Here is a 53,784-nt window from a genome sequence, read left to right on the forward strand (position 1 = left end):
GCCGAAAACTCATCCATCGGGCGCCTCCAACCATGGAGACTGCCCAAGAATCCCATTCGATCAATCGTTCAAGCCCATATGCGATTCCCCTGCCTGTAAGGGGAGGTGGCTGGCCGCAGGCCAGACGGAGGGGTGTTACCCTCTCGATAGGGCGACACCCCTCCACCGGCTGCGCCGGTCCCCCTCCCCTTTCAGGGGAGGATTTTTATGGATCCAAGCCCCACCTTGAAATCCGGCCGGAAATAGGCACATGGGAAGCATGGCACCTCCTTTCGATCCGGCCGACCTGCCGACCGGCGTTCAGATGCCGCTATCGCCCCTGGTGGCGCGGGTGTTGGCGCCCAATCCGTCGCCCTTCACCTTTACCGGCACCCAGACTTATGTCGTCGGGGCGACCGACGTCGCGGTGATTGATCCCGGCCCGGATGAACCCGTTCATCTGGCGGCATTGACGGCGGCGATCGCGGGGCGGCCGGTCGTGGCGATTCTCTGCACCCACACGCACCGCGATCATAGCCCGGCGGCACGACCGCTGAGCGAGGCCACGGGCGCGCCGGTGATCGGTTGCGCGCCGCTGACGCTGGAGGATGACGGGCCGCGCGCCGATGCGGCGTTCGATGCGGCCTATCGCCCCGACCGGGTTCTGGCGGATGGCGAACAGGTCGCGGGCACTGGCTGGACCTTGGAAGCGGTGGCGACGCCGGGGCATACGTCCAATCACCTGTGCTTCGCGCTGGCCGAAGAAGCCGCGCTCTTCACCGGCGATCATGTCATGGGCTGGTCGACCAGCGTGATCTCGCCGCCCGATGGCGACATGGCGGCCTATATGCGCTCGATGCAGCGGCTGCTGGAGCGCGAGGATGCGATCTATTATCCCGCCCATGGCGACCCGATCGACAATCCGCAGCGGCTGGTGCGTGGCATGATGGGCCATCGCAAGCAGCGTGAGGGGCAGATTTTGCGCTTTCTGGCGCGCAATGGCGACAGCCGCATCCCCGACATGGTCCTGGAAATGTACAAGGGCGTCGATCCGCGCCTGCATCCCGCCGCCGGGCGATCGGTGCTGGCGCATCTGATCGACCTGGATCAGCGCGGGCTGGTGACGGCGACGGAGGATCGATGGCAGATGCGCTGAAACGCTATGCCGGGCCGATTGCGGCGGTGGTGATCCTGTTGCTGGTCGGCGGGGCGATGCTGATCGGCTGGCAGCGCTATGACCGGGACTATGTCGTCGCGGTCGAGGAGGATGGCGTCGCCGTGACCAAGGTGATCGCGGCGAAGATCGCCGGGATGAGCAGCCTCAAAGTCTCCGAACTGTCCGGCACGGTCCAGAGCACGGCGCAGGATGTGCGCGGCTTCGGGCTGTTGAAGTCCGATCAGGTGGTCAAAATGCCTTTCTCGGTCGATTATTTCGTCGATGTCGGCGGCCTTGGCGAAGGCGATCTGGAGTGGAACGAAGCGACCCGCACGCTGATCGTCAACGCGCCCGACGTGAAGCCTGGCAAGCCCAATGTCGATGAGAGCCGCCGCACGCTGGTCCGCACCCAGGGCATGTTCGTGACGCGGCAGGCGGGCGAGGAATTGAGCCGCCGCGTGTCCGCTCATGCACAGAGCCGTGCCCAGCGGGAGGCGCAGGCCCCTGAGCGCATGGCGCAGGCGCGCGATTATGGCCGGGCGGCGCTGACCAAATTGATGGCTGCTCCATTGGCGGCGGCGGGCTATGGCGACGCGCGCGTGATCGTGACCTTTCCGCCCGAACGCGCCGGGCGCAATCGCGAACAATGGGATGTGACCACGCCGATCAACGCGGTACTGGCCAACCGACAGGGTCAGCGCTAGGGCGCTGTTAAGGGACCGAGGAGTTTAGGGACATGAACGCTTTTACCGGCATTCCGCAGGGCATCGACCTGCGCGGCGAGATCGAGCGGTTGCGCAAGGAGCGCAATGCCGTGATCCTGGGCCATTATTATCAAAGCCCGGAAATTCAGGACTTGTCCGATTTCGTCGGCGATTCGCTGGAGCTGTCGCGCAAGGCGGCGGAGACGGATGCGGACGTGATCGCTTTCTGCGGCGTGCGCTTCATGGCCGAAACCGCGAAGATCCTGTCGCCCGACAAGATCGTGGTGCTGCCGGACATGGACGCCGGTTGCTCCTTGGAAGACTCGTGCCCGCCCGCCCAGTTCAAGGCGTTTCGCGAAGCCCATCCCGATCATATTGCGCTGAGCTACATCAACTGTTCGGCCGAGGTGAAGGCGCTGTCCGACATCATCGTGACATCCTCGTCCGCCGAGAAGATCCTGTCGCAAATCCCGCTGGACCAGAAGATCATCTTCGGCCCGGACAAGCATCTGGGCGGTTATCTCGCGCGCAAGCTGGGTCGCGAGATGCTGCTCTGGCCGGGCGTGTGCATTGTGCATGAGGCGTTCAGCGAAACCGAATTGCTCAAGCTCAAGGCGCAGCATCCGGACGCGCCGGTCGCCGCGCACCCCGAATGCCCGCCCTATATCGTCGACCATGCCGATTATGTCGGATCGACCAGCGGTATCCTCGACTTCGCCAAGACGATGCCGGGTAACACGCTGATCGTCGCGACCGAACCGCACATCATCCATCAGATGGAAAAGGCGGTGCCGGACAAGCAGTTCATCGGCGCGCCCGGCGCGGACGGCAACTGCAACTGCAATATCTGTCCCTATATGGCGCTCAACACGATGGAGAAGCTGTACCTCGCATTGCGCGACCTGCAGCCGCGCATCGAAATGGACGAAACGCTGCGGCTGGGCGCGAAGAAGAGCCTGGACCGGATGCTCGAAATGGCGAGCGCCACAGTCGGGCAGGGGGATTTGGGGGCGCGGTAAGGCGTATCAGCTCCGATATGCGAGCCGATGTTCGCTAAGCAGCGGTTTGTGCCAGAGCGTTTCACAGGGGAAATCGGCGAATGCGGGGTCGCGCGTTAGCAGCGTCAGGCCCTCCAATTCGGCCTGAGCCGCCAACATGCGGTCGAAGGGATCGCGGTGCGGCGCTTCATAGGCACCGGCACGCAGACCATGGCGCATCGTCAGGTTCAGTTGCTGGAACTCAGCATCGGCTACCGCTGCTTCGTAGCGATCGAGATAGGGCATGAGCTGTGGCAATTTGCCCAAGCGCGCCTTGGTCGCAATTTCCCATGCACTGACGCTACTGACAAAAATCCGGTCAGCACCGCTTTCGATCAATGAATCGATCATGTCGGGTATCAGCCGCCGATCCGTCCACCACCAGATCAGCACATGCGTATCAAGCAACAGGCTCAATCGTCATGCCCTTCCCATAGACGCAACTCATCTTCGGGCAACGGGTCGAAAATCTCATCACCCACGGTAAAGAGCCCAGCAAATTGACCACCGCGACGCTTCGGTCGATCCCGCACAGCGTCGATCGGAACCATTTTCGCGTAGGGCTTTCCGGCTTTGGCGAGGATGATTTCCTCACCAGCGTGTGCGCGCTCCAGCAGCTTGGAAAAATGCGTTTTCGCTTCATGGACATTTATGGTGGCAGACATGACGGACTAATAGACTTAGTCCATGGACTAAGTCAAGTTTCGAAACAGGTTGCGACGCGCCACATCGCCCGTCTAGAGAAGGCCATGACATTCTCCCTGCCCGATTTCGACCTGCCCGCCTTCGTGATCGCCACCCTGGCCGAAGACCTTGGCCCGGATGGTCGTGATGTCACTAGCGAGGCGGTGATTCCTGCCGATGCTATCTTCGAAGGAGTCATGGATGCGCGCGATCCGGTGACGCTGGCGGGGCTGCCGATTGCGGTGGCCTTTTTCCGCGCGCTCGATCCTGATGTCGAGATCGAACAACTGCAACAGGATGGCGAGCAGGTCGCGGCGGGGACCGACATCTTGCGCATTCGGGGGCGCGCGCGGGCGATGCTGACGGCGGAGCGGTCGGCGCTCAACACGGTGCAGCATCTGAGCGGCATCGCGACCATGACGCGCGCCTATGTCGATGCGATCGAAGGGACCGGCGCGACCCTGCTCGACACCCGCAAGACCATTCCCGGCCTGCGCAGCCTGGAGAAATATGCGACGCGCATGGGCGGGGCGACCAACCATCGCATGGGGCTGTGGGATGCGGCGATGATCAAGGATAATCATGTCGCGGTCGCGGGGTCGGTCGAGGAAGCGGTGCGCCGCGCGGTCGAAGCCGGGGTCGAGCGGATCATCGTCGAGGTCGACCGGATCGACCAGATCGAACCGGCGCTGGCGGCGGGCGCTACCCATTTGCTGCTCGACAATATGGACGTGGCGATGCTGCGGCAGGCCGTGGGACTGGTCGATGGCCGCGTCCCGACCGAAGCATCGGGCGGCGTGACGCTGGACACGATCCGCGCCAAGGCCAGCACGGGCGTCACCTATATCAGCGTCGGGCGACTGACCCAGTCGGCACCGGCCGCCGACATCGGGCTGGACTTCGCTTATGCTTAAGGCCTTGGCGGGACTGGCTTTGATCGCGCTGCCGGGCACCGCGCTGGCGCAGTCGGCCCAATGCCGCCTGCCGTCCCAAATTGCCCGACCCGATATCGAGGGGCCAACCGCCAAGGAGCCCAAGCGCGTCCTGCCGATCGGCAGCTATACACTGGCGCTGAGCTGGTCGCCGCAATTCTGCTCGACCGCGCGCGGCAACAAACATGCGCTGCAATGCGGTGGCAAGGCGGGCAGATTCGGCTTTACGCTCCATGGCCTGTGGCCCGACGGGTTCGGCAAGGAATGGCCGCAATATTGTCGCGCCGCGGACCTTGTGCCGCGCGAAGTGATCCGCGCCAATCTCTGTACGACGCCGTCGGTGCAACTGATCCAGCATGAATGGGCCAAGCATGGCACCTGCATGACGACCAAGCCGGAGCTGTATTTCAACCTGGCGCGCGCCTTTTATCAGTCGATCCGCTATCCCGACATGACCGCGCTGGCGGCGACGCAGAATTTGACCATGGGGAAATTTGCCGAAGCCTTCGCGCGCGCCAACAAGGGGTTGCGCGCGGACATGCTGCGGGTGACGACGGTTCGCGGCAACTGGCTGAGCGAAGTGTGGCTGTGCATGGATCGGGCCATGGCCTTCACCCGCTGCCCAGCGCATCAGGGCGGAGCGGCTGCGAACAGCCTCCTGCGGATCGAGCCGGGGCCGCGCATCGCTTATGGTCGTCCGGCCCTGTCTCCGCCCAGGCCGGCGAGGCCTGCGGCGACACCGGCGCGCAAGCCGGGCCTGATCCTTGACCTCGACCCGAAGGTGCAGCCGCTTGCCAACAGCAGCGAACCGTAAGGATCAGGCGTCGATCGTCGCGGTGGCGGGGAAATGCTTGTCCATATGCTTGCGGATGATGCGCAGATTCTTGGTGTTGGACTTGTAGAGAAAGTCGAAAAGGTCGCCCGCAAAGGGAATGGCCCCCACCAGCGTATCAATGCCGATATTGCCCGCCATGCGGGTAAGCTGCCATTTCGACATGCCCAGATTGCGCGCTTCCCACACAATCCACGCGCCCATTGCGGCTGTGATGAGGTCACCGACGATGGGGATGAGGCCGACCAGGCCGTCCAGACCGACGCGACGGTTGGTGCCGGGGATTACGAACAGTCCTTCCAGAACCGATTCCATCGCTTCGACCCGGCGGCGTATCGACGCGGGATCGCGGCCGAAACCGGGCATGTCGCGCACCATGCGCTCGAACTGGTCCTGCGATAATGCCATCTGCCTGTCTCCTTCCCCTTTAATTGGGGCGACGGAACAGATGGTTCAATGGGTGGCGCGCACGGCGCGAGGATTGAAAGCCGTTCAGACGCTTGGACACCAGCGACCAGCGGATCGGCGCGCCGAGCGCAATATAGCCGTTATGCGCCTGCATCAGCGCTTCGGCCTGCGAAATATGGGCGATGCGATTGTCGTTCTCGCTGGCAAGGCTTGCGGTCTGCAAGGCTGCATCGGCGGCATCGCTGCAATGGACCGCGCGGGCGCAACCGATACGGCCGAGATACCAGAGCACGCTGTCATAGGGCGCAACCTCGTCAATCAGGCGCAGGTCCGCGTCCTTCTGCGCGAGCGGAACACGCTGCACGGTCAGGCCGATCGCGGCCAGATCACGCCGCAACAGGCCGAATAACAATGTTGCGCCCGGTCCATCGGGCAGAGCGATGCGCAGCGTCGGGGGATCGCCATTGTCGGCCCGCCACCGCGTCATGGTGGCGCTGGCCAGCGCGCGGCGCTCGTCCATCGACTGCCCGGCCCAGGCAGGGGCGGTGGGCGACCGGCCAAGGTCGAGTGCGGAGGGCAATATCTGCTCGCTGGTGGCCCAGCCGCCGAGCGGGAAGAGGGCGGACAGGCTGGCGCGGTCGATCGCCATGTTGATCGCTGCGCGGACATAATCATCATCCAGCAGCTTGCCGCGCCCGGTAACGGCCAGGCCGAGCAAGCCCTGCACGGGATCGGTCCGTACCGCGTCACGCTCCACCCCGGCGGGCAAAAGGAGCGGCAGGTCGGCAAAGCGGCCGCCAAGGACCAAGGCGGCCTGCCCTTCGCGAAAGCGGATGACGGCAAGCGCGGCGCTTTCGGCGCGCAGCACGCGCGTCTGCGATGGCGGCACCGGCTCATCATCGACGGCATCCCGATCACTGGCGGCGCGATCCACGGGGGTCAGGAACAAAGCCTTGCCCTGTTGCGCAACGCGATAGGGCCCCGTGCCGCCTTCGCGCGAAAGGATTGCCATTTGCGGCTGCGCGAGCATCTGCAACAGGAAGGGGCGGGCGACCGTGAGCTTGATTTCGATCACTTCGCCCGTCATCGGCACGACGCTTTGCACCGCGTCAAACGGCCCGTCGGGATCAAGCCGACGCTGGGCCACGATCCGCGACAAGAGCATGCGCGCGACATCGTTGGCCGTGACGCGCGTGCCGTCGGGCCAGAAGGCGCGGCGAAGGCGGAAGATGTAGCTGCGCCCTTCATCCTCGACGATCCAGCGTTGGGCCAAGGCGGGCAGGATTTCGCCGCTGGCATCGAAGCTGACCAGCCCCTGGGCAGTGGCTTCCAGTATCAGCTTGGCCGCCGGATCAGGCAGTTGCTGAAGCGGCTTGGTCACATCCTCCCGGTCGCCCACGACGCTGACGACCACCGGGCCGCTACTCTGACGAGCGCAGCTGCCGATCGTCGCGAACATGGCGACGGCGGTGAACAGGGGGCGATAGCGACGCAGGAGGGAGAGGCGGGCGGACATGGCGATAAACAGACCTAGCCCGCTATCGCCGCGTCGCCAACCGCCATGGCAGGGGGAGAAGATGAAAGACTCTCGGCACCTGCTTTGTCAGTCCTCTGCTATTCCCGCTATCCCATGCCAATGACAAAGGGCGCCCGGTTGCCCGGACGCCCTTCGATCGTCAGAAGGACGGTTGGCTTTACGCCTTATAGACCTTGTCCACGGCGGCGCAGAATTTGGCCATGTCTTCGGCCGACCCTACGGTCACGCGCGAGACGTTGGGCCAGATGGGCCAACTGCGGCCGATCTGAACCTTTTCAGGCGCGGCGACCAAAGCTGCCTGCATGTCCTTCGCAGGCTTCTTCCAGTTGACCATGAACATATTCGCTTCGCTGCCGGGCTGGACTTCGATGCCCTTCTTGGTCAGCCAGGCGATGGTTTCCTCGCGATTGGCGATCATCTCGTTGCGACGCGCCTTGATGAGGTCCGCTTCGGTATAGACTGCCTTGCCACAGGCCATGGCGGTGATCGACAGGCCACCGGCGGTCGGGCCGAACAGCATCAGGCGCTTTTGCACGTCGGGATCGGCGAAGGTCAGGCCAAGGCGAATGCCCGCCATGCCGAACAGCTTGGAGAAGGTCCGCATGACGATGATGTCCTTGCGGCCCGCCACCAGGCTGGCGGCGCTCGGCGATTCGGAGAAGTGCAGATAGGCTTCGTCCACCAGCAGCATCGCATCGGCCGGCTTGTTGTCGAGCAGCCATTTGATGTCGGCCAGCGGCGTGACGGTGCCGGTCGGGTTGTTGGGCGTGCAGACATAATAGAGGCCTGCATTGGGGTTGGCGGCCAGCATCGCCTTGACGTCATGGCCTTTGCCGACGGCCTGGGGAGCCTTGGCGATGGGGGCCTTCATATAATCGGCGGTGCGCCAGGCCGATTCGAAGGTCGGGTCGGCGGTGACCAGACCCTTGGTCGGCGAACAGAAGGCCGCGACCGAGCTGACCAGCGGGCCGCCCGAACCCGGCCACACCATGACATGCGATTCCGGTATGCCTTCGACCGAGGCGACGGTCTGGACCAGTTCGCCGCGATAATCGTCGGGATCATACCAGTTGCCGAAGGAACCGGCCTTGGCGATGGCTTCGACGCCCGACGGGAACGGCCCGGTCCAGCATTCGTTCGCGCCGATGCGGACCGCACCCTTGATGCCGCGCCCGGCCTGCTGCTGCGCCAGGGCCGCGCCGCTCAGCATCGAGCTGGCCGCGACCCCTGCGCCCAGCAGCGCTGCGACCTGCCCCAGTTGGCGGCGCGAATAGCCGCGCCCGATCAGATCGTCCTTGGCTTCTTTGTCCAGCATCATCGTCATGTCGATTGTCCCCTCTGTTCCAGAAAACGGAAACTTCATTGCATCAGACGAAGCAGCGCGTCATTTCCGCAATGCCGACCGGCGATTTTTGCAATTTTATGCCGGTGGCCGTTCAATAGTTAACGGAAACCGTCATCAATCCTGCATGAATCGCCTTGGAAAGCGGACCGCGCATCTGGTAGCGCTGATGCCATGCCCAGCACCCCCGCCGCCGCCGCCCGCCAGATACTGATCCGCCTGCAGGAGGTGATGGCGTCGCGCACCAGCGCGCAGGCGAAATTGAACAAGGTGGTGGAGGTGATCGGCGAGTCGCTGTCGAGCGAGGTCTGCTCCATCTATCTGGTGCGGGAAGGCGTGCTGGAACTGTTCGCAACGCGCGGGCTGAAGCAGGAAGCGGTGCATGTCACCCGCATGGCGATGGGGGAGGGGCTGGTCGGCCTGATCGCCACCAATGTCGAGACGCTGAACCTGGACGAAGCCGCTTCGCATCCCGACTTCGCCTACCGCCCCGAAACCGGGGAAGAATTGTTCCACAGCTTTGCCGGCGTGCCGATCGTGCGGCGCGAGCGCGCCATCGGCGTCTTGTGCGTGCAGCATGCCGATCCGCGCAAATATGAAGAGGTGGAGATAGAGGCGCTCCAGACCGTCGCGATGGTGATGTCGGAGCTGATCGCCAATGCCGAACTGGCCGATGACGGGCAAAGCGAGATGCGCGTGACCGATACCGGCACGACGCTGCTGCACGGGTTGCAACTGGTGATGGGCATGGCGCGGGGGCATGTGGTGTTCCACCAGCCGCGCGTGCATATCGAACATACTGTCGCGGAAGATACCGAAGCGGAGCGGGCGCGCGTCATTTCTGCCTTTGCCAAGATGCGCGAGCAGATCGACCGGATGACGGGCGCGGCCGAGTTCGGCATGGAGGGCGAGCATCAGGAGGTTTTGGAAACCTACAAGATGTTCGCCTATGACGAGGGCTGGACGCGGCGGATCAACGAGGCGATCGACAGCGGCCTGACCGCCGAGGCAGCGATCGAGCGGGTGCAGCAGCGCACAAGGATGCGGATGCGGCAGATCGACGATCCATTGCTGTCCGACCGGATGCACGATTTGGAGGATCTGGCCAACCGGTTGTTGCGGATCGTGTCGGGGCAGTTGGGGACGGCGGCGCAGATGGGGTTGCGGCAGGACGCGATATTGATCGCGCGCAACCTGGGGCCGGCCGAATTGCTGGAATATGACCGGCGGCGGTTGAAGGGCGTGATCCTGGAGGAAGGATCGCTGACCGCCCATGTCACCATCGTTGCGCGCGCCATGGGCGTACCGGTACTGGGCCGGGTGCGCGACATCCGCCATCTGGTGAATGAGGGCGACCTCATCCTGATGGACGTCAACGCCAACAGCCTGCTGATCCGCCCGACCGCCGACATGGACGAGGCGTTCGAGAACAAGCTGCATGTGACGCAGAAGCGCCGCGCCGAGTTCGTTGCGATGCGCGACTTGCCATCGGTCACCGCCGATGGGCAGCGGGTGGAGCTGATGGTCAATGCCGGGCTGCGCGAGGATGCGCAGGCGCTCGACATGGTGGGGGCGGACGGCATCGGGCTGTTCCGCACCGAGTTTCAGTTCCTGGTGTCGGCCACCTTGCCCCAGCGTGAAAAGCAGCAGCGGCTCTACAAGGATGTGCTGGACGCCGCCGGCGACCGGCCGGTCATCTTCCGCACCGTGGATATCGGCGGTGACAAGGCGTTGCCCTATATGCAGCGCGAGGATGACGAGCATGAGGATAATCCGGCGATGGGCTGGCGCGCGCTGCGGCTGGCGCTGGATCGCGACGGATTGATGAAGGCGCAGGCGCGCGCGCTGCTGGAGGCCGCGGCGGGCAAGATATTGTACGTCATGTTCCCGATGGTGTCGGAACCGTGGGAATATGAGGAAGCGCGTGCGCTGGTCGAGCATCAGCGCGAATGGCTGCTGGCGCGCAAGAAGAAGCTGCCGATCGCGGTGCGTTATGGGGCGATGCTGGAAGTGCCGGCATTGGCGGAAGTTCTCGACATATTGTTACCACGGGTGGATTTCCTGTCGATCGGCACCAACGACCTGACGCAATTCCTGTTCGCGGCCGACCGCGCCCATCCTAAGCTCGCCGAACGCTATGACTGGCTGAGCATCGCGATCCTGCGCTTCCTCGACCGGGTGGTGCGGACATGCCAGGCGCATAGCGTGCCCGTGGGCGTATGTGGCGAAATGGGCGGGCGGACGCTGGAGGCGATGGCGCTGATCGGCCTTGGCATCCGGCGGCTGTCGATTACCCCGGCGTCGGTCGGGCCGGTCAAGGCGATGATCCGTGCAATTGACGCGAGTGAAGTGCAGGCGTTGATGCGCGACCTGCTCGACGGGGGAGAGCGTGATATCAGAGCGCGCCTGACGCAATGGGCGGAGGATCGGCATATCGAGCTGGGATGAAGGCGAAAGTGACGAAAAGAGGCGCGCCCCGCCGTTGACAAGGCCCGTCCCACAGTGAGACAAGGCCGCACTCTAAGGTCGCGGAGCAGCATGGCAGACGAAATCGAATTGGAGCCGGGCGCAGGTAGCGTACCGGAAACGCAGCCCGATACACCCGGCGCGAAACTGCGCGTCGCGCGCGAAGCTATGGGCCTGTCCTTGTCCGACATTGCGACGCGCACGCGGATCGCCCAGCGTCAGCTCGAAGCGGTCGAGCGCGACGATTATGCCGCGCTGCCGGGTATCCCCTATGCCGTCGGTTTTGCGCGGGCCTATGCGCGGGCCGTGGGACTGGACGAAGTGGCGATCGCGGCGCAGGTGCGCCAGGGCGTGCATGGTGCCGATCTCAATGCCAATCGCTACGAGATGTTCGAACCCGCCGATCCGGCGCGCGTGCCGTCGCGCACGCTGGCCTGGACGGCGGCGGCTATCGTGATCCTGCTGGTGGCCGCCTTTACCATCTGGCGGATGCAGATGTTTACGCCGCCGACGAGCGAGGAGGTCGCTGCGCGCGAACAGGTCGCCCCGACCGCAACAGCGCCGCCCGTGGTGGCTGCCCCCGCGTCGCAGCCGGTCGTGTTCACTGCGGTCGATGATGTGTGGCTGCGTATCTACGACGAAGCGGGCGAGCGACTGAAGGACGGGTTGATGAAGAAGGGGGAGACCTTCTCCCTGCCGACCGATGCGCGTAATCCGATGATCCTGACAGGGCGTCCGCAGGCTTTGTCCGTCACCGTAGGGGGCAAGGCCGTGCCACCGCTGGGCGAGGCTGATCGTACCATTGCCGATGTGCCCGTGAGCGCCGAAGCGCTGCTGGCGCGCGGCACGGCGGCCGCCGCCACGCCTGCGGCGACCGCGCCCGCTGCCCGGCCAGCCCCGCAACGGCGCGTGTCGCGCCCGGCGGCGCGACCCGCCGCAAGTGATGCGGACATGGGCGCAACATCGGCCCCTGCCGCGCCGCCCGCTCCGGCGGCACCATCGGGCAGTGGCGCCGCGACGCCCGAATAACCATGCACGTCGCGCTTTACCGCGCGGAATAACGGCTTATGGTTAAAGCGTAAGAGTTAGTCGGGGAACATCATGCGTCACGTCCTATTCGCGACATCTGCCATGGCGTGGAGCGCGCCGTTGCTGCTGGCGCTCGCGCCGCCGGTGTCGGCGCAAACAGTGGAAGGCCGGGTCGATCGGCTGGAAAAGGAAATGCGCGCGGTGCAGCGCAAGGTGTTCCCTGCCGGAACGCCGATCGAGGCGCAGATCACCAAGCCGACCGCGCCAACGATAGCGCCGGGATCGCCGTCTTCCTCGCCGATTTCCGACCTGACCGCGCGGGTGGGCGCGCTGGAATCGCAGCTTTCGTCGATCACGGGGCAGGTCGAGGAAAACAGCTTCAAGCTCAAGCAGTTGGAAGACGCCTTCAATCGCTACAAGGCGGATACCGACGCGCGCCTTGTCCCGGCCGAAGTGCCGGTGGCAACCCGGCCAACCGTCGCTGCGCCGGTTGCAGCAGACCCGACTCCTGTCACCGCCAAGCCTGCTGCGGCTGCGCCCAAGCCCGTCGCGGCCGCACCCGTCAGCGAGGCGCGCAAGACGGCGGTTGCCGCGATCGAGCGGCCCGACACGGGGGATGCGGCGATGGACGCCTACACCTATGGCTATCGCCTGTGGGACGCGAAATTTTATCCTGAAGCACAGGCGCAGTTGAAGGCGACGGTCGATAAATATGGCACCGCTTCGGTCGCCAGCCGCGCCGCCAACCTACTGGGGCGCGCCTATCTGGACGATGGCAAGCCCGCGCTCGCCTCAGTCGCCTTTTATGAAAATTACCAGAAGCGTCCGCGTGGCGATCGCGCGGCCGACAGTCTCGCTTATCTGGGCGAAGCGCTGATCCAGCTTAAAAAGCCCGCCGATGCCTGCAAAGTCTATGCGGAACTGGAGCAGGTCTATGGCGAAAGCCTCTCGTCCAGCCTGCGCGGCATGATGGCGCAGGGACGCACCAAGGCGAAGTGCAACTGAATGAGGACGGCCTGATCGCCGCGACGCAGGCGATCATTGGAACGACGCAGGGGCAGCGTTTCGGTGTCGCCGTGTCGGGCGGGCCGGACAGCATGGCTTTATTGGCGCTGGCGGCGCGCGCCTTTGTCGGCCAGGTGGCGGCAGTGACGATGGATCATGGGCTGCGCACGGCATCGGCGGATGAAGCGGCGATGGTCGCGGGCTGGTGCGCGACGCAGGCCATTCCCCACAGCATCGTGAAGCCTGATGCGCTGGTCAGTGGCAATGTGCAAGGTTGGGCGCGGACCCAGCGCTATGCCGCGATCGACCGGTGGCGGGTCGCGCAGGGCATCGACTGGATCATGACTGCCCACCATGCCGACGATCAGTTGGAAACCATGCTGATGCGGCTTAACCGGGGGTCGGGGGTTGCCGGGCTGGCCGGCGTGCGGGCGCGGTCGGGGCGGGTCATCCGGCCGCTGCTCGCGGTGCGCAAAGCGGATATGCTGGCCTTTGCGCGGCACGAGGCGCTGCCCTATGCCGACGATCCGTCCAACAGCGATCCGCGGTTCGACCGGGCGAGTTTGCGGACGGCGCTGGCCGATGTGGACTGGCTCGACGCGATCGCGGCGGGGCGCAGCGCCGCAGCGCTGGCGGAAGCGGAAGCCGCTATTGGCTGGAGCGTGGGCGAACTGGTGGCGCGCCATGTCCGCGCCGGGGAAGACGGCGTGACGCTCGATCGCACCGACCTGCCGCGTGAATATCTGCGGCGGCTGGTGCTGGCGATGCTAACACAGGTCGGCGCGGATATGATGCCGCGTGGGGACACGATCGACCGGGCGATCGCCACGGCGCAGGCAGGCGGGCAGGCGAGTCTGGGGGATTGGCTGCTGTCTGGTGGCGTCATCTGGCGGCTCTATCGCGCGCCCTGTCGACGTTCGAACCGCCCATGAGGAAAAGTTCCGCAATTGGCCTTAAGTGCGCCACGCTTTACCTTTTTATTGCATTGCAATGACCTTTTCTTGACCGTGCTTAGCGGTAATCCTGTATCTGTTTTTAGCGGGGAATCGGCATGGTGGAATTTGCTGCACTGACTTATGGCCTGTTGGCCAGTATCATTCTTTCGGCGGCGCAGCGGAACCGCAGGGTAGCCCGTCCGCACCCGCCGTTGCTGCTCTATGCCGGTTATCTGCTCTGCGGCCTGTCCGCCGGGCTTGCGCTCGCGCTGACCTATATGGTTGTGACCTTTTTGATCGGCATTTGACAAGGTCCGGCGCGCTTGCGCTTTTGCGGACGCGCCCTATCTTGGCGGGTGAAAGAGAGTGCAGATGAACGACGAGAAAGACCCGCAGACCAATCCCTGGATGAAGAGCGCCATGATATGGGCCGGGGTGATCGTCGCCCTGCTGCTGTTCGTGTCGATGTTCGAGCGGCCGACTGGTGCCGCTGGGAGCGAGATCGCCTATTCGGAATTCCGCGCCAAGGTGCAGGAGGGCCAGGTCAAGGACGTCGCCATCGCGCCGGACAAGATCACCGGAACGCTGGCCAATGGCGACCGCTTTGCGACGCTGCCGGTGGCCGATCCGGCGCTGACCGGCCTGCTCGACCAGAACAACGTCAAATATTCAGGCCAGGCCGAAGCGCAGCCAAGCTTCTGGATGATCCTCGTCTATCAGTCGTTGCCCTTCCTGCTGATCCTGGGCATCGCGTTTTTCGTGTTGCGCCAGATGCAGAAGGGTGGCGGCGCGGGCGGCGCGATGGGCTTTGGCAAGTCCAAGGCCAAGCTGCTGACCGAGAAGCATGGCAAGGTCACCTTCCAGGACGTTGCGGGCATTGATGAAGCGCGCGAGGAATTGGAGGAAATCGTCGAGTTCCTCAAAGACCCGACCAAGTTTGCACGTTTGGGCGGCAAGATTCCCAAGGGCGCCTTGCTGGTCGGTTCGCCCGGCACCGGCAAGACGCTGCTGGCCCGCGCGATCGCGGGGGAAGCGGGCGTGCCCTTCTTCACCATCTCCGGCTCCGACTTTGTCGAGATGTTCGTCGGCGTGGGCGCAAGCCGCGTGCGCGACATGTTCGAACAGGCCAAGAAAAATGCGCCCTGCATCGTCTTCATTGATGAAATCGACGCGGTCGGTCGCCATCGTGGCGCGGGCCTGGGCAATGGCAATGACGAGCGCGAGCAGACGCTGAACCAGTTGCTGGTCGAAATGGACGGGTTCGAGGCCAATGAGGGCATCATCATCGTCGCAGCGACCAACCGCCCCGACGTGCTGGACCCCGCGCTGCTGCGGCCGGGCCGCTTCGACCGTCAGGTCGTGGTGCCCCGTCCCGATATCGAGGGTCGCGAGAAGATCCTGGCCGTGCATATGAAGAAGGTGCCGTTGGCGCCCGACGTCGAACCGCGCACCATTGCGCGGGGTACGCCCGGCTTCTCCGGCGCTGATCTCGCCAACCTCGTCAACGAAGCGGCGCTGATGGCGGCGCGGCGGGGCAAGCGGCTGGTCGCCATGTCGGAGTTCGAATCGGCCAAGGACAAGGTGATGATGGGCGCGGAACGCCGCTCCATGGTCATGACCGACGATGAGAAGAAGATGACCGCCTATCATGAGGCGGGCCATGCGATCATCGCCGTGCATGAACCGGCGTCGGACCCGATCCACAAGGCGACAATCATTCCGCGCGGCCGCGCGCTGGGCATGGTGATGCGCCTGCCCGAACGCGACAGCTACAGCTATCATCGCGACAAGATGCACGCGAACATGGCCGTCGCCATGGGTGGCCGCGTCGCCGAGGAAATCATCTTCGGTTATGACAAGGTGTCGAGCGGGGCGTCGGGCGACATCCAGTACGCCACCAAGCTGGCGCGCGACATGGTCACGCAGTGGGGCATGTCCGACAAGTTGGGTCCGCTGCAATATGAAGAGCAGCAGGGCGAGACGTTCCTTGGCTATTCGCAGAGCCAGCGCGTCCATATGTCGGACGAGACCGCCAAGCTAATCGACGCGGAAATCCGTGGGCTGGTGGAGCAGGGCTATGCCCGTGCGCAGGAATTGCTGACGGGTCATGAGGACCAACTGCACCTGCTGGCCAACGCGCTGCTGGAATATGAGACGCTGAGCGGCGACGAGATCAAGGCGCTGCTGGAAAAGGGCGAGATCACCCGCGACGACGGGACGACGATCAAACCCTCGGTCATTCCGGCGGCGGGATCGTCCATCCCCAAGACGCGCAAGCGCAAGGGACCGTTCGGCGATCCGTCTCCTGCCGGGGCGTAAGAATGGTGAAAGGTTGAAAAAGGAGGCGCTACCGCAAGGTGGTGCCTTTTTTGGTGTTGATTGGGGGAGGGAGATTATGGAGGCGTTCGATAGCGTCTATGCGCGGTTGCGCGAGATCATGCTGGACAATGCGCCGGGGCAGGTGGTGGCGAAGGACGACACGGGCGACCTGATCGTGCGGACCTCCATCCTCGATCCCAAGGCCGGGCAGCCCGGCTGGTTCGGGACGGTGACGGTCAAGAAGAGCTATGTCGCCTATCATCTGATGCCGCTTTATGGCGATCCGGCGCTGTCGGAGAGTGTGTCGCCTGCGTTGGCCAAGCGGCGGCAGGGCAAGACCTGCTTCAACTTCAAGACGGTGGATGAAGGCCTGTTCACCGAACTGGCCCAATTGACGCGCAGGGCGGCGGGTCTGTAGCGGCGCGCGCCGCACAACGTGCCGCACCCTACGAAAAAGGGCGGTGCCCGAAAGGGAACCGCCCGATATTCGTCCAGCCGAAGCTGGAACGCTGTGACCCGCAGAAAGCGGGGCGCACCGATTACTTGAGTTCGACGGTCGCGCCGGCTTCTTCAAGCTGCTTCTTGACCTTCTCGGCTTCGTCCTTGCTCACGCCTTCCTTGACGGCCTTCGGCGCGGATTCGACCAGCGTCTTGGCTTCGGTCAGGCCCAGGCCGGTGATGGCGCGGACTTCCTTGATGACGTTGATCTTCTTGCCACCGTCGCCGGTCAGGATGACGTCGAATTCGGTCTGCTCTTCAACAGCGGCGGCGGCGGGGCCAGCGGCCGGGCCAGCGACGGCGACGGCAGCAGCGGCGCTAACGCCCCACTTTTCTTCCAGAGCCTTCGACAGTTCGGCGGCTTCGAGGACGGTGAGGGCCGAGAGCTGGTCGACCAGTGCGTTGATGTCTGCCATATATATTATTCCTTACTTTGGGGCAGCGTGCCCCGTCAGATGATGAGTCAAACGAAAAGGGGGAGGGGGCAGCCTTACGCCGCTTCCTTCTCCGCATAGGCGTTGAAGACCCGCGCAAGCTGCGCTGCCGGTGCCTGGGTGACGGTTGCGAGCTTGGTAGCAGGAGCGACCAGAAGGCCGACCAGCTTTGCGCGCAGTTCATCCAGCGACGGCATCGATGCGAGCGCCTTGACGCCCTCTGCATCGAGCAGCACTCCGCCCATCGCGCCGCCAACGATTTCGATCTTGTCGTTGGTCTTTGCGAATTCGACTGCAACCTTGGCGGCTGCAACCGGATCGGCCGAGGTGGCGAGGCCGACGGGGCCGGTCAGCAAATCGCTGAGGCCGGTATAGTCGGTGCCATCAAGGGCGATACGAGCGAGGCGGTTCTTCGTAACCTTGTAGGTCGCGCCCGCTTCCCGCATCTTCTGGCGCAAAACCGTCGACTGGGCGACGGTCATGCCGAGGTTGCGGGTCACGACGACCACGCCAACTTCTGCCAGCTCTGCGTTCAGCGCGGAAACGACCTCAGCTTTCTGATTACGATCCATGCCATTCTCCACTTTCTGTTCGCCGGAAATCCGACGAACGCCTAAAACCCGTGGGGTAAGCCACGGGGCACTATAGTCCGAAGGGGGAGAGATCGACTGGCCCGCATCCATTTGACCGGAACAGGCAGACCCGAACCGCGCATGTCGCCCGGCCGGTAAAGAACTTTTCCCCGTCTAGGCTGGACATTAAGAAGGGCATATTCCCTTCACCAACTGTCTCGGACGGAAGACCGACGGCATTGCTACCCCGGTCTGCTGCCGCGCCCTTACAGAGTCGGGGCGGCGATGTCACGCGGATTCTGGCGCGGGTTGGTGGAGCGTGGGCGGCGCTGTAGGTCACAGTAGCGCGCCAGCGTCGAAGTATACACCGTCGTCGGGGTTCGCCGACGCAAAATGGGGAAAAATAGGGTGACGAGGTAATGGCAAAGCTGGCGTGAAGCCATGAATGGGTAAGCCCGACGCGCCTGTCGGGTCACAACCAGATCATCATGACGCGCCTGTGTGGCGCTCCGGTATGGGCGGGGCGGGTAGGGGAGGGAAGACGCGGCAGGCTTGTCCATCTATGAGGATAAACCAGAGAAATTCCTACTTTGGAAGGTAGCGAATGCTATCCTCTGCTGGAAGAGCATAGCTGCCATGAGGTGGGATAAGGCAATGGTCGCTAATCGGTACAAGCTCCGGTTCGCGCTTGTCGATTATCAACACTATCGTTGCGGCCATGACGATGATGCTTTGCCCTCCTTATCCCTGCGAACGGCTTCGTGATGAAGTCATCACGGCCCCCAAGCTGTACAATCGAACGGAGCCGAGGGGGATTGAAGGCTATGGCAATTTTTGCCATATGAGAATGATCGGAGGTATCTGCCAATGGCTACGATGAATGTTTCTCTGCCCGAACCCATGCGGGACTATGTGCAGAACCGTATCGACAGCGGCCAATATGCCAGCGTCAGCGACTATGTGCGCGACCTGATCCGCCGCGACCAAAGCGTGATCGTGAATGAAGAACGCTGGCTGAAGGAACTCGATGCGTCGATTGACGAAAGCCTTCAGGAGATGAAGGCCGGTGGCGGTCATGATCTTGATGAAGTGTGCGACACGATCATTGCCGACATCCAGAAAAGCGCGAGCGGTGCATCGCATCAATGAAGGTCACGCTGTCCTCAAGAGCTAGGCGCGATATCGAGGGCATTCAAAACTATATCGGGAAAGACAACCCCACGCGCGCGATCTCGTTCGTCGGCGAACTGCGCGCGACCGCGAAACATATAGGCGAAATGCCGCGCGCCTTCCCGCTGGTCCCGCGCTACGAACACTATGGGATCAGGCGCCGGTCTCACAAGGGATATGGGATCCTATATTCCGTTGAGCCGGACCGCATCTTCGTCCACCGGATCATCGGGCCAGGACAGGATCACGACGCTGCGTTGCAACTAAACTGAGTGCGCGTCGACCGTCGCCAACGGACGGCGATCGACTGTCTGTCGGCCATCGCATCGGTTGATGGCTTGGATGGGTGGATTGCGGAAGGTCGGCTTTTGACACAATGGGCATGGAAAGCTGACATTGCTTGCCGTAGAAAGATGGGATGATTGATGCGCGGCAGTTCAACATCAGAGATGATCGGGGGAGGCTGCTATGCCCTGCCTGCGGGTTCCCGGAATATGTCGTAACTGAGGCTTATGATGAGATAGGCGGTACACCATTGGGCATATGTCCATGTTGCCTATGGGAGCCGGGATTTGACGATGACCCCGCTGCGTCATCGTTCGCAAAAGAGAACATCTTAGCGTCTCTACGAGCTTACCGATCAAATTGGACGGGCGCCCCAACGTGGCAGGGGCATGCTGATTTGAAGCCAGCGGCGTGGGACGGCGCAAGGCAGATGACATATCTTTACGAGGTTGCGCCCTACGTCCGCTGATGGATGACTGGTAGGGTGGGAAGGGGACAGGCCACTTTTGGAAGCGCTGCAGCGGTTAGCGGACAGTCAGTCGTCCATTTTTTGTAGATTCCAAGCGCCTCCGACTGTAGCGCGTTCCGCATAGTATCCGGGCCTGACGATGGGGATGTCTTCCATAGATCGCAGATGATCCCTTATCTCTGCCAAGCCTAACACTAAGGCGTCGGACATTGAGTGGCTTTCCTCTCCGCAGTAGAACTGTATGTCTCCATCGCTGTCGTGAGCAAACAGAAGAACTGGTGATCCGCGCCACACATGGGTGCATACGATTGACGCACGATTCTCAGGGAAGGCGTATCCGGCGACATTGATCATGCCGAAATCCTACTTCCTTCCGAGATGTCTGCAATCGGGAAACCGCTGTATCATAAGGGACGGCAAAAAATGGTCGATGGCCGACAGGTAGCTTTCCCCTGTCGTAAATCACATGATAGCCATCAGAAGCACGTGCCTTCGTCAAAATTCCATCGTATCGCGGTCTATATGTCGGTCCTGGACCAGAGATTGTCCGAAAATCACTGTCGGCTTGGGCTGATGCGCGACAACCCTTCTGACGGGGTTTTTCGTCGCCGCGCTAAACCCTGTCCGCCTGCACTACCACGTCGATCGCGCGCAGCGCTGACAATATCCGCATCAGATGCTGCGCGTCGGCGACTTCCAGGTCGATGACGTCGGTGTGGAACGGGCCTTCGCGGTTGACCAGTTGCAGGTTGAGGATGTTCGCCTTGGTCGCGCCGAACACATTGGCGACGGCGGCGAGCGCGCCGGGCTGGTTCTTGACGATGACCGAGAGGCGGGCGGTGCCGCCCTTGGACTTGCTGTCCCAGCTAAGGTCGATCCAGTCATCATCCTGCCCCGCTTCGAGCGCGCGGCAATCGATGGTGTGGACCTCGATCGGCTCGCCCGTGCGGCGCACGCCGACGATGCGGTCGCCCGGCACTGGATGGCAGCAATCGCCCAGATTATAGGCGATGCCCGGCGTCAGGCCGCGGATCGACACCGGGGCATGCTGGCGCGGGTGGGTTTCCTCCATGCCGATCGCGCTGGTGGAGCCGGGGACAAGCGCTTCCATGACTTCGGAATCGAGCAGGCGATGCGTGGCGATCGCGACCATCAGCGCGGCGCGGTCTTCCAGTTTCAGGCGCTTGAGCGCGCCTGCCAGCGCCTTGTCCCCCAATTCCCTGGCGAGATCGGGCGTGAAACGGCCGACAATCTCTTCATAGAGTTTTTCGCCCAGTTTGATTTCCTCGCCGCGCTGCTTCTGGCGGATATAGCGGCGGATGGCCGCGCGCGCCTTGCCGGTGATGGCGAAGGTCAGCCAGCCGGCCTGCGGCTCCTGTCCGCCGGATTTCAGGATTTCGACCTGATCGCCATTTTCGAGCGAGGTGCGCAGCGGCACGACGCGGCCATTCACCTTGGCCCCTACGGTCTGGTTGCCGAGCGAGGTGTGGACCGCATAGGCGAAATCGACCGGGGTTGATCCCTTGGGCAACTGATGCAGTTCGCCCTTGGGGGAAAAGGCGAAGATGCGATCCTGATACATCGCCATGCGGGTATGTTCGAGCAGTTCGTCCGCATCCTGGCTCTGTTCCAGGATTTCGACGAGGTCGCGCAGCCAGGCCGCCTGCTGGTCGGTGGCATCGCCCTTCTGCTTATAGGCCCAATGCGCCGCGAGGCCCAGTTCGGCGTGATTATGCATGTCGCGGGTGCGGATCTGCACCTCGATCCGGGCATTGTCCTGATGGATGACCGTGGTGTGGATCGACCGATAGCCGTTGCGCTTGGGGGTGGAGATATAATCCTTGAAGCGGCCGGGCACCATTTTATAGGTCTGGTGGATGACGCCCAGCGCGCGATAGCAATCCTCCGGCGTGTCGGTGATGACGCGAAACGCCATGACGTCGGTCAGTTGTTCGAAGCTGATGTGGCGCTCCTGCATCTTGCGCCAGATCGAATAGGGATGTTTTTCACGGCCCGACACGGTGACCGGCAGGTCGCGGCTGCCCAGCAGCAGTTGCAGTTCAGCGCCGATGCGGTCGACCTTGTCATGGCCGCCTTCCTTCAACTGCTCCAGCCGCTTGGTGATGCTGTCATAGGCGTCGGGTTCCAGTTCGCGGAACGACAGCAACTGCATCTCGCGCATGAAGTCGTACATGCCGATCCGCTCGGCGAGCGGGGCATAAATGTCCATCGTCTCCTTGGCGATGCGGCGGCGCTTGGCTTCATTCTTGATGAAATGCAGCGTGCGCATATTGTGCAGCCGGTCGGCGAGCTTGACCAGCAGGACGCGGATGTCGTCCGACATGGCGAGCAGAAATTTGCGCAGATTTTCCGCCGCCCGCTCATTTTCGGACATGGCCTCGATCTTCGACAGCTTGGTCACGCCATCGACCATGCGGGCGATATCCTTGCCGAACGCCTGTTCGATCTCCTCATAAGTGACCAGCGTATCTTCGATCGTGTCGTGCAGCAGAGCCGTGACGATGGTCTGGTCGTCGAGATGGAAGTCGGTCAATATCCCTGCGACTTCAATCGGATGGCTGAAATAAGGATCGCCGCTCGCGCGTTTCTGGCTCCCATGTTTCTGCACCGAAAACACATAGGCGCGGTTGATCATCGCTTCGTCCGCGTCGGGATCGTAGCGCTTTACCCGTTCGACAAGTTCATACTGGCGTAACATCGTTTCCGATTGTGTGGGAAGTACCTTGTTGCGCAACAAAAAAATCCCATTTGCCTGAATAAGGCTGCACTTTTGCAACGCCTGTGGCTTTGCGCTATATGCTATGACGATGAAACATAATCTGGCCCAGGATCTCGAACAATGCGCGTTGCCGAGCGCGCTGGAAATGATGGGGGAGCGCTGGTCGTTCCTTATCCTGCGTGGTGCCTTGTCGGGTATCCGCCACTTTGAAGAGTTTCAGTCGACGCTTGGCATCGCCCGCAACATATTGGCCAACCGCCTCGCCCGACTGGTGGAAAATGGCATCATGCTGCGCCAGCCGATGCAGTGCGACCGGCGCAAGGTCGAATATCGGCTGACGCAGAAGGGCGAGGATCTGGCCCCCGCGATGATCGCGCTGCGCCAATGGGGCGAACGGTGGGGGTGTGGCACGGTGTCGTGCCAGGTGCTGGCCGACAAGCGCGATGGCCAGCCAATCCGGCGCATCGCCATCCAGGCGCATGATGGGCGCGCATTGGCGCTTGCCGATCTGGTGTGGCTATGTCCCGACGCAATCACCCCGATCGCGGAAGAACCGGCGGCGGCCGCCTGAACCCGGCTTCACCCGTGCGTGGAAATCGCCTAGTCTCACGCACAATGTCCGTGTCCCGCATCCAGCCTCAGCCCTTTTTCGCTGACAAGAACCGCGCTTTCTGGAACCTGCAATCCTTGGGATGGGCCGGGGCCTTCCTGCTGCGCGGCTCGTCCACGATCGCTAATGGCCAGTCCTTCTCCAGCCTTGTGCCGGTGATGATCTCCACCGCGACCGGCTATTCGGTCACGCTGCTGATCGCGGTGATGTTCCGCTTTCTGCTCAAACAGCGGCCGATCATCACCTGGGGCGTGTCGATCGTGACCGTGCTGGTCGCGGCGGGACTGGTGGCCTTTATCGACGCCTGGGTCTTCTCCACGCAGAACAGGGGCAGCGAAACGGCGGGGGTGCAACTGTTCCTGGGCGCTTTCTATCTGTCGGTGACGCTGATCGGGGCCTGGTCCGCGCTCTATTATGCGATCAACTTCTATCTGACGGTGGAGGAGCAGACGGACCAGCTTTTGCGGCTGGAGGCGCAGGCTGCCAATGCGCAATTGGCGATGCTGCGCTACCAGCTCAACCCGCATTTTCTGTTCAATACCCTCAACTCCATCTCGACGCTGGTGCTGCTCAAGCAGACCGACCGGGCCAATGCGATGCTGTCGCGCCTGTCGTCCTTCCTGCGCTACACGCTGGTCAACGAGCCGACCGCGCAGGTGACGATCGAGCAGGAGATAGAGACGCTCAAACTCTATCTGGAGATCGAGAAAATGCGGTTCGAAGAGCGGTTGCGTCCCGTGTTCGTCATTGACCCGGCGGTTGGCCATGCCCGTTTACCGTCGCTGCTGCTTCAGCCGCTCGTCGAAAACGCCATCAAATATGCGGTCACGCCGAAGGAGGAGGGGGCAGAAATATCGGTCAGCGCGCAGCCTGCCGGTGAAAATGTGCGGATCGTCGTATCGGATACCGGGCCGGGATTGAACGAAGGTGGAATGAAGCCGCACATGGTCCCCAGTGAGGGCATGGGCGTGGGCCTGCCGAACATCCGGGACCGGTTAATTCAGGCCTTCGGGGAACGACAGCGCTTTGAAACACGTTCCAGCCCCAGCGGATTTTCGGTCATCATCGAAATTCCGCTGAACATGGAAGAAACATCGAAAGTGGCCGCATGACCATCAGAACTATCCTCGTCGATGACGAAAGCCTGGCCATCCAGGGCCTTGCCCTGCGTCTGCAAGCGCATGAGGATGTCGACATCATCGAAACCTGCACCAATGGCCGCGAAGCCATCCGCGCCATCAAGACGCATAAACCCGATCTTGTGTTCCTCGACATTCAAATGCCCGGTTTCGATGGATTTTCCGTCGTGCAGGGAATGATGGAAGTCGAACCGCCACTATTCATTTTCGTGACTGCTTATAGCGACCACGCCATTCGCGCGTTCGAGGCGCAGGCGATCGACTATCTGATGAAGCCGGTGGAAGAAGGCCGCCTCGCCGATGCGCTTGACCGGGTGCGGCTGCGTCTGTCCGAAAAGCGTCAGGTGCAGGAAGCGGAAAAATTGCGCGAGGTGCTGGCTGAAGTCGCGCCTGAGGCAATGAGCGATTTCGCCGCTGGCGAGGAGGATGGTCCTGCCTCCAACCGTTTCGAAAAACTCATCAACATCAAGGATCGTGGCCAGATTTTCCGGGTCGATGTCGATTCGATCGAACGGATCGACGCGGCTGGTGACTATATGTGCATCTATACCGCCGACAACAGCCTGATCCTGCGCGAGACGATGAAGGATCTGGAGAAGCGGCTGGACCCCCGCAATTTCCAGCGCGTCCACCGCTCCACCATCGTCAATCTAAGCCAGGTCAAGCAGGTCAAGCCCCACACCAACGGCGAATGTTTCCTGGTCCTGGAGTCCGGCGCGCAGGTAAAGGTCAGCCGCTCCTACCGCGACGTGGTGGCGCGCTTCGTGCATTGAGGTGACGACTCTGCCCTCTCCCGCCAAGGCGGGAGAGGTGAAAAGCAGGCAGCATCTACTTCTCCGCCGCAACCTTCTCCGCCGCCGTCATCACGCGCAGTACATTCTCGCCCACCAGTTTCGCAATATCCCTGTCGCTCCAACCACGCCGCATCAGTTCGGACAGCAAAGCCGGGTAGGTTTCGACCCCGCTTAAGCCTTGGGGCAAAGCGCCGACACCGTCGAAATCGCTGCCGATGCCGACATGGTCGATACCTGCTATCTTGACGATATGATCGATATGGTCCGCGACCTGGGCAATCGTCGTGACGGGTTCGGGATGCGCCTTTTCCCAGTCGGCGAGCGCCCGCGCCGCGCCCTTGGGGTCGCCGATATGCAGCCCGCCAAAGGGCGGGGCATTGTTGCGGGTGATTTCGGCGCTGCGATCTGCACCCCATATGCGCCGGGCTTCGGAGACATATTGGGCGGCGAAATTGACCATCACCACACCGCCATTGGCCGCGACTTCTTTCAACACCGTGTCCGACACGTTGCGCGGCGTGTCGCACAGCGCGCGGGAGTTGGAGTGTGAGAATATGACCGGCGCCTTGGTCACGCGCAGCGCGTCGAGCATCGTCGCTTCGCTGACATGGCTGAGGTCCACCAACATGCCCAGCCGATTGAGTTCGCGCACCACATCTTCCCCGAACGGGGTCAGGCCGTCATGCTGCGGATTGTCGGTGGCGCTGTCGGCCCAGGCGATGGTGCGGCTGTGGGTGAGCGTCAGATAAGCCGCGCCAAGCTGGCGATAGGCGCGCAGCACCGCGAGGCTGCCGTCGATCTGGCCACCGCCCTCGACCCCGATCAGCGACCCGATCCGCCCCGCCTTGTGTGCCGCGCGCAGCTCCGCCGCCGTGCGGACCAGCGTGATATGTCGGGGATAGCGCGCGGCGAGGCTATGGACCATGCCGATCTGGTCGAGCGTATCTTTGACCTGCTGCACCTGCGGCAAATCCGCCGACACCCAGACCGACCAGAACTGCCCGCCGACCCCGCCCGCGCGCAGCCGATCGAAATCGGTATGATAGGTCGCCGGATCGAGCCGGGTCAGGTCCATCGTCCAGCGCGCATCCCCGGCCTTTTCCGCCAGCGCTTCGGGCCAGTCATTATGCCCGTCGATCAGCGGGGTCGCCTTCAAGATACGGGCGATGCGCGCCGCATGAGGATCGGACGCGGCATGGAGCGGCAGCGGGGCGAGCAGCAGCGACAGCGCCGCCAGATGGAAGAGGTTCATGCGCGCCAGCCTATCGGCGCGCCTGCGCCAGTCAATCGCCGCTTTGCGTCGCCCGGACATAGGCTCCCTGGCCATCGGGCGGCACCAGCCTGCCATCCTCCACCTGTAAGACAAGTGTGTCGAAGGCCGGATTGGGCGCGACCTTGCTCTTGCGCGCGGTCAACACCACCGCATCGGCCGTAGCGGTCCATTCGCCCTCGGCAAACAGGTCGAGTGCGCCGACGACGAGATACCATTGAAAACCGCCATCGTCGCGCAACAGCAGTTCCGATCCCGTCTCCATCACGCCCTGAAGATAATAATGTCCGTGATGGTCCGGCGCAGCGGATGCGGGACGTGGAAGGGCTACCAACAAGGCGGCGATGAGCAAGCATTTGCGCATCGCGCCATGCTAGGCGGATGCGCTTCGGAACGAAAGCCGATTGCGGCGATGGTCTTGGCCACTTAGTCAGGAAGGTGATGATGATCGACCCGCTGATTTTGCTCCAGGCCTATACGATCGGCGTATTTCCCATGGCGGACGACCGCGATGCCGCCGAAGTCTATTGGGTGGAGCCCAAGCAGCGCGCCATCTTGCCGCTGGATGGCTTTCACTTGTCGAAATCTTTGGCAAAAAAAATCCGCCGCGACCAATTTCGCGTTACCGCCAACCGCGCCTTTGCCGACATTCTCGCCCTGTGCGCGGAGGCCGCGCCGGATCGGCCATCGACCTGGATCAACCGCGAGATCGAGGGTGCCTATCGCCACCTCCACGCCATTGGCTACGCCCATTCGGTCGAAGTGTGGGAGGGGGAGGAACTGGTCGGCGGCCTTTATGGCGTCGCGCTGGGCCGGGCCTTCTTCGGCGAATCGATGGTGTCGCGGCGCACCGATGCGTCGAAGGTTGCGCTCGCCTGGCTGGTGGCGCGGCTACGTTTTGGGGGCTTCACCCTGCTCGACTGCCAGTTCATGACCGACCATCTTCATTCGATGGGCGCGGTCGAAATCAGCCAGCGTGCCTATCTTCAGTTGCTGGGTGTAGCCGTGGGCGATGCGGCGCTGGGCGCAGGCGCACTGGGTTCAGGTTCCGGCGCGGCGGCCGAACTGGCATTCGCGCCGCTCGCCGGGCGCGCCGATGCCGGTTCGCCTTTCGCCCCCAATGTCACCGTTTCAGGACCGCTTTCGGGCCACGCCATCGCACAGCTTCTGACCCAGATATCATAGATCGGGTGCTGCACGACATTGCGGTCGGGCCGGTCGCGGAACAGCCAGCCGGAAAAATTGCGCCGCCATTTGCCATCGGCGCTGCTGCGCACGTCGAGCTGTACGAAGGCGCCGGTGTCCTGCACATTTTCCCACGGCGCGCTGGTTTCGCAGGCCTGGAGGCGCACGATCGCGTCACCCACGCGCACGGCCTCGCCCGGCTTGAGCGTCAGGTCGCGGGTTAGGCCATTGCGCTTGTTGAGCAGGCCGACGACAGCGGTCCGTTCGGCCATGGGCGTGCCGGGCAGGCTGTCCTTGTCGGCGGAGCGGATCGCGGTGCCCTGCACCTTGACCGGCCCGGTCTGGTTGGCCACCGGCACGTCGCTGTCGCTACAGGCCGCAAGCGCAAATAGCGAAGCACCGATCAGGATCGACGGAACAACGCCCGCCGTACGCCGAATCATGATGCGTCGGGGCTCCACGCCTCATAGTCGCCCGTCGCCTTCTGGCGCAGGCCGCCCTTTTCCATAGCACCGGACGGGCGATAGGCATTCACCGTACCCGTAGCATTGGGGGTAAATTCGCGTTCCCAGATGCGCGGCGGCGGCAGGAAACTTTCGGGCGCACCCTCGATCGAATGGTGCAGCCAGCCATGCCATTCGGCGGGCACGCGGCTGGCGTCGTTGGCACCATTATAAATGACCCAGCGGCGCGGCAGGCCGTTCACGTCAACGCCGCCCTGATAATAGATATTGCCCTGATGATCCTCGCCCACTTTGCTGCCCTTGCGAGCGGTGAAGAGCGAAGTGCCGATGGTCGCGCCATCCCACCAGGTGAAGATCTTGCCGAGGATTCCCATGGCCCAAGCGCTTAGCCGCTGGAGCGGGGCGTTGGCAAGGCGGATATGCGAGAATCGCAAGCTGGATCGGGATGCCCTGCGGCGGATCGGTTCCCTCTATCTCCGTTCGTTTCAAGCGTAGTCGAGAAACGCCAAGCACAGCGCCAGACGCTTCTCGACTATGCTCGAAGCGAGCGGTTGGTAGGCGTGGCCTCGCCCTTAGGGCGCGGATGGGCAGAAATTGCGTTCGGTCATAACCTTGCCACCCGGCACCGCGCACCCGCCCCACGCAACGCGGTCGCCTTCCGCGATGCCAAGCGCGGCGGCACGCCCGCCCGCCAGCTCCAGCACCGCCGCCACCGGCACACCCGCCGATACCGGCGCGCGCGAATAGGGTTCGGTATCGCCCTGCAGGAAAGCGATCGTCCCGTCGGTGCGAATGAAGATCATGTCGAGCGGGATCAGCGTATCCTTCATCCAGAAACTCGCCGTGCGCGGCGGGTCCATCGGAAACAACATGCCGGTGGTGGGGCCAAGCTCCTTGCGGAACATCAACCCCTTCTCCTGCGCCTCCGGCGTATCTGCAACCTCTACATCGAAGCGATGCGGCCCCTTGGCGGTGTGGATCACCACCGGGAGCAGCGCGGCTGTGGCGGCCTGCGCCTGCGCCCCATTATCGGGCGCGGCTTTGGGGCTGGAACAGGCGGCGATCAGACCGAAGGCGAGGAGGGGGACGAAGCATTTCATGATCCCACGCCTAATCTGATTCGGGCGCGAAGGGGAGGGGGAATGGCCAAGACAGGTTGCTTTGCGGACGGTCCCTTGTCTCGCGGACGATGGCGCCGGGCCGCTGCCACGCGCACCCCGTCATCCCGCAATAAATCCGGCAAAGGGACTGGCCGTATCGGGGCGGAGTGGTTACATGGGCCGCCACAAAACCCCTGGGGTCTGCCACAGACCCCGCAGCAGAAAGTGGCTTGTTCCATGGAAATCCGCCTCGGCCTCACCTTCGACGACGTGCTGTTGCAGCCCGGCGAATCCGATGTGCTGCCAAGCCAGGCGGACACCAGCACCTATGTCACCAAGGCGATCAAGCTGAACATCCCGATCCTGTCGTCGGCGATGGATACGGTGACGGAAGCGGACATGGCGATCGTCATGGCGCAACTGGGTGGCATCGGCGTGCTGCACCGCAACCTGTCGGTCGAGGAACAGGCGGACGCGGTGCGCGCAGTCAAGCGGTTCGAAAGCGGCATGGTCGTCAACCCCATCACCATCCTGCCCAACGCCACGCTGGCGGACGCGCAGATGCTGATGAAGCGGCACCGGATCAGCGGCATTCCGGTGGTCGAGGCGAGCGGCAAGCTGGTCGGTATCTTGACGCACCGCGACACGCGCTTTGCCGAGAACCCGGCGCAGCCGGTCAGCGAATTGATGACCAAGGATAATCTGGCGACGGTCAAGGTCGGCGTGGGGCAGGAAGAGGCGCAGCGCCTGTTGCATCAACGCCGGATCGAAAAATTGCTGGTGGTGGACGAGGCCTATCATTGCGTTGGCCTGATCACGGTCAAGGATATCGAGAAGGCGGTCACCTATCCGCAGGCGACCAAGGATGGCACCGGCCGCCTGCGCGTCGCGGCGGCGACGACTGTCGGCGAAAAGGGGCTGGAGCGCAGCCGCGCGCTCATTGACGCGGAATGCGACCTGATCGTCATCGACACCGCCCATGGCCACAGCAAACAGGTGTCGGCAGCAGTCGAAGCGGTCAAGCGCCTGTCCAACAATGTGCAGGTGGTCGCGGGCAATGTCGCCACCGCCGAAGCGACCAAGGCGCTGATCGGCGCGGGCGCGGATTGCGTGAAGGTCGGCATCGGGCCGGGGTCGATCTGCACCACGCGCGTCGTCGCGGGCGTGGGCGTGCCGCAGCTGACCGCCGTCATGGATTCGGCCGAGGAAGCCGCCAAGCAGGGCGTGCCGGTGATCGCCGATGGCGGGCTGCGCACCAGCGGCGACCTGGCCAAGGCGCTGGCGGCGGGCGCGGGCTGCGTCATGGTGGGTTCGCTGCTGGCGGGCACGGCTGAAGCACCGGGCGAAACCTTCCTCTATCAGGGCCGCGCCTATAAGAGCTATCGCGGCATGGGCAGCGTCGGCGCGATGGCGCGCGGCTCGGCCGATCGCTATTTCCAGGCGGACATCAAGGACCAGATGAAGCTGGTGCCCGAAGGGATCGAGGGCCAAGTGCCCTTCAAGGGGCCAGCCAAGGACGTGATTCACCAGCTGGTCGGCGGCGTGAAGGCGGCGATGGGTTATACCGGCAGCGCGACGATCAAGGATTTGCAGGAGCGCGCGCGCTTCGTGCAGATCACCAATGCCGGGCTGTCCGAAAGCCATGTCCATGACGTGACGATCACGCGGGAAGCGCCCAATTATCCGACGCGGTAAATCCTCCCCGGCACGGGGAGGGGGACCGCCGGCAAAGCCGGTGGTGAAGGGGGCCAGCCACACAGCACGCCGGATCTTTTATGACTGTTAACGCCTTCCAATGCAGTTCTTCTGATTGATGTTGAGTTTGCCTCCCTCCCCCTCCACCACGCCGCTGCGCGTCGCGGTCCCCCTCCCCGTGCCGGGGAGGATATGACTCCCTCTGCTCGTATCCAGGCTGCGATCGATTTGCTGGACGCCATCATTGCGTCCGCGCGCGATGGTGGGCCGGCGGCGGATACGTTGATCGCGCGCTATTTCAAGGAGCGGCGCTATGCCGGGTCGCGCGATCGGCGGGCGGTGCGCGATCATGTCTATGACGCGATCCGCCGCGCGGGCGAGCGGCCGGAGACGGGCCGCGAGGCGATGATCGGGCTGGCGGCCGAGCAGCCGGACCTTGCCGCCTTGTTCGATGGATCGGCCCATGCGCCGCTGCCGATCGAACCGGGCGAGGTCGGCGCGGTGGCGGGAAGCGTGCCGGGCTGGCTGGTGCCGCTGATCGCTGCGCCGGTTGAGCAGGACGCCTTGCTGGGCCGCGCGCCGGTGGACCTGCGGGTCAATCGGTTGAAGGCCACGCTGGAGGCGGTCGCGCCCTTATTCCCCGACGCCGCGCCGATCGCGGCGCTGCCCGATGCGCTGCGCCTGCCCGAAGGCTATCCGGTCGAAAAGGATGGCGCCTGGAAGGATGGCCTTGTCGAAGTGCAGGATGCGGGCAGTCAGGCGATCGCGCTGGCCTGTGGCGCGCAACCCGGCATGACCGTGGTGGACATGTGCGCCGGGGCGGGGGGCAAGACGCTCGCGCTGGCCGCGGCGATGGCAGGGCAGGGGACGTTGATCGCCGCCGATACGATCCGGTCGCGGCTGGCACGGCTGGGGCCACGCGCGCAGCGGGCCGGGGCGACCTTCATCGAGACATTGTTGCTGGACCAGAGCCATGAGGCGCGCGGCCTTAGCAGCTTGAATGGGCTGGCCGATGTCGTGCTGGTCGATGCGCCCTGTTCGGGCACGGGCACCTGGCGGCGCAATCCCGAAGCGCGCTGGCGGCTGACGGCGGCGCGGCTCGATCGGCTGGTCGCGGAACAGGCCCGCATCCTCGATTTCGCCGCGCCCTTGCTGGCGCCCGGCGGGGCGCTGGTCTATGCCACTTGCGCATTGACCGACCGTGAGGGGAAAGCCCAGGTGGACGCCTTCCTGCGCCGACATGCCGGGTGGACGCCGGAAGCGATCAATTTGCCGCTGGGCCGGGCGCATGGCGCGGGCTGGTTGTTGACGCCGGGACATGACGGCACCGACGGCTTTTTCTTTGCCCGGTTGCGGCGGACGGCCGCATAAAACAGCCCATGGACAAGCGCCCGCAAAATCGCGAGACTTGGCCAAAATCTGTGCCTGAATCAGCGCCTGAAACATGGCTGGAGATACTCATGCGTTTTACCCCCGCCTCAATAGCCCTCGCGCTTGTCCTGACCACCGTGTCGAGCATGGGCCTGAGCCAGCGCCCCGACAGCCAGATCAGCCCGGCGTCGGTCGAATGGCAGAAAGCGGGCGAGGCCGCGCGCGAGGCGGGCAATCTGGAAGGTGCGACCGATGCGCTGGAAAGCGCGCTGGCAATCGACCCGCGTAACCGCGCCGCCTATGTCGAACTCGCCGCCGTCGCGCGGGCGCAGGGTTTGCAGGGCAAGGCGATCCGTTTGTATCGCGAAGCACTGCTGCTTGACCCCACGGACGTCGTTGCGCTGGCGGGGCAGGGCGAGGCGATGGTCGAAAAGGGGGCGGTGGCACGGGCCAAGGAAGTGCTGACGCAGGCGCAGGGGCTGTGCAAGGGCGCGTGCGCGCCGGTCGATAAGCTGGCTGCCGCGATCCAGAAAGGCCCGCCTGCGGTCGCGATGACGAGCAAGGATGTGGTGCCAGCGCCCAAGGTTGCGCCGACCGAGCAGCCGTAAGGGGACTCCCGTTCGTTTCGAGCGAAGTCGAGAAACCTGTGTGTGGCGTTTCTCGACTTCGCTCGAAACGAACGGGGTTTGCGTTGGCCCGGTTTCTAAATCGCGACCACTTGCGGCAGGATCGCGTCGAGCAGGAGTAGCCCTGCGGGGGTGACCTGCAAGTGGGTGCCGTGGTGGCGGAGAAGGTCGATCTCCGTCAGTTGGGCGATGGCGCGGTCATCCACCAGCCGCGATAGGGCGACCCCCGACTGCGCCGCGATGCGGGCCAGGTCCACGCCTTCATGCAGGCGCAGGCCCATCAACAGCGCTTCGCGGGCGCGGTCTTCGCTCCCCAATACATCCTCGCTCTGGCTGCCATGGCCGTTGCGGGCGACCGCGCCGATCCAGTTTTCGGGCTTGCGGTGGCGTTGCGTCGCCATGCCACCGCGCCGTCCATGCGCGCCGGGGCCGATGCCGATATAGTCGCCATAGCGCCAGTAAACGAGATTGTGGCGGCTCTGCTGCCCGGCGCGGGCGTGGTTGCTGATCTCATAGGCGGGGATGCCCGCCGCCGTCGTCATCGCCTGCGTCAGTTCATAAAGGGTCGCGCCATGATCGGGATCGGCGGGGGTCAACTTGCCCTGCGCGACGAGCGTGGCGAAGCGGGTGCCCGGCTCGATGGTCAGTTGATAGAGCGAGAGGTGACCAGTCCCGAACGCCAGGGCGCGGGTGAGTTCGGCTTCCCAGTCGGCCTCGCTCTGGCCGGGGCGGGCGTAGATGAGGTCGAAACTGGCCCGGTCGAACACCGATTGCGCGGTGGCGAGCGCGGCCAGCCCTTCGGCGACGTCATGCGCGCGGCCGAGGAAATGCAGCGCCTCATCCTCCAGCGCCTGCAGGCCGAGCGAGACGCGGTTGATCCCGGCAGCGGCCAGATCGGCAAAGCGCGCGGCCTCGACCGAATTGGGGTTGGCCTCCAGCGTGATCTCGATATCGGGGGCGAAACCCCAATGAGCCTGCGCGGCGGCGATCAGCGTTTCGACCAAGGCGGGCGGCATCAAGGACGGCGTGCCGCCGCCGAAGAATATCGATGAGAGCGCACGGCCGCCGGTCAGCGCCGCCTCATAGGCCATGTCGGCGAGCAACGCGCCGCGCCATGCGTCGATATCCACGCCGTCGCGAACATGGCTGTTGAAGTCGCAATAGGGGCATTTCGACACGCAGAAGGGCCAATGGATATAGAGCGCTTGCGGGTCGGGGGCAGTCGGCGTGGCGAACGCCAGGCCGGTGCGCGGCATCGTCAGAATGTCGCCGCGACCAGTTGCCGGAAGGCATCGGCGCGATGGCTCATGGCGTGCTTGGCGTCTGGGTCCATTTCGCCGAAGCTAATGTCGTGGCCGAGTGGCACGAACATCGGGTCATAGCCAAAACCCTTGTCCCCGCGCGGTGGCCAGACAAGCGTGCCATCGACCCGGCCCTCGAACGCCTGGATATGGCCGTCGGGCCAGGCGAGGGCGAGGGCGCAGATGAAATGGGCGTCATGGCCCGCATCCGGTCCTTTGGCTTCGATTCCGTCCCACACTTTTTGCATGGCGAGCGCGAAGTCCTTGGACTCGCCCGCCCAGCGCGCGGAGAAGAGGCCGGGATCGCCGCCCAGCGCCTCGACGCACAGGCCGCTATCGTCGGCAAGCGCGGGCAGGCCGGACAGGTCGGCGGCCTGCATCGCCTTGAGTTCCGCATTGGCGATGAAGGTGGTGCCGGTTTCCTCCGGTTCGGGCAGGTCGAGCGACGCGGCCGAGATCGGTTCGATCCCATAGGGGCCGAGCAAAGCGGCGATTTCGCGTACCTTGCCGGCATTATGGCTGGCGATCACCAGCTTGCCGGGGGCGAGCTTGCGGATTGCCTGTTCCTGTCCGAATTGGTCGGTCATTCTGCACTACCCTATCATCGCGTGTTCCTGCGAAAGCAGGAACCCAGGGCACCATGCGCGGTGCCCCGAACCCTAGGCTCCTGCTTTTGCAGGAGCACGGCCTAGTTGCAACGCTTGTGGGGATTACCGCCCCGTGGCGACATCCTGCGCGGCGAAGATCTTCGCGCAGCCGATGCGCGCGAGGCGCAGGAGGCGGAGCAGTTCTTCCTCGTCATAGGCGGCGCCCTCGGCGGTCGCCTGGACTTCGGCGAACTTGCCGTCGCCGGTCAGGATCAGGTTGGCGTCGGTTTCGGCGTTGCTGTCCTCGGCATAATCGAGGTCGAGGACGGGGGTGCCGTTGTAGATGCCGCAGCTGATCGCCGCGACCTTCTGGATGATCGGGTCTTCCTTGAGCGCGCCCGATGCCATCAGCTTGTCCACCGCGATGCGCAACGCAACCCAGCTACCGGAAATGGCCGCCGTGCGGGTGCCGCCATCGGCCTGGATCACGTCGCAATCGATCACGATCTGACGTTCGCCGAGCTTCTTCATGTCCACGACGGTGCGCAGCGAGCGGCCGATCAGGCGCTGAATTTCCTGGGTACGGCCCGACTGCTTGCCCTTGGCGGCTTCACGGCTGCCGCGCGTATGGGTGGCGCGGGGCAACATGCCATATTCGGCCGTGACCCAGCCCGACCCCTTGCCGCGCAGGAAGGGCGGCACCTTCTCTTCGACCGACGCGGTGCATAGCACGCGCGTATCGCCGAAGCTGATGAGACAACTGCCCTCGGCATGGATGGTGAAGCCTGGCTCCATGGTGATGTCGCGCATCTGGTCGGGCGCGCGGCCGGAAGGACGCATAATATTTCTCCAAAACGATATGGTGACGGCGCTTAGCGCCCGGCGGCGTGTGTTGCCAGTGTCATGACGACAATAAGTGGGTAAGAGAGGCTATGAGGAAGAGAATGTTGATCGCGCTGCCGCTGCTGCTGGCAGGATGCGCCACGGTCGAACCGGGGCTGGAGCCGCCCAGGGCAGCGGGCGACGTGATCCGTTTTACGGCCGGGCGCTGCTTTGGCAGTTGCCCGACCTATAGCCTGCATGTCTCCCCCGACGGGGCCGGGCTGCTGGAGCCGCAGCGTTTTACCTCTGTGCCGGGACCGACCCGGTTCACGGTGACACCGGCCCAATATCGGCGGCTGGTGGCGACGCTGGCTCCCCATCGTCCAGCGGCAGGGACGATCCGCAAGATCGCCCAGGGCGCTGACTGCGAGCGGTTCGCGACGGACCTGCCCGGTTATGTGATCGAATGGACGCGGCCGGGACAGGCACCGACCCGGCTGGAATATCAATCGGGCTGCATGGATGCGCGCTACGGCCCGTTGCGCGTGGCGATCGCGTCGGTGCCCCGGATTCTCGATGTGGAGCATATGCTCAATCCCAAGGCGGTGACGCCATGAACGGCGCACGGGCTGCCATCTTGAGCATGTCGCGTCGGGCGCTTACATCATAAGCATGTCGATCACCCCCATATCCGAACTGAACGACCGCGCGCGCGACGTTTTTCGCCTGGTGGTGGAGGGCTATCTCGGCACCGGCCTGCCGGTCGGCTCGCGCACCATCAGCAAACTAGCGACGCTCAACCTGTCGCCCGCGTCGATCCGCAACGTGATGCAGGATCTGGAGGAACTCGGCCTGCTCGCCGCGCCCCATGCCTCGGCCGGGCGGATGCCGACCGAGACGGGGCTGCGGCTGTTCGTCGACGGGATGATGCAGGCGGCCGAGCCATCGGCGGAAGAACGACGCGCGATCGAGGCGGGCCTCGCCGAAAGCGGGCCGATCGAGGAAGCCTTGTCGGCGGCGACGGCGGCGCTGTCGGGCCTGTCGGCCTGCGCGGGCATCGTCATGGTGCCGCGGCGCGAGCCGGTGTTGCGCCAGTTCGGTTTCGTGCCCCTGAACGACCGGCAGGCTTTGGCCGTGCTGGTCGGGCAGGACGGATCGGTGGAAAATCGCGTGCTGGACCTGCCGCCCGCCGTCACCCCGTCGATGCTCAATGAAGCGGCGAATTTCATGTCGGCGCGCTTTGCCGGCATGACGTTGCGGCAGGCGGGCGACATGCTGGCGCGCGAGTTGGAGAGCGAACGCAGCGCGCTTGATGGCGCGGCGCGCGAGCTGGTGGAACGCGGCATCGCTATCTGGTCGCATGATGCCGATGACCGGCCCGTGCTGATCGTGCGGGGGCAGGCGCATTTGATCGACGACGGCACTGCCGCCGACCTCGAACGGGTGCGGCAATTGCTGGAACAGTTGGAGGGGAAGCAGGAAATTTCGCGCCTGTTGGAGAGCGCGCTGGCGGGCAGCGCGACCAAAATCTTCATCGGATCGGAAAACAAGCTCTTTTCCCTGTCGGGTTCTTCGGTCATAGCCGCGCCCTATCGTGGCGCGGACGGCCGGGTGGTCGGCGTGGTCGGCGTGATCGGCCCCACGCGCTTGAACTATGCCCGCGTGATCCCCATGGTGGATTTCACTGCACAAACGCTGTCGAGATTGATGAGATGAGCGAAGACAATTTGAACGTCGAAAATACCGAAGTCGTGGATCAATTGCCGGAGGAGGATGCGCCCGTGGCCGATGACCAGGGGGAGCGCATCGCCGCGCTGGAAGCGGAACTCGCCACCGCCAAGCAGGATATTCTCTACGCCCATGCCGATACGCAAAATGTGCGGCGGCGGCTGGAAAAGGAGCTGATCGACGCGCGCGCCTATGCCGCGACGGCCTTTGCCCGCGATATTTTGTCGGTGGCCGACAATCTGTCCCGCGCGCTGGCGGCGATCCCCGCCGAATTGCGCGAGGATGAGAAGTTCAAGGGGCTGGTCGCGGGCCTGGAAGCCACCGGCCGCGAACTGGAAGCAGTGTTCGGCCGCAACGGCATCAGCAAGATCGAGTCCGTGGGCCAGCCGCTCGACCCCAACAAGCATCAGGCGATGATGGAAACCCCGTCGGCCGATGCCGCGCCCGGCACGATCCTGATCGAGATGCAGGCGGGTTATATGATCAAGGACCGGCTGCTGCGCCCGGCGCTGGTCAGCGTGGCAAAGGCGCCGGACTAAGCGTCATAGCAAGCGACGCCCTATAAGGGCCATTGCCTTCAAAATGCCCGTCCGGCTCACGCCGGGCGGGCATTTTGCTGTCTGAATATGGGAAAGATGCAAATAAGATATATCGCAACCCTTGACGGTCAGGATTTTTAAGATATATCGCAATACATCATGAAACAGACTGAAAGACATGCAATGCACTTCAACCACACACATGGCGGCCATGGCCGTCCTCACCACGGCCATGGCCGATTTCTCAGCCCGGATGGCGCAGAAGGGCGCGGCTTTGGCCGGGGCCGCGGCGGTCCCTTTGGCGATGGCGCGCCCGGCGGCGGCGGGCGGGGCGGCGGTCGTCGGCGGCTGTTCGACAATGACGCGCTCAAGCTGATCCTGCTCAAGCTGATCGCGGATGCGCCGCGCCACGGCTATGACCTGATCCGCGAGATCCAGAGCCTGTCGGGCGAGGTTTATGCGCCCAGCCCCGGCGTCGTTTACCCTACGCTGACGCTGTTGGCCGACATGGACCTGATCGCTGAACAGCCGGGGCAGGGCAGCCGCAAATTGTTCGCCATTACCGACGAGGGCACTGCCTATCTCGCCGACAATGGCGACGCCCTGACGCTGGTCATGGAGCGGATCGCATCGCTGGCGCAAAAGGCCGAACGCACCGATGGCGCGCCGGTGCGCCGGGCGCTGCATAATCTGCGCATGGCCATCCACCACCGGCTGGAGAAGGAAGGGGCAGACAAGCAGACCATGTTCGATGTCGCGTCCCTGATCGACGAAGCCGCCACCAAGATCGAAAGGCTCTGACATGACCCTGACAGCCCACGTCCCCACCCCCAATGCCAGCCGCTATCTCCAACAGCTCTGCAAACATTGGAGCCACAAGTTCGACGTGACGTTCGACGCCGAGCAGGGCGTCATTCCCTTTCCGATGGGACCGATCCGCATGAAGGCTGAGCCGGAGGCGTTGGTGGTGACGATCGAGCCCAAGGCTGACGCTGATGTCGAGCGCTTCAAGCAGGTGGTCGCTGACCATCTCGACCGCTTCGCCTTCCGTGAGGCACCGCTGACGTTCGACTGGCAGTAGTACCCAAAAGCGTTGGTGAGAACCTATAGATGCTGTTCCCCGGCGAAGGCCGGGGTCCAGTTCAGAGCGTGGAACTGGACCCCGGCCTTCGCCGGGGAACCAAGTCTAGGGGTCGTCCTCATTGGAAGGCGGGCACGAGGCGATTCAGGCCGCGCCCGTCACTTGGTCGGGATGCGCCGGGCGCTGGCAAGGTGATGGGCGTGGGTGATCGCGACCGCGAGCGCGTCGGCCGCGTCCGGCCCGGCGATCTTCACGCCGGGCAACAGCCGCGATACCATCGCATGGACCTGATCCTTCGATGCGTTGCCGACGCCGACCACCGATTTCTTGACGAGCCGGGCGGCATATTCGCCCACCTCCATGCCCGACCGCGCCGCGCCGAGCAGGATCACGCCACGCGCCTGCCCCAGTTTGAGCGTCGATTGCGGATTGACGTTGACGAACACCTCCTCGACCGCCGCGCCATCGGGCCGATGTTCGAGGATGAGGTCCGTGAGCGCAAGATCGAGCGCAAGCAGGCGCGTCGCCAGCGGCATCGCGCTGTCCGTCTTGATCTGGCCATTGGCAAGGTGGGTGAGCCGGTTGCCGTCCGCGGCGATCAAGCCCCAGCCGGTGGTGCCCAATCCGGGGTCGAGGCCGAGGAGAATCATGGCAGGAGCCCGGTGCCATGATCGCTGGCGGCGGCACCCCCTCTCCCAGCTTCGCCTAGGCGGCAAAGCCGCCAAGGCTGCGCAACCCTCTCCCCAAGGGGAGAGGGGCAGGGGATCAACCCAATTTCTCCATCACCGCGTCGGACACTTCATAATTGCCCCATACGGTCTGGACGTCATCATCATCTTCCAGCGTATCGACCAGCTTGAGCAAGGTCGCGGCATTGGCTTCGTCGACTTCGGTGGTGGTCTGCGGACGCCAGGCGAGTTTCGCGCCTTCCGCTTCGCCGAGCTTGGCTTCCAGTGCCTTGGACACTTCATGCAGCGCGTCCATCGCGGTCCAGATTTCATGCTCGTCGTCGTTGGACGAAACATCCTCAGCACCGGCTTCGAGCGCCGCTTCGAAGATCGTCTCGGCATCGCCCGCGCTGGCGGGATAGGTGATCAGGCCGACCCGGTCGAAGCCATGGCTGACCGCGCCCGACGCGCCCAGATTGCCGCCATTTTTGGAGAAAGCGGTGCGAACATTGGTCGCGGTACGATTGCGATTGTCGGTCAGCGCTTCGACGATGATGGCGACGCCGCCGGGGCCATAGCCCTCATAGCGCACTTCTTCATAATTGTCGGTGTCGCCGCCGATCGCCTTGTCGATCGCGCGCTGGATGTTGTCCTTGGGCATGGACTGGGCCTTGGCGGCATTGACCGCCAGGCGCAGGCGCGGGTTCATGTCCACATCGGGCATGCCCATCTTCGCCGCGACGGTGATTTCGCGGCTGAGCTTGGAGAACATCGAGGAGCGCTTCTTGTCCTGCGCGCCCTTGCGATGCATGATGTTCTTGAATTTGGAATGGCCGGCCACGGCCTTCTCCTGACATTATCTGATGAAACACGAGCGCGCTCTCTAGCGAGCGGCGCGCCCGTGCGCAATGTTACACTAGGATCGCCGTCCCCGACGCCGACACCATCAGCATCGACCCGTTGGCACCCAGCACTTCATAGTCGAGATCGACGCCGACGACGGCATTGGCGCCCAGCGTCGCCGCGCGCATCCGCATCTCGCCGATCGCCTGTTCGCGGGCGCGTTGCAGCACGTCCTCATAAGCGCCCGACCGGCCACCGACGATGTCGCGCACGCTGGCGAACAGATCGCGGAACAGATTGGCCCCCACGATCACCTCGCCGGTGACGATGCCCAGATATTCCTTGGCCGGTCGCCCTTCCAGGCGGCTGGTGGTGCTGACGATGATCTCGGACATGATGGCTTCTCCCTCTGATCCCGTTCGGGCTGAGCCTGTCGAAGCCTTGGCCTGAACGTAGTGAAGGCACTTCGCTACGCTCAGTGGAACCCTTCGACAAGCTCAGGGCGAACGGGCTAACCGTTACTCCATGCCCAGCGCGGACAGATAGGTCTGGAGGATGGCTTCCATTTCCTGCCGGTCATGCGGCTGCATCTTACGCAGGCGGACGATCTGGCGCATAATCTTGGGATCGTAACCCGTTGCCTTGGCTTCCAGATAGACGTCCTTGATGTCGTCGCCGATGCCCTTCTTTTCTTCTTCCAGCCGTTCGATGCGCTCGATCAAGAGGCGTAGCTGGTCGGCGGCGACGTTGGGTTCGGTCATGGGATGATGTCTCCAGAGGAAATGTGAATCGGTTGGGGGGCGTCCTAGTGAGTGTCGGCGTTCTTCGCCACACTCTCTTTCATCCGGGCGATCTGTTCCGGGGTGGCCTCGCCCTGATGCTGGTCCTTCCACTGGGCAAAGGGCATGCCGTGGATGATTTCGCGGGCTTCATCGCGCGTCAGCGTGCCGTCCGCTTCGGCGATCCAGTCGGCGAGGCAATTGCGGCAAAAGCCGGCCAGCCCCATCAGGTCGATATTCTGTACGTCGGTGCGGTGCTGCAAATGCGCCACCAACCGGCGGAAGGCGGTTGCAGCAACTTCATCTGTGACTATGGTGTCGTTCATCGGCGTGAAACCCTTTCGCTGATCTACATCATCCTGTCGTGCAGCACGGATACCCCATAACGACGCTCCGGCAAGTGCGGAGCGCATATGACGGCCAGGAGAACACATGACGAAGTTACCGCCCCGCTCGCGCAAGGTCCGTATTCTTGCGACGCTTGGTCCTGCGAGCGACAGTGCGGAGATGATCCGCGCGCTGTTCATCGCGGGTGCCGACGCCTTTCGCATCAATATGAGCCATGGCGCGCATGAGGATCATGCCGCGCGGATCGCCATCATCCGCGAACTGGAAAATGAATTTCATCGGCCGACCACTATATTGGGCGATTTGCAGGGGCCGAAACTGCGCGTCGGCACGTTCGAAAAGGGCTTGGCGATATTGGAGAAGGGCGCGCCCTTCATCCTCGATCGCGACGAAACGCCGGGCGACGCCCGCCGCGTCAACCTGCCCCATCCCGAAATCTATGCCGCGCTGGTGCCGGGCACCCGGCTGTTGCTGGACGATGGCAAGATGGTGCTGCGGGTGCAGGCGATCACCGAAGACCGTATCGACACGATCGTCGAGGTTGGCGGCACCTTATCCAACCGCAAGGGCGTGAACGTGCCCGACGTCGTGGTGCCCGTGCCTGCGCTGACCGAGAAGGACCGGCGTGACCTGAGCTTCGCGATCGAGCAGGGGTGCGACTGGATCGCGCTCAGCTTTGTGCAGCGGCCCGAAGATCTGGCCGAGGCACGCAAGCTGATGGGCGGCCATGGATCGCTGATGGCCAAGATCGAAAAACCGTCGGCGGTGCAGCGGCTGGAGGAAATCGTCGAGATGGCCGATGGCGTCATGGTCGCGCGCGGCGACCTGGGCGTTGAACTACCGCCTGAATCGGTGCCGCCGCTGCAGAAGCAGATCGTCGCAACCGCGCGGCGACTGGGCCGTCCGGTGGTCGTCGCGACGCAGATGCTCGAATCGATGATCAAGTCACCATCCCCGACTCGCGCCGAAGTGTCGGACGTGGCGACGGCGGTCTATGACGGGGCCGACGCGATCATGTTGTCGGCGGAAACGGCGGCGGGCGACTGGCCGGTCGAGGCGGTCGCGATGATGGACAGCATCGCCAACAGCGTCGAGCGTGATCCGGGCTATCTGGCGCGGCTGCACTTCACCGAGACGAAGCCCGATCCCACCACCGCCGACGCGCTGGCCGAAGCGGCCGGCAATATCGTGACCGTGGTGGGCGCGAGCGTCATCACCTGCTTCACCTCATCGGGCAGCACGGTGCGCCGCGTCGCGCGCGAGCGGCCCTCCGCACCGATCCTGGCGCTGACCCCGCGCACCGACACGGCGCGCAAGCTGGGGCTGACCTGGGGCGTGTACGCCATCCGCACCAAGGATATCGGCACGTTCGAGGAAATGATCGGCAAGGCGCGGCGCATGGCGCTGCGGCATCGCATGGCGGAAAAGGGCGGCAAGATCGTGGTGCTGGCGGGCGTCCCCTTCGGCACGCCGGGATCGACCAATGTGCTGCATGTCGCAGCGGTGCAGGGCGATGAATTGAAGGGGCGGGAATAACCGCCCTTCTCCCTTGAGGGAGAAGGATATGGAGCCTTACCGACCGCAGGGAGGTTAGGCGGAGTTGGATGAGGGTGTGCGGCGTGGCCGTTGGCGCGCTACACCCTCACCCAGCTACGCCTAGGCAGCAAGCTGCCAAGTCTTCGCAGCCCTCTCCCTCAAGGGAGAGGGATTTGCACCTGGGCACCAACACCCGCTCAAGCGTAGCGAACATCACCCTTTTCCGTTCGCCCTGAGCTTGTCGAAGGGCCACTTTTTGACAAGAAAGGGGCTTCGACAGGCTCAGCCCGAACGGGGTGGGGAGTACACCGCGCATATTCCCAACCCCAGCGCACAAACGCATCGAGCGCCCGATCATGCTCGATCGGGCGCTCTGAAAGGACTTGTTCGTCCGATGGCTTAGGACAGCGCCGGAAACGGCACCATCCTGACCGCACTGCTTAGCCCTGGCGGGCTTTGAAGCGACGGTTGGTCTTGTTGATGACGTAGGTGCGGCCGCGACGACGGATCACGCGGTTGTCCCGGTGGCGGTCCTTGAGCGACTTGAGCGAGTTGCGGATCTTCATGGCATCGGCCCTTGGTGAATCTGACTGTGATGGAAAATCGAAGCGCTGCCCCTATGGGTGGGGCGGGCCAAAGTCAAGGGCAGCGGGCGCTCTTTTGCCGTTGTTCATCGGCCATGCAGCAACTTCATGGCTTTGCGCGTTGGAGGGAAATAGGGTTGCCGCGCCGTTTAGCGGTGGAAAGTATCCTCGGAGTGAAATCAATGTCCAAGCGCCTGATCCTCGCCGCCTGCCTTGCCCTGCCACTGGCCGCCTGTGCGACCGCCGTGCCATCGGTGGAAGTGACGCGATTCCATGTCGGCGACCCGGCCCGGTCCGGCACGGTCGCGATAGAGGAGATGCCCGGTAATGCGGATGTCAGCCTTGAATTTCGTACCTATGCCGCTGCCATTGCGCAGGAATGGCAGCGGGTGGGCTTTTCCACCGTGCCAGCGGGCGCAAGCAGCGACTATGTCGCATTGGTCAGTTTCCAGCGCAGCTTCCGCCCGTCGGGCCAGGCGCGCAATGATCGCCCCGTCACCGTCGGCATGGGCGGCGGCATCGGCAGCGGTGGCTTTTCGGGCATGGGTGTCGGCGTCGGCATCAACCTGTCGGGCAAGCCCAAGGATATTGTGACGTCGCAATTGCATGTGCAACTGCGCCGCCGGTCCGATTCGGCGACCATCTGGGAGGGCCGCGCCTATACCGAGGCGAGGCAGGGCACGCCCGCCGCGCAGCCGGGCATCGCCGCACAAAAGCTCGCTGGCGCGTTGATCGGGGGCTATCCGGGCGAATCGGGCCGGACTATAACCGTCAAATGAGCATTTCCATTTCCAGCGGCTTTGACAGCGGCAATATTCGCACCCTCTCCATCACCGATACGCCAGGCGGCGCGCGCGCCGAGCTGGAGATCGTGACCGATCATCAGAGCGATTTCTATCAATGGTTCCACTTCCGCGTCGCAGGCGCCGCCGGCCGCGAAGTGGAGTTGCGAATCGTCAATTGCGGCGGGTCGGCCTATCCCGATGGCTGGGCGGATTATAAGGCACGGGTGAGCGAGGACCGGGAAATCTGGACCCAGGCCGACACCAGCTATGCCGACGGCACGCTGACCATCCGGCTGGCAAGCGATGCCAATGTCGTGTGGGTCGCCTATTTCGCGCCTTATTCGATGGAGCGGCACCATGACCTGATCGCCTTTGCCGCCTGCCAGCCGGGCGTCGCGCATCGCGAACTGGGGCTGACGCTGGATGGCCAGCCGATCGACCTGCTGACCATCGGTGATGGCTCCAAGCAGGTGTGGCTCTATGCCCGCCAGCATCCTGGCGAATCGATGGCGCAATGGTGGATGGAAGGCGCACTGGAGCGGCTGACCGACGAGGAAGATGCCGTCGCCCGGCTGCTGCGCCAGAAGGCGACGATCCACCTCGTCCCCAATATGAACCCCGATGGCAGCCGCCGGGGCCATTTGCGCACCAATGCAGTGGGGGTGAACCTCAACCGCGAATGGCACACGCCCTCGATGGAACGAAGCCCCGAAGTGCTGCTGGTCCGCGACGCGATGGATGCGACCGGCGTGGACTTCGCGATGGACGTGCATGGCGACGAAGCCATTCCCGCCGTGTTCATCGCCGGGTTCGAAGGCATTCCCTCGATCACCGACCGGCAAATCTCGCTCTATCACCGTTATCGCGACACGCTGGCGGCGCGCACGCCCGATTTCCAGACGCGCCTGGGCTATCCGGTCGCGGGCGCAGGCCGCGCGAACCTCGCCATGTCCACCAACCAGATCGCCGAGCGATTCGGCGCGGTGGCGATGACGCTCGAAATGCCGTTCAAGGATAACGACGACCTGCCCGACGCAGAAACCGGCTGGTCGCCCGCGCGCTCCATGCAATTGGGCAAGGATTGCCTGGCGGTGCTGGCCGAGATGATCGACGCGCTCTGATCATCCCAGCCTAAAGGGTCAGATACTACCGAAACCGGGCGCTTCGCCGCGTGCGGCCGGGTTGAGGCGGCGGGGGCGCTTCCAGCCGATCACCGGCCGCTTGCGCAGCCGCAGCGTCGGCCAGTCGCCCCGGTCGGCGCGCTCCGCCAGCCGCATCCCTTGCGCCCGGTAGGCGGCCAGCACGGAGTCTACCTGTTCATTGAGCAGGCCCGCGAGCAGAATCGTGCCGCCCTCCTCCACCATCGCGCAGAGCGATGGGGCCAGTTCGATCAGCGGCCCGGCCAGGATATTGGCGATCAGCAGGTCATAGGGCGCGCGCGTGATGATCGCGGCATGATCGACCCCGGCGGCGGCATAGAGCGCGACCTGGCCCTGTCCCCGGCCGACGGTCATGCCATTGGCCAGTGCATTCTCGGCGCTGATCTCGACCGCGACCGGATCAATGTCCGACGCGGTAGCATAGGCGCGCGGCCACAGGTGCAACGCGGCAAAGGCGAGCAGCCCGGTGCCGGTGCCGATATCGGCGACATTGCCGAACCGCATGCCCACGCGCCGCATCCGGTCGAGCATGGCGAGGCAACCCGCCGTCGTTTCATGCTGGCCGGTGCCAAAGGCGCGACTGGCGGCGATCAGCAGGTTGACCTGGCCGGGCTGTTCAGGATCGCTGGCGAGGTTGCGGACATGGAAGCGTCCGGCCGTGACCGGCTCCAGCCCTTGCTGGCTGATCGTCACCCAATCCTCGTCGGGCAGCGCTTCGACGACGGGCTTGATCCGCGCGGCGCTGGGCACCATCGACCGCAACAGCTTGATCGCGGCGGGGCTGGGCTTGCCCTCGAAATAGGCGTCGAGCCGCCAGGCATCCTCGTCATCGGGTTCCGCCTCGCTGGTCATCAGCACCGGCGGCCGGTCCATCATCGCAAAGGCGGCAATATCCCCGTCCAGCGCTTCGGCCTCGGCGCGGGTGCAGGGCAGGGTGACTTTCCAGCTTTGGATCGCCGGGGATGTAGCATCGTTCATCCCGCCGCCTTTAGAGCAGCGGGAAGGGCAGGGAAAGCGGTTCGCAGCAAATGCTCCAACTCCGCGTCATCCTGACGAAAGTCAGGATCCATTGGCTCTATTTATGTGTGTTCACAGACGGAGCGCGCATGGATGCTGACTTTCGTCAGCATGACGAACCAACATGGAGTGTCAGGCGACCTGCCGCCCGAAGTCCGTCGAGGCATGGCGCAGGCTGGCGAGTTTCCCCTCGACGCTGACGAAGCCGCGTTCGAGCTGGTCGATTTCCGACGCGACGACTTCGGTGTCCTGGCGGATCGCCGAAATGGTGGTCGACATGGAATCCGCGGCCAGCGCGGTTTCATCGACGGCGGCGGTGATCATGGTGACGGTCTGCGCCTGCGCGTCCATGGCATGGCGGATGCGTTCGGCGCTGGCCTGCACTTCGCCCACCGTGTCGCGGATGCGCTCATTGGTTTCCACCGATTGGCGGGTCGAGGCTTGGATATCGGCGATCTTGCCCGCAATCTCGTCGGTGGCCCGCGCGGTCTGGTTGGCGAGGCTCTTCACTTCCTGCGCCACCACGGCAAAGCCGCGTCCGGCATCGCCCGCACGGGCGGCTTCGATGGTTGCGTTGAGCGCCAGCAAATTGGTTTGGCCGGCAATATCGCGGATCAGGCCCAGGATCGATTCGATCGATTTGGCATGGTCTGACAAAGTCGCGGACATGGTAACGGCATCGCCTGACTGCTGCGCGGCCCGCTGCGCCACGTCGGCGGCGCCTTCGACTTCGGTGCGCGCATCGTCGATCGCGCGGATAAGGCCGGCGGCGGTACGTGCCGCTTCGCGCATCGCCAGCGCGGACTGTTCAGCGGCGGCGGCGACTTCCGACGCCTTGCCCAGCATCCCGCGGGTGGCGGCGGACGCATCCTTGGCCTGCTCGCGTAGCGATTCGCCCAATTGAGTCGCGCCGTCCAGTTCCCCCATGATCCGCTGTTCGAACAAGGTGCCATAACGTTGCCGCTCGGTGCGCTGAGCCTCGGCCTGATCGGTGGCAATGACATTGCTCATGAAGCCCGCGTCGATCATCGAAACTTGCAAGATGCTATGGATCAGGCGACGGCTGCGCGGTTCGTCGTCGCGGCACCGATCCCACACGAGATCCATGATATGTTGGTTGGCCCTGCCCACAGCAATCAGCACGGATCGCACCGGCACTCCATGCTTACGGGCATGGCGGACGCAATCAGCGGCGGATTGTGCCCAGCGATTGTCCTGATAATGCAGTAATTTCTGATCGACATAGGCTGCGACTTCGATCTCTATCCGTGCGATGACGGCAGCGTTCAGCCGCGATTCCAAGCTTGTTTCAGCCATATAGGTCGTGAAAAAGGTCGATGCTACGCTCGCCAGGTCAGCCTGGATCAGCGTGCCTGTCTCCCGCAAGTCGCGCGCGAGCGCGCCGTCCGGGTCGATTTCAGCCAGAAAATCCGACGTGCTGGTCGCTGTTGGGACGAATGACGACATGGCTGGACGGCCCCTGTTGGTGGGATGAACGATAATCTCATGCTGTCCTAGCGCGCTTTGGTTAATCACTTCTTATGATCATTGCCCCCGGCCATGGCATGGAGATTGGGCACGGACATTGGGGCAGCCATGCCCGGTGCGGCTTGCCCTCCTTCGCGTTCGCTCTTAAGGGGGGCGGGATCAAGGAATATAGCAGGGACAAGGGTAGATATGGCGCGATCCAACAGCCGGCCGCTCTCGCCGCATTTGACCATCTGGAAATGGGGACCGGCCATGGCCGTTTCCATCATCCACCGCGTGACCGGCAACGGTCTGGCGACGGCCGGTGCGCTGGGCCTCATCTGGTGGCTGATGGCCGCCGCGACCGGGCCGGAAGCCTATGCCACCTTTATCGCCTGCGCGACGTCGCCGATCGGCTATCTGGTGATGATCGGCCTGAGCTGGTTCTTCTTCCAGCATCTTTTCTCCGGCCTGCGCCATTTCGTTCTCGATATCGGCGCGGGATATGAACTTAAGAGCAACAAGAGCTGGTCGCTCGCAACCTTCGCAGCGTCGCTGATCGTGACCGCGCTGATGTGGCTCTATATCTTCGGAAAGGGCTTCTGATGGGCAACGGAACTGGTATCGGCCGCGTCCGCGGGCTTGGATCTGCCAAGCATGGCGCGCATCACTGGCTAGCGCAGCGTTACACCGCCGTCGGTAACCTGCTGCTGGTGCTGTGGCTGATCTTCAGCCTGCTCAGCCTGCCCGGCCTCGATTATGAAAGCGTCGTGCTGTGGATCGCCAACCCGCTGGTCGCGGTGCCGATGATGCTGATGATCGTCAGCATCTTCTGGCATCTGCGCCTCGGCATGCAGGTGATGCTGGAAGATTATGTCCATGACAAAGGACTGGCCTTCCTCTCGATGCTGCTGCTCAATTTCTATGCCTTTGGCGGCGCGGCCGCAGGCGTCTTCGCGATCGCCAAGATCGCCTTCACGGGGGTCGCTGAATAATGACGCAAGCCTACAAGATCATTGATCACACCTATGACACCGTAGTTGTGGGCGCGGGCGGTTCGGGCCTGCGCGCGACCATGGGCAGCGCCGAAGCGGGCCTCAAGACCGCCTGCATCACCAAGCTGTTCCCGACGCGCAGCCACACGGTTGCAGCGCAGGGCGGTATTGCCGCCAGCCTTGGCAATAATTCGCCCGATCACTGGACCTGGCACATGTACGACACCGTCAAGGGGTCGGACTGGCTGGGTGATCAGGACGCGATCGAATATATGGTGCGTGAAGCGCCCGCTGCCGTCATCGAGCTGGAACATGCCGGTGTGCCGTTCAGCCGCAACGAGGATGGGACGATCTATCAGCGTCCCTTCGGCGGTCACATGCAGAATATGGGCGCTGGCCCGCCGGTGCAGCGTACCTGCGCCGCCGCCGACCGTACCGGTCACGCGATGCTTCACGCGCTCTATCAGCAATCGCTGAAATATGACGCGGACTTCTACATCGAATATTTCGCCATCGACCTGATCATGGAAAATGGCGAATGTCGCGGCGTGATCGCTTTGTGCATGGAAGATGGCTCGATCCATCGCTTTCGCGCGCATGCGGTCGTGCTGGCGACGGGCGGCTATGGCCGCGCCTATTTCTCCGCCACGTCGGCGCATAGCTGCACCGGCGACGGCGGCGGCATGGTGCTGCGCGCGGGGCTTCCGCTCCAAGATCTGGAATTCGTGCAATTCCACCCGACCGGCATCTATGGCGCGGGCGTGCTGATCACCGAAGGCGCGCGCGGCGAGGGTGGCTATCTCACCAACTCCGAAGGCGAGCGTTTCATGGAACGCTATGCCCCGTCGGCCAAGGATCTGGCGTCACGCGACGTCGTGTCGCGGTCGATGGCGATGGAAATGCGCGAAGGGCGCGGCGTTGGTCCGAACAAGGATCATATCTTCCTGCACCTTGATCATATTGATCCCAAGGTGCTGGCCGAACGCCTGCCGGGCATCACCGAAAGCGGCAAGATTTTTGCCGGTGTCGACCTGACCCGACAGCCGCTGCCCGTCACGCCGACGGTCCATTATAATATGGGCGGCATTCCCTGTAACTATCATGGCCAGGTGCTGACCAAGAAGGATGGCGATCCCGAAGTCGTGGTCCCCGGCCTGTTTGCGGTCGGCGAAGCGGCTTGCGTGTCGGTCCATGGCGCGAACCGCCTCGGCTCCAACTCGCTGATCGATCTGGTCGTGTTCGGCCGGGCGACGGGTCTGTTCCTCAAGGACAATCTGAAGCCCAATGGCAGCCACAAGCCGCTGGCATCGGACGCTGCCGACCTGGCGCTCAGCCGCCTCGACAAATATCGCAACGCGACCGGCGGCACGCCGACCGCGAAGCTGCGCCTTGAAATGCAGCATACGATGCAGAAGCACGCCGCCGTGTTCCGCGACAGCGCGCTGCTGGCCGAGGGCGTCGACAAGATGCACAATGTCTATGCGGGCATGCAGGATGTTGGCGTGTCGGATCGCTCGCTGATCTGGAACACCGACCTTGTCGAGACGCTGGAACTGGACAATCTCATGTCGCAGGCGGTCTGCACCATGGTCAGCGCGGAAAACCGCAAGGAAAGCCGCGGCGCGCACGCGCATGAGGATTTCCCGAACCGCGACGACGAAAACTGGATGAAGCACACGATCAGCTGGTTCGACGGCTGGGGTGGTTCGGGCGGCGAAGTGAAGCTCGATTATCGCCCGGTCCATGATTACACGCTGACCGACGAAGCCGAATATGTGCAGCCCAAGGCGCGGGTCTATTGATCCGCGATCAGGGATGACGATGAAAAGGGCGGGCCGAAAGGTCCGCCTTTTTTCATGGAGCTAAAGGTCCGTTAAATGGCCTTCAAAATCCATACGCTCGTGCAATATCCTCACGATGAGAATCTCGTCGGGCAGGATATGGTAGAAAAGAAAGTGGCTGCCGGATCGGCGTTTGCGCAAATCGGGCGAAAGGAATGAGCAATCCATGCCCAGGGAAGGGAAGGATATCAATTTCCCGGCCGTTTCCTTGATGGCGGCAAGATAGGATCGGGTCTGTTTTCTGCCCCATTCGCGTTCGCTGCGTATGCCAATCTCCTCAAGGTCGGACAAGGCGCGCGGCGAATAGACAAGGGCGCGGTGTTTCACTCGCTAACCGGGAAACGTCGGTCGAGCCATGCATCGAAGTCAAACTCTTGCCCAGGACCGCTATCCAGCCCTTCCTGAATCGCAGCCCTCAGCGCTTCCAGCTTCTGCTCCTCCGACTCCAGCATTCGTAATCCCGCGCGGATTACTTCGCTGGTCGATCCGTAGCGGCCTTCGCTGACCTTGCGTTCGGCGAACTCGCGGAAATGGTCGCCCAGGGCGACGGAGGTGGTCTTGCTGCTCATGTCACCATCTTACCAAATATTGGTAGCCGCTTCAACCGAACGGCAGCAACGCCTCATAAACGTCCAGCCCCGGCTTGCCCGCTACCGCCACACCCTGCCGCAACAGAAACGCATGGCGCACGATCTCGGCCTGCTGCTCGATGCCATAATGCGCGAAGGGCTTGCCCGGTAGAACCGCATAATCATAGTGGCAAAAGGGGTGGCGCATCAGCGGCAGCCACCATTTGCCCGATCGTTGCGCCTGCCACACATGGGTCATTTCATGGATGAAATGCGCCTGGATATGCAGCGGGCTTTCGCAGAAATCGGCGCAGAACAGGCCGCCCTCCGGCGGAAACCATAGATGGCCATCTGGGGCCATGGTGACCCGGCGCGGCTGGAGTGGCCACCATTTGCGGTTATGCACCCGTACCCGCTCATAGGCGATCGCCCGCCCAAACATAGCGTGGGCAAGCGCAATTTCATCGGGCGTCAGGCTACGGCTGCTCAATGTCCCTCATGCGCGTTGGCCGGCGCCGCCGCAGGTGCGCCCGCCGCTTCCGGCTTGCGGATCACAGCGTCCACCAGCAGGCGTTTGCCGTCGCTCATCAGGAAGGTCAGTTCCATCTTGCCCTGATTGATCGCGGTGTCGTTGATGCCCCAGAACATCAGATGCTTGCCGCCGGGCGCAAAGCTGACCTTGCCCTTGGCGGGCACGTCCACGCTGTCGATCGGCTTCATCGTCATGACGCCATTTTCCATCACGCTTTCGTGCATTTCCACCTTGACCGCATAGGCCGTCAGCACGCCGCGTATCTGCACGCCCGCATCCCCGCCATGCGCCACGAAATAGCCGGCCGAGGGCGATTCCTTATTCGGTGACAGCCGCACCCAGGCCTGGTCGATATAGCTTGGCGCGGGGTCGCCGCATGCGCTGAGCGCCAGCGGGGCCGCAAGGGCGATAAGGGCGAAGGGCGCGCGCATTGGTCACTCCATGACTGTCTCGTTTCCGGTCGATGACATAGCTAATGGCCGCTGCTTCTTGTGCCAAGCAAAAGCGCGCCTATATCGCCCATGCAGACCGGCCTTGCCTTGGCGCTTTCGTGGGGTATGGGGCCGTCAACCGCTGAATGAAATTTGGGGTTCAAAGAGGACACAATGGCAAAAGTAATCGGTATCGATCTTGGCACCACCAACAGCTGCGTCGCCGTCATGGACGGCGGCAAGCCCAAGGTTATTGAAAATGCGGAAGGCGCGCGCACGACGCCGTCCATCGTCGCCTTCGCCAAGGATGGCGAGCGCCTGATCGGCCAGCCGGCCAAGCGCCAGGCGGTCACCAACGGCGACAACACGATCTTCGCGGTCAAGCGCCTGATCGGCCGCCGCTTCGACGATCCCATGACCAAGAAGGACATGGAACTCGTTCCCTATGACATCGCCAAGGGTCCGAACGGCGACGCCTGGGTCCGCGCCGGTGGGCAGGATTACAGCCCCGCGCAGATTTCGGCCTTCACCCTGCAAAAGATGAAGGAAACCGCCGAGAGCTATCTGGGCGAAACGGTCACGCAGGCGGTCATCACCGTTCCGGCCTATTTCAATGACGCCCAGCGTCAGGCAACCAAGGACGCTGGCCAGATCGCTGGCCTTGAAGTGTTGCGCATCATCAACGAGCCGACGGCGGCCGCGCTGGCCTATGGCCTCGACAAGCAGGACGGCAAGACGATCGCGGTCTATGACCTTGGCGGCGGCACGTTCGACATTTCCATCCTGGAAATCGGCGATGGCGTGTTCGAAGTGAAGTCGACCAATGGCGACACCTTCCTAGGCGGCGAAGATTTCGACGCCAAGCTGGTGCAGTTCCTGGCCGACGACTTCAAGAAGACCGAGAGCATCGACCTCACCAAGGACAAGCTGGCCCTCCAGCGTCTGAAGGAAGCCGCCGAAAAGGCGAAGATCGAACTGTCCTCGGCCCAGTCGACCGAAGTCAACCTGCCCTTCATCACTGCCGATCAGAACGGCCCCAAGCATCTGGTCAAGACCATCACCCGGTCGGACCTGGAGCGCCTGGTCGCTGACCTCATCAAGCGGACGATGGAGCCTTGCAAGAAGGCGATGTCAGACGCCGGTGTTTCGGCGGCTGACATCAGCGAAGTCGTTCTGGTCGGCGGCATGACCCGCATGCCCAAGGTGCGCGAAGCCGTGAAGGAATTTTTCGGCAAGGAACCGCATACCGGCGTGAACCCTGACGAAGTCGTGGCGATGGGTGCCGCCATTCAGGCGGGCGTGCTGCAGGGCGACGTCAAGGACGTGCTGCTGCTCGACGTGACGCCGCTGTCGCTGGGCATCGAGACGCTGGGTGGCGTGTTCA

The 53,784-nt window shown here is 63.5% G+C and carries 60 protein-coding genes and 1 pseudogene (1 of these 61 only partly in view); 33 read left to right on the forward strand and 28 right to left on the reverse strand.

The window, feature by feature from the left end:
* The first annotated feature begins 259 nt into the window (after window positions 1-259).
* From J2W40_RS17000 to nadA, 3 genes are read left to right on the forward strand one after another with little or no spacing between them, the layout of a single operon-like run.
* Window positions 260-1,135, forward strand: coding sequence for an MBL fold metallo-hydrolase (locus J2W40_RS17000; protein WP_310227035.1), 876 nt, complete (start codon window positions 260-262; stop codon window positions 1,133-1,135).
* Entirely contained in the window at window positions 1,120-1,839 is a 720-nt protein-coding gene (locus J2W40_RS17005; RefSeq protein ID WP_310227036.1) for a DUF4230 domain-containing protein, read from the forward strand. The genes J2W40_RS17000 and J2W40_RS17005 overlap by 16 nt, the downstream gene beginning before the upstream one ends.
* Before the next feature lie 32 nt (window positions 1,840-1,871).
* Window positions 1,872-2,858 (forward strand): quinolinate synthase NadA, encoded by a 987-nt coding sequence (gene nadA / locus J2W40_RS17010; RefSeq protein ID WP_310227038.1) that lies wholly within the window; start codon window positions 1,872-1,874, stop codon window positions 2,856-2,858.
* Window positions 2,859-2,864: 6 nt separating this feature from the next.
* On the opposite strand, the gene J2W40_RS17015 is transcribed toward nadA, so the two are convergent.
* Together J2W40_RS17015 and J2W40_RS17020 are read right to left on the reverse strand one after the other, a co-directional pair.
* Window positions 2,865-3,293, reverse strand: a complete 429-nt coding sequence (locus J2W40_RS17015) for a type II toxin-antitoxin system VapC family toxin (RefSeq protein ID WP_310227039.1) — start codon at window positions 3,291-3,293, stop codon at window positions 2,865-2,867.
* The gene (locus tag J2W40_RS17020; protein ID WP_310227041.1) at window positions 3,290-3,541 is read right to left on the reverse strand and encodes a type II toxin-antitoxin system Phd/YefM family antitoxin; all 252 of its coding nucleotides are present in this window, start codon (window positions 3,539-3,541) and stop codon (window positions 3,290-3,292) included. The genes J2W40_RS17015 and J2W40_RS17020 overlap by 4 nt, the downstream gene beginning before the upstream one ends.
* Window positions 3,542-3,625: 84 nt before the next feature.
* On the opposite strand from J2W40_RS17020, the gene nadC reads away from it, so the two are divergent.
* A complete protein-coding gene (gene nadC, locus J2W40_RS17025; RefSeq protein ID WP_310227043.1) occupies window positions 3,626-4,474 on the forward strand; it encodes a carboxylating nicotinate-nucleotide diphosphorylase in 849 nt (282 codons plus the stop codon).
* Entirely contained in the window at window positions 4,467-5,306 is an 840-nt protein-coding gene (locus tag J2W40_RS17030) for a ribonuclease T2 family protein (RefSeq protein WP_310227045.1), read from the forward strand. Before nadC ends, J2W40_RS17030 begins: the two co-directional genes overlap by 8 nt.
* A 3-nt stretch (window positions 5,307-5,309) precedes the next feature.
* Here J2W40_RS17030 and J2W40_RS17035 read toward each other — a convergent pair whose 3' ends face one another.
* The 3 genes from J2W40_RS17035 to J2W40_RS17045 all read right to left on the reverse strand — a co-directional run bounded on the left by J2W40_RS17035 (window position 5,310) and on the right by J2W40_RS17045 (window position 8,593).
* Window positions 5,310-5,732: a DUF4112 domain-containing protein gene (locus J2W40_RS17035; RefSeq protein WP_310227046.1), complete on the reverse strand. Its 423-nt coding sequence runs from the start codon at window positions 5,730-5,732 to the stop codon at window positions 5,310-5,312.
* 19 nt (window positions 5,733-5,751) lie between these two features.
* A complete protein-coding gene (locus tag J2W40_RS17040) occupies window positions 5,752-7,248 on the reverse strand; it encodes an ABC transporter substrate-binding protein (protein WP_409050397.1) in 1,497 nt (498 codons plus the stop codon).
* Window positions 7,249-7,426: 178 nt separating this feature from the next.
* Window positions 7,427-8,593, reverse strand: a complete 1,167-nt coding sequence (locus J2W40_RS17045; protein WP_310227048.1) for a pyridoxal phosphate-dependent aminotransferase — start codon at window positions 8,591-8,593, stop codon at window positions 7,427-7,429.
* Window positions 8,594-8,785: 192 nt separating this feature from the next.
* Between J2W40_RS17045 and ptsP the strand changes: the two genes are divergently transcribed.
* From ptsP to J2W40_RS17080, 7 genes are all read left to right on the forward strand, one after another.
* A complete protein-coding gene (gene ptsP, locus J2W40_RS17050; RefSeq protein ID WP_310227049.1) occupies window positions 8,786-11,059 on the forward strand; it encodes a phosphoenolpyruvate--protein phosphotransferase in 2,274 nt (757 codons plus the stop codon).
* Between the two features lie 90 nt (window positions 11,060-11,149).
* Entirely contained in the window at window positions 11,150-12,106 is a 957-nt protein-coding gene (locus tag J2W40_RS17055; protein WP_310227052.1) for a helix-turn-helix domain-containing protein, read from the forward strand.
* A 72-nt stretch (window positions 12,107-12,178) separates the two neighbouring features.
* Window positions 12,179-13,111, forward strand: coding sequence for a hypothetical protein (locus J2W40_RS17060; RefSeq protein WP_310227054.1), 933 nt, complete (start codon window positions 12,179-12,181; stop codon window positions 13,109-13,111).
* Window positions 13,102-14,043, forward strand: coding sequence for a tRNA lysidine(34) synthetase TilS (gene tilS / locus J2W40_RS17065; RefSeq protein WP_409050398.1), 942 nt, complete (start codon window positions 13,102-13,104; stop codon window positions 14,041-14,043). The genes J2W40_RS17060 and tilS overlap by 10 nt, the downstream gene beginning before the upstream one ends.
* A 119-nt stretch (window positions 14,044-14,162) precedes the next feature.
* On the forward strand, window positions 14,163-14,354 hold the full coding sequence (locus J2W40_RS17070) for a hypothetical protein (protein ID WP_310227056.1): 192 nt from the start codon (window positions 14,163-14,165) through the stop codon (window positions 14,352-14,354).
* 64 nt (window positions 14,355-14,418) lie between these two features.
* Window positions 14,419-16,365: an ATP-dependent zinc metalloprotease FtsH gene (gene ftsH, locus J2W40_RS17075; RefSeq protein ID WP_310227059.1), complete on the forward strand. Its 1,947-nt coding sequence runs from the start codon at window positions 14,419-14,421 to the stop codon at window positions 16,363-16,365.
* A 76-nt stretch (window positions 16,366-16,441) separates the two neighbouring features.
* Window positions 16,442-16,783, forward strand: a complete 342-nt coding sequence (locus J2W40_RS17080) for a hypothetical protein (RefSeq protein ID WP_310227061.1) — start codon at window positions 16,442-16,444, stop codon at window positions 16,781-16,783.
* Between the two features lie 121 nt (window positions 16,784-16,904).
* Here the strand turns inward: J2W40_RS17080 and rplL are convergent, their stop codons facing one another.
* Window positions 16,905-17,279, reverse strand: a complete 375-nt coding sequence (gene rplL, locus J2W40_RS17085) for a 50S ribosomal protein L7/L12 (RefSeq protein ID WP_310227063.1) — start codon at window positions 17,277-17,279, stop codon at window positions 16,905-16,907.
* A gap of 74 nt (window positions 17,280-17,353) precedes the next feature.
* Window positions 17,354-17,869, reverse strand: coding sequence for a 50S ribosomal protein L10 (rplJ, locus tag J2W40_RS17090; RefSeq protein ID WP_310227066.1), 516 nt, complete (start codon window positions 17,867-17,869; stop codon window positions 17,354-17,356).
* 876 nt (window positions 17,870-18,745) lie between these two features.
* Between rplJ and J2W40_RS17095 the strand changes: the two genes are divergently transcribed.
* Both J2W40_RS17095 and J2W40_RS17100 read left to right on the forward strand, forming a co-directional pair.
* Complete coding sequence (locus J2W40_RS17095) at window positions 18,746-19,018, forward strand: type II toxin-antitoxin system ParD family antitoxin (RefSeq protein WP_310227068.1); 273 nt, start codon at window positions 18,746-18,748, stop codon at window positions 19,016-19,018.
* Window positions 19,015-19,311: a type II toxin-antitoxin system RelE/ParE family toxin gene (locus tag J2W40_RS17100; protein WP_310227070.1), complete on the forward strand. Its 297-nt coding sequence runs from the start codon at window positions 19,015-19,017 to the stop codon at window positions 19,309-19,311. The genes J2W40_RS17095 and J2W40_RS17100 overlap by 4 nt, the downstream gene beginning before the upstream one ends.
* 1,095 nt (window positions 19,312-20,406) lie before the next feature.
* Here the strand turns inward: J2W40_RS17100 and J2W40_RS17105 are convergent.
* Window positions 20,407-22,512, reverse strand: coding sequence for a RelA/SpoT family protein (locus J2W40_RS17105; RefSeq protein WP_310227072.1), 2,106 nt, complete (start codon window positions 22,510-22,512; stop codon window positions 20,407-20,409).
* A 109-nt stretch (window positions 22,513-22,621) separates the two neighbouring features.
* Between J2W40_RS17105 and J2W40_RS17110 the strand changes: the two genes are divergently transcribed.
* The 3 genes from J2W40_RS17110 to J2W40_RS17120 are packed head-to-tail and all read left to right on the forward strand — an operon-like array spanning window position 22,622 to window position 25,055.
* A complete protein-coding gene (locus J2W40_RS17110; protein WP_310227074.1) occupies window positions 22,622-23,104 on the forward strand; it encodes a winged helix-turn-helix transcriptional regulator in 483 nt (160 codons plus the stop codon).
* A gap of 44 nt (window positions 23,105-23,148) precedes the next feature.
* Window positions 23,149-24,255: a sensor histidine kinase gene (locus J2W40_RS17115; protein ID WP_310227075.1), complete on the forward strand. Its 1,107-nt coding sequence runs from the start codon at window positions 23,149-23,151 to the stop codon at window positions 24,253-24,255.
* Window positions 24,252-25,055 (forward strand): LytR/AlgR family response regulator transcription factor, encoded by an 804-nt coding sequence (locus J2W40_RS17120; protein WP_310227077.1) that lies wholly within the window; start codon window positions 24,252-24,254, stop codon window positions 25,053-25,055. The genes J2W40_RS17115 and J2W40_RS17120 overlap by 4 nt, the downstream gene beginning before the upstream one ends.
* 55 nt (window positions 25,056-25,110) lie before the next feature.
* Here J2W40_RS17120 and J2W40_RS17125 read toward each other — a convergent pair whose 3' ends face one another.
* Together J2W40_RS17125 and J2W40_RS17130 are read right to left on the reverse strand one after the other, a co-directional pair.
* Entirely contained in the window at window positions 25,111-26,328 is a 1,218-nt protein-coding gene (locus J2W40_RS17125; protein ID WP_310227079.1) for a dipeptidase, read from the reverse strand.
* 31 nt (window positions 26,329-26,359) lie between these two features.
* Window positions 26,360-26,680: a hypothetical protein gene (locus J2W40_RS17130; protein WP_310227080.1), complete on the reverse strand. Its 321-nt coding sequence runs from the start codon at window positions 26,678-26,680 to the stop codon at window positions 26,360-26,362.
* A 107-nt stretch (window positions 26,681-26,787) separates the two neighbouring features.
* Between J2W40_RS17130 and aat the strand changes: the two genes are divergently transcribed.
* The gene (aat, locus tag J2W40_RS17135; protein ID WP_310227081.1) at window positions 26,788-27,531 is read left to right on the forward strand and encodes a leucyl/phenylalanyl-tRNA--protein transferase; all 744 of its coding nucleotides are present in this window, start codon (window positions 26,788-26,790) and stop codon (window positions 27,529-27,531) included.
* Window positions 27,532-27,566: 35 nt separating this feature from the next.
* Here aat and J2W40_RS17140 read toward each other — a convergent pair.
* From J2W40_RS17140 to J2W40_RS17150, 3 genes and pseudogenes are all read right to left on the reverse strand, one after another.
* Window positions 27,567-27,974 (reverse strand): annotated as a pseudogene (locus J2W40_RS17140) (DUF2155 domain-containing protein); the annotation flags it as partial.
* Window positions 27,971-28,369 carry an NADH:ubiquinone oxidoreductase subunit NDUFA12 gene (locus J2W40_RS17145; RefSeq protein ID WP_310227083.1) on the reverse strand — a complete coding sequence of 133 codons (399 nt, stop codon included), beginning with the start codon at window positions 28,367-28,369 and terminating at the stop codon, window positions 27,971-27,973. The gene J2W40_RS17145 and the pseudogene J2W40_RS17140, both read right to left, overlap by 4 nt.
* Window positions 28,370-28,567: 198 nt before the next feature.
* Window positions 28,568-29,095, reverse strand: a complete 528-nt coding sequence (locus J2W40_RS17150; protein ID WP_310227084.1) for a DUF192 domain-containing protein — start codon at window positions 29,093-29,095, stop codon at window positions 28,568-28,570.
* A gap of 237 nt (window positions 29,096-29,332) precedes the next feature.
* Between J2W40_RS17150 and guaB the strand changes: the two genes are divergently transcribed.
* The 3 genes from guaB to J2W40_RS17165 all read left to right on the forward strand — a co-directional run bounded on the left by guaB (window position 29,333) and on the right by J2W40_RS17165 (window position 32,769).
* Window positions 29,333-30,790 (forward strand): IMP dehydrogenase, encoded by a 1,458-nt coding sequence (gene guaB, locus J2W40_RS17155; protein ID WP_310227086.1) that lies wholly within the window; start codon window positions 29,333-29,335, stop codon window positions 30,788-30,790.
* 192 nt (window positions 30,791-30,982) lie between these two features.
* Window positions 30,983-32,161, forward strand: a complete 1,179-nt coding sequence (locus J2W40_RS17160; protein ID WP_310227089.1) for an RsmB/NOP family class I SAM-dependent RNA methyltransferase — start codon at window positions 30,983-30,985, stop codon at window positions 32,159-32,161.
* Window positions 32,162-32,250: 89 nt separating this feature from the next.
* Complete coding sequence (locus J2W40_RS17165; protein WP_310227091.1) at window positions 32,251-32,769, forward strand: tetratricopeptide repeat protein; 519 nt, start codon at window positions 32,251-32,253, stop codon at window positions 32,767-32,769.
* A 95-nt stretch (window positions 32,770-32,864) separates the two neighbouring features.
* Here the strand turns inward: J2W40_RS17165 and hemW are convergent, their stop codons facing one another.
* The 3 genes from hemW to rph all read right to left on the reverse strand — a co-directional run bounded on the left by hemW (window position 32,865) and on the right by rph (window position 35,515).
* Window positions 32,865-34,043, reverse strand: coding sequence for a radical SAM family heme chaperone HemW (gene hemW, locus J2W40_RS17170; RefSeq protein WP_310227093.1), 1,179 nt, complete (start codon window positions 34,041-34,043; stop codon window positions 32,865-32,867).
* Between the two features lie 2 nt (window positions 34,044-34,045).
* Window positions 34,046-34,675: an RdgB/HAM1 family non-canonical purine NTP pyrophosphatase gene (rdgB, locus tag J2W40_RS17175; RefSeq protein ID WP_310227095.1), complete on the reverse strand. Its 630-nt coding sequence runs from the start codon at window positions 34,673-34,675 to the stop codon at window positions 34,046-34,048.
* Window positions 34,676-34,798: 123 nt separating this feature from the next.
* Entirely contained in the window at window positions 34,799-35,515 is a 717-nt protein-coding gene (gene rph, locus J2W40_RS17180) for a ribonuclease PH (protein ID WP_037472629.1), read from the reverse strand.
* 92 nt (window positions 35,516-35,607) lie between these two features.
* Between rph and J2W40_RS17185 the strand changes: the two genes are divergently transcribed.
* The 5 genes from J2W40_RS17185 to J2W40_RS17205 all read left to right on the forward strand — a co-directional run bounded on the left by J2W40_RS17185 (window position 35,608) and on the right by J2W40_RS17205 (window position 38,845).
* Window positions 35,608-36,114 (forward strand): DUF6438 domain-containing protein, encoded by a 507-nt coding sequence (locus J2W40_RS17185; RefSeq protein WP_310227097.1) that lies wholly within the window; start codon window positions 35,608-35,610, stop codon window positions 36,112-36,114.
* Window positions 36,115-36,169: 55 nt separating this feature from the next.
* Window positions 36,170-37,213: a heat-inducible transcriptional repressor HrcA gene (gene hrcA, locus J2W40_RS17190; RefSeq protein WP_310227099.1), complete on the forward strand. Its 1,044-nt coding sequence runs from the start codon at window positions 36,170-36,172 to the stop codon at window positions 37,211-37,213.
* A complete protein-coding gene (gene grpE, locus J2W40_RS17195) occupies window positions 37,210-37,764 on the forward strand; it encodes a nucleotide exchange factor GrpE (RefSeq protein WP_310227101.1) in 555 nt (184 codons plus the stop codon). The genes hrcA and grpE overlap by 4 nt, the downstream gene beginning before the upstream one ends.
* A gap of 159 nt (window positions 37,765-37,923) precedes the next feature.
* The gene (locus tag J2W40_RS17200; RefSeq protein ID WP_310227102.1) at window positions 37,924-38,565 is read left to right on the forward strand and encodes a PadR family transcriptional regulator; all 642 of its coding nucleotides are present in this window, start codon (window positions 37,924-37,926) and stop codon (window positions 38,563-38,565) included.
* Window position 38,566: 1 nt separating this feature from the next.
* The gene (locus J2W40_RS17205; protein WP_310227104.1) at window positions 38,567-38,845 is read left to right on the forward strand and encodes a DUF2218 domain-containing protein; all 279 of its coding nucleotides are present in this window, start codon (window positions 38,567-38,569) and stop codon (window positions 38,843-38,845) included.
* Between the two features lie 158 nt (window positions 38,846-39,003).
* On the opposite strand, the gene ruvC is transcribed toward J2W40_RS17205, so the two are convergent.
* From ruvC to J2W40_RS17230, 5 genes are all read right to left on the reverse strand, one after another.
* On the reverse strand, window positions 39,004-39,495 hold the full coding sequence (gene ruvC, locus J2W40_RS17210) for a crossover junction endodeoxyribonuclease RuvC (protein ID WP_310227106.1): 492 nt from the start codon (window positions 39,493-39,495) through the stop codon (window positions 39,004-39,006).
* A gap of 115 nt (window positions 39,496-39,610) precedes the next feature.
* Window positions 39,611-40,354 carry a YebC/PmpR family DNA-binding transcriptional regulator gene (locus J2W40_RS17215; protein ID WP_310227108.1) on the reverse strand — a complete coding sequence of 248 codons (744 nt, stop codon included), beginning with the start codon at window positions 40,352-40,354 and terminating at the stop codon, window positions 39,611-39,613.
* Between the two features lie 70 nt (window positions 40,355-40,424).
* A complete protein-coding gene (locus J2W40_RS17220; RefSeq protein WP_171899206.1) occupies window positions 40,425-40,751 on the reverse strand; it encodes a heavy metal-binding domain-containing protein in 327 nt (108 codons plus the stop codon).
* 123 nt (window positions 40,752-40,874) lie between these two features.
* Entirely contained in the window at window positions 40,875-41,117 is a 243-nt protein-coding gene (locus J2W40_RS17225; RefSeq protein ID WP_006956223.1) for a DUF2312 domain-containing protein, read from the reverse strand.
* A gap of 44 nt (window positions 41,118-41,161) precedes the next feature.
* A complete protein-coding gene (locus tag J2W40_RS17230) occupies window positions 41,162-41,461 on the reverse strand; it encodes a DUF1244 domain-containing protein (RefSeq protein WP_310227112.1) in 300 nt (99 codons plus the stop codon).
* Between the two features lie 106 nt (window positions 41,462-41,567).
* On the opposite strand from J2W40_RS17230, the gene pyk reads away from it, so the two are divergent.
* A complete protein-coding gene (pyk, locus tag J2W40_RS17235; RefSeq protein WP_310227114.1) occupies window positions 41,568-43,019 on the forward strand; it encodes a pyruvate kinase in 1,452 nt (483 codons plus the stop codon).
* A gap of 440 nt (window positions 43,020-43,459) precedes the next feature.
* Here the strand turns inward: pyk and ykgO are convergent, their stop codons facing one another.
* Entirely contained in the window at window positions 43,460-43,585 is a 126-nt protein-coding gene (ykgO, locus tag J2W40_RS17240; RefSeq protein WP_003046794.1) for a type B 50S ribosomal protein L36, read from the reverse strand.
* Window positions 43,586-43,785: 200 nt separating this feature from the next.
* On the opposite strand from ykgO, the gene J2W40_RS17245 reads away from it, so the two are divergent.
* Together J2W40_RS17245 and J2W40_RS17250 are read left to right on the forward strand one after the other, a co-directional pair.
* Window positions 43,786-44,382, forward strand: a complete 597-nt coding sequence (locus tag J2W40_RS17245; RefSeq protein ID WP_310227116.1) for a hypothetical protein — start codon at window positions 43,786-43,788, stop codon at window positions 44,380-44,382.
* Window positions 44,379-45,509 (forward strand): M14 family metallopeptidase, encoded by a 1,131-nt coding sequence (locus J2W40_RS17250; protein WP_310227118.1) that lies wholly within the window; start codon window positions 44,379-44,381, stop codon window positions 45,507-45,509. The genes J2W40_RS17245 and J2W40_RS17250 overlap by 4 nt, the downstream gene beginning before the upstream one ends.
* Window positions 45,510-45,527: 18 nt before the next feature.
* Here the strand turns inward: J2W40_RS17250 and J2W40_RS17255 are convergent, their stop codons facing one another.
* Together J2W40_RS17255 and J2W40_RS17260 are read right to left on the reverse strand one after the other, a co-directional pair.
* A complete protein-coding gene (locus J2W40_RS17255; RefSeq protein ID WP_310227120.1) occupies window positions 45,528-46,526 on the reverse strand; it encodes a 50S ribosomal protein L11 methyltransferase in 999 nt (332 codons plus the stop codon).
* Between the two features lie 171 nt (window positions 46,527-46,697).
* Entirely contained in the window at window positions 46,698-48,032 is a 1,335-nt protein-coding gene (locus J2W40_RS17260) for a methyl-accepting chemotaxis protein (protein ID WP_310227122.1), read from the reverse strand.
* A gap of 210 nt (window positions 48,033-48,242) precedes the next feature.
* Here J2W40_RS17260 and sdhC point away from each other — a divergent pair, with 210 nt between their 5' ends.
* The 3 genes from sdhC to sdhA are packed head-to-tail and all read left to right on the forward strand — an operon-like array spanning window position 48,243 to window position 50,829.
* Window positions 48,243-48,638 (forward strand): succinate dehydrogenase, cytochrome b556 subunit, encoded by a 396-nt coding sequence (gene sdhC, locus J2W40_RS17265; protein ID WP_310227123.1) that lies wholly within the window; start codon window positions 48,243-48,245, stop codon window positions 48,636-48,638.
* The gene (sdhD, locus tag J2W40_RS17270; protein ID WP_310227124.1) at window positions 48,638-49,027 is read left to right on the forward strand and encodes a succinate dehydrogenase, hydrophobic membrane anchor protein; all 390 of its coding nucleotides are present in this window, start codon (window positions 48,638-48,640) and stop codon (window positions 49,025-49,027) included. Before sdhC ends, sdhD begins: the two co-directional genes overlap by 1 nt.
* The gene (sdhA, locus tag J2W40_RS17275) at window positions 49,027-50,829 is read left to right on the forward strand and encodes a succinate dehydrogenase flavoprotein subunit (RefSeq protein WP_043151571.1); all 1,803 of its coding nucleotides are present in this window, start codon (window positions 49,027-49,029) and stop codon (window positions 50,827-50,829) included. Before sdhD ends, sdhA begins: the two co-directional genes overlap by 1 nt.
* Window positions 50,830-50,889: 60 nt before the next feature.
* On the opposite strand, the gene J2W40_RS17280 is transcribed toward sdhA, so the two are convergent.
* From J2W40_RS17280 to J2W40_RS17295, 4 genes are read right to left on the reverse strand one after another with little or no spacing between them, the layout of a single operon-like run.
* Entirely contained in the window at window positions 50,890-51,195 is a 306-nt protein-coding gene (locus tag J2W40_RS17280; RefSeq protein ID WP_310227126.1) for a type II toxin-antitoxin system RelE/ParE family toxin, read from the reverse strand.
* Window positions 51,192-51,437 (reverse strand): type II toxin-antitoxin system ParD family antitoxin, encoded by a 246-nt coding sequence (locus tag J2W40_RS17285; protein WP_096062600.1) that lies wholly within the window; start codon window positions 51,435-51,437, stop codon window positions 51,192-51,194. Before J2W40_RS17285 ends, J2W40_RS17280 begins: the two co-directional genes overlap by 4 nt.
* A gap of 31 nt (window positions 51,438-51,468) precedes the next feature.
* The gene (locus J2W40_RS17290) at window positions 51,469-51,927 is read right to left on the reverse strand and encodes a vgr related protein (RefSeq protein ID WP_310227129.1); all 459 of its coding nucleotides are present in this window, start codon (window positions 51,925-51,927) and stop codon (window positions 51,469-51,471) included.
* Window positions 51,924-52,400, reverse strand: a complete 477-nt coding sequence (locus J2W40_RS17295; protein WP_310227131.1) for a copper chaperone PCu(A)C — start codon at window positions 52,398-52,400, stop codon at window positions 51,924-51,926. The genes J2W40_RS17290 and J2W40_RS17295 overlap by 4 nt, the downstream gene beginning before the upstream one ends.
* A gap of 174 nt (window positions 52,401-52,574) precedes the next feature.
* On the opposite strand from J2W40_RS17295, the gene dnaK reads away from it, so the two are divergent.
* Window positions 52,575-53,784, forward strand: partial view of a molecular chaperone DnaK gene (gene dnaK / locus J2W40_RS17300; RefSeq protein ID WP_310227133.1) — the 5' portion only. 689 nt of this gene lie beyond the right edge of the window; 1,210 of the gene's 1,899 nt are visible here — the first part of the coding sequence; the start codon lies at window positions 52,575-52,577; its stop codon lies beyond the right edge, outside the window.

The sequence above is a fragment of the Sphingobium xenophagum genome, assembly GCF_031457465.1.
GTDB classification, from domain to species: domain Bacteria; phylum Pseudomonadota; class Alphaproteobacteria; order Sphingomonadales; family Sphingomonadaceae; genus Sphingobium; species Sphingobium xenophagum_A.

Excerpts from the sequence above, each read along its gene's own strand:
- J2W40_RS17295 (WP_310227131.1), bottom strand. The coding sequence starts at position 52,400 with ATGCGCGCGCCCTTCGCCCTTATCGCCCTTGCGGCCCCGCTGGCGCTC.
- J2W40_RS17035 (WP_310227046.1), bottom strand. The coding sequence starts at position 5,732 with ATGGCATTATCGCAGGACCAGTTCGAGCGCATGGTGCGCGACATGCCC.
- J2W40_RS17120 (WP_310227077.1), top strand. The coding sequence starts at position 24,252 with ATGACCATCAGAACTATCCTCGTCGATGACGAAAGCCTGGCCATCCAG.
- pyk (WP_310227114.1), top strand. The coding sequence starts at position 41,568 with ATGACGAAGTTACCGCCCCGCTCGCGCAAGGTCCGTATTCTTGCGACG.
- J2W40_RS17115 (WP_310227075.1), top strand. The coding sequence starts at position 23,149 with ATGTCCGTGTCCCGCATCCAGCCTCAGCCCTTTTTCGCTGACAAGAAC.
- J2W40_RS17150 (WP_310227084.1), bottom strand. The coding sequence starts at position 29,095 with ATGAAATGCTTCGTCCCCCTCCTCGCCTTCGGTCTGATCGCCGCCTGT.
- J2W40_RS17045 (WP_310227048.1), bottom strand. The coding sequence starts at position 8,593 with ATGACGATGATGCTGGACAAAGAAGCCAAGGACGATCTGATCGGGCGC.
- J2W40_RS17205 (WP_310227104.1), top strand. The coding sequence starts at position 38,567 with ATGACCCTGACAGCCCACGTCCCCACCCCCAATGCCAGCCGCTATCTC.
- sdhA (WP_043151571.1), top strand. The coding sequence starts at position 49,027 with ATGACGCAAGCCTACAAGATCATTGATCACACCTATGACACCGTAGTT.
- J2W40_RS17125 (WP_310227079.1), bottom strand. The coding sequence starts at position 26,328 with ATGAACCTCTTCCATCTGGCGGCGCTGTCGCTGCTGCTCGCCCCGCTG.
- J2W40_RS17110 (WP_310227074.1), top strand. The coding sequence starts at position 22,622 with ATGAAACATAATCTGGCCCAGGATCTCGAACAATGCGCGTTGCCGAGC.
- hemW (WP_310227093.1), bottom strand. The coding sequence starts at position 34,043 with ATGCCGCGCACCGGCCTGGCGTTCGCCACGCCGACTGCCCCCGACCCG.
- sdhD (WP_310227124.1), top strand. The coding sequence starts at position 48,638 with ATGGGCAACGGAACTGGTATCGGCCGCGTCCGCGGGCTTGGATCTGCC.
- ykgO (WP_003046794.1), bottom strand. The coding sequence starts at position 43,585 with ATGAAGATCCGCAACTCGCTCAAGTCGCTCAAGGACCGCCACCGGGAC.
- J2W40_RS17220 (WP_171899206.1), bottom strand. The coding sequence starts at position 40,751 with ATGTCCGAGATCATCGTCAGCACCACCAGCCGCCTGGAAGGGCGACCG.
- ruvC (WP_310227106.1), bottom strand. The coding sequence starts at position 39,495 with ATGATTCTCCTCGGCCTCGACCCCGGATTGGGCACCACCGGCTGGGGC.
- nadA (WP_310227038.1), top strand. The coding sequence starts at position 1,872 with ATGAACGCTTTTACCGGCATTCCGCAGGGCATCGACCTGCGCGGCGAG.
- rplL (WP_310227063.1), bottom strand. The coding sequence starts at position 17,279 with ATGGCAGACATCAACGCACTGGTCGACCAGCTCTCGGCCCTCACCGTC.
- guaB (WP_310227086.1), top strand. The coding sequence starts at position 29,333 with ATGGAAATCCGCCTCGGCCTCACCTTCGACGACGTGCTGTTGCAGCCC.
- rdgB (WP_310227095.1), bottom strand. The coding sequence starts at position 34,675 with ATGACCGACCAATTCGGACAGGAACAGGCAATCCGCAAGCTCGCCCCC.
- J2W40_RS17145 (WP_310227083.1), bottom strand. The coding sequence starts at position 28,369 with ATGGGAATCCTCGGCAAGATCTTCACCTGGTGGGATGGCGCGACCATC.
- J2W40_RS17020 (WP_310227041.1), bottom strand. The coding sequence starts at position 3,541 with ATGTCTGCCACCATAAATGTCCATGAAGCGAAAACGCATTTTTCCAAG.
- nadC (WP_310227043.1), top strand. The coding sequence starts at position 3,626 with ATGACATTCTCCCTGCCCGATTTCGACCTGCCCGCCTTCGTGATCGCC.
- J2W40_RS17185 (WP_310227097.1), top strand. The coding sequence starts at position 35,608 with ATGAGGAAGAGAATGTTGATCGCGCTGCCGCTGCTGCTGGCAGGATGC.
- sdhC (WP_310227123.1), top strand. The coding sequence starts at position 48,243 with ATGGCGCGATCCAACAGCCGGCCGCTCTCGCCGCATTTGACCATCTGG.
- J2W40_RS17080 (WP_310227061.1), top strand. The coding sequence starts at position 16,442 with ATGGAGGCGTTCGATAGCGTCTATGCGCGGTTGCGCGAGATCATGCTG.
- J2W40_RS17040 (WP_409050397.1), bottom strand. The coding sequence starts at position 7,248 with ATGTCCGCCCGCCTCTCCCTCCTGCGTCGCTATCGCCCCCTGTTCACC.
- J2W40_RS17105 (WP_310227072.1), bottom strand. The coding sequence starts at position 22,512 with ATGTTACGCCAGTATGAACTTGTCGAACGGGTAAAGCGCTACGATCCC.
- J2W40_RS17255 (WP_310227120.1), bottom strand. The coding sequence starts at position 46,526 with ATGAACGATGCTACATCCCCGGCGATCCAAAGCTGGAAAGTCACCCTG.
- rplJ (WP_310227066.1), bottom strand. The coding sequence starts at position 17,869 with ATGGATCGTAATCAGAAAGCTGAGGTCGTTTCCGCGCTGAACGCAGAG.
- J2W40_RS17070 (WP_310227056.1), top strand. The coding sequence starts at position 14,163 with ATGGTGGAATTTGCTGCACTGACTTATGGCCTGTTGGCCAGTATCATT.
- aat (WP_310227081.1), top strand. The coding sequence starts at position 26,788 with ATGATGATCGACCCGCTGATTTTGCTCCAGGCCTATACGATCGGCGTA.
- grpE (WP_310227101.1), top strand. The coding sequence starts at position 37,210 with ATGAGCGAAGACAATTTGAACGTCGAAAATACCGAAGTCGTGGATCAA.
- J2W40_RS17060 (WP_310227054.1), top strand. The coding sequence starts at position 12,179 with ATGCGTCACGTCCTATTCGCGACATCTGCCATGGCGTGGAGCGCGCCG.
- J2W40_RS17165 (WP_310227091.1), top strand. The coding sequence starts at position 32,251 with ATGCGTTTTACCCCCGCCTCAATAGCCCTCGCGCTTGTCCTGACCACC.
- rph (WP_037472629.1), bottom strand. The coding sequence starts at position 35,515 with ATGCGTCCTTCCGGCCGCGCGCCCGACCAGATGCGCGACATCACCATG.
- J2W40_RS17095 (WP_310227068.1), top strand. The coding sequence starts at position 18,746 with ATGAATGTTTCTCTGCCCGAACCCATGCGGGACTATGTGCAGAACCGT.
- J2W40_RS17285 (WP_096062600.1), bottom strand. The coding sequence starts at position 51,437 with ATGAGCAGCAAGACCACCTCCGTCGCCCTGGGCGACCATTTCCGCGAG.
- J2W40_RS17005 (WP_310227036.1), top strand. The coding sequence starts at position 1,120 with ATGGCAGATGCGCTGAAACGCTATGCCGGGCCGATTGCGGCGGTGGTG.
- J2W40_RS17030 (WP_310227045.1), top strand. The coding sequence starts at position 4,467 with ATGCTTAAGGCCTTGGCGGGACTGGCTTTGATCGCGCTGCCGGGCACC.
- J2W40_RS17055 (WP_310227052.1), top strand. The coding sequence starts at position 11,150 with ATGGCAGACGAAATCGAATTGGAGCCGGGCGCAGGTAGCGTACCGGAA.
- J2W40_RS17100 (WP_310227070.1), top strand. The coding sequence starts at position 19,015 with ATGAAGGTCACGCTGTCCTCAAGAGCTAGGCGCGATATCGAGGGCATT.
- J2W40_RS17230 (WP_310227112.1), bottom strand. The coding sequence starts at position 41,461 with ATGAACGACACCATAGTCACAGATGAAGTTGCTGCAACCGCCTTCCGC.
- J2W40_RS17260 (WP_310227122.1), bottom strand. The coding sequence starts at position 48,032 with ATGTCGTCATTCGTCCCAACAGCGACCAGCACGTCGGATTTTCTGGCT.
- ftsH (WP_310227059.1), top strand. The coding sequence starts at position 14,419 with ATGAACGACGAGAAAGACCCGCAGACCAATCCCTGGATGAAGAGCGCC.
- J2W40_RS17000 (WP_310227035.1), top strand. The coding sequence starts at position 260 with ATGGCACCTCCTTTCGATCCGGCCGACCTGCCGACCGGCGTTCAGATG.
- J2W40_RS17160 (WP_310227089.1), top strand. The coding sequence starts at position 30,983 with ATGACTCCCTCTGCTCGTATCCAGGCTGCGATCGATTTGCTGGACGCC.
- J2W40_RS17250 (WP_310227118.1), top strand. The coding sequence starts at position 44,379 with ATGAGCATTTCCATTTCCAGCGGCTTTGACAGCGGCAATATTCGCACC.
- J2W40_RS17200 (WP_310227102.1), top strand. The coding sequence starts at position 37,924 with ATGAAACAGACTGAAAGACATGCAATGCACTTCAACCACACACATGGC.
- hrcA (WP_310227099.1), top strand. The coding sequence starts at position 36,170 with ATGTCGATCACCCCCATATCCGAACTGAACGACCGCGCGCGCGACGTT.
- ptsP (WP_310227049.1), top strand. The coding sequence starts at position 8,786 with ATGCCCAGCACCCCCGCCGCCGCCGCCCGCCAGATACTGATCCGCCTG.
- J2W40_RS17245 (WP_310227116.1), top strand. The coding sequence starts at position 43,786 with ATGTCCAAGCGCCTGATCCTCGCCGCCTGCCTTGCCCTGCCACTGGCC.
- J2W40_RS17225 (WP_006956223.1), bottom strand. The coding sequence starts at position 41,117 with ATGACCGAACCCAACGTCGCCGCCGACCAGCTACGCCTCTTGATCGAG.